This is a genomic window from Shewanella sp. MM_2022_3, from assembly GCF_022557375.1.
Lineage (GTDB): Bacteria > Pseudomonadota > Gammaproteobacteria > Enterobacterales > Shewanellaceae > Shewanella > Shewanella xiamenensis.
Genome location: NZ_JAKZGV010000040.1, coordinates 1 through 40,556, shown reverse-complemented (window position 1 = coordinate 40,556; position 40,556 = coordinate 1). Strand labels below are relative to the sequence as shown.

34 protein-coding genes, 1 pseudogene and 1 CRISPR repeat array are annotated in these 40,556 nt (G+C 47.5%); of the genes and pseudogenes, 17 read left to right on the top strand and 18 right to left on the bottom strand.

The annotated features are described in order from the left end of the window. Positions 1 to 53: 53 nt before the first annotated feature. The 3 genes from gndA to MMG82_RS16605 form a co-directional block, all read right to left on the bottom strand. A complete protein-coding gene (gndA, locus tag MMG82_RS16615; protein ID WP_241407132.1) occupies positions 54 to 1,580 on the bottom strand; it encodes an NADP-dependent phosphogluconate dehydrogenase in 1,527 nt (508 codons plus the stop codon). Positions 1,581 to 1,808: 228 nt separating this feature from the next. Continuing rightward, on the bottom strand, positions 1,809 to 2,123 hold the full coding sequence (gene sugE, locus MMG82_RS16610; RefSeq protein ID WP_037425659.1) for a quaternary ammonium compound efflux SMR transporter SugE: 315 nt from the start codon (positions 2,121 to 2,123) through the stop codon (positions 1,809 to 1,811). 326 nt (positions 2,124 to 2,449) lie between these two features. Beyond that, entirely contained in the window at positions 2,450 to 4,357 is a 1,908-nt protein-coding gene (locus tag MMG82_RS16605; RefSeq protein WP_144346041.1) for a propionyl-CoA synthetase, read from the bottom strand. Positions 4,358 to 4,552: 195 nt separating this feature from the next. On the opposite strand from MMG82_RS16605, the gene MMG82_RS16600 reads away from it, so the two are divergent. The 9 genes from MMG82_RS16600 (at position 4,553) to MMG82_RS16560 (ending at position 15,377) form a co-directional block, all read left to right on the top strand. After that, on the top strand, positions 4,553 to 6,265 hold the full coding sequence (locus tag MMG82_RS16600) for a L,D-transpeptidase family protein (protein ID WP_241407131.1): 1,713 nt from the start codon (positions 4,553 to 4,555) through the stop codon (positions 6,263 to 6,265). 258 nt (positions 6,266 to 6,523) lie between these two features. Beyond that, on the top strand, positions 6,524 to 6,928 hold the full coding sequence (locus MMG82_RS16595; protein ID WP_011623082.1) for a MerR family DNA-binding transcriptional regulator: 405 nt from the start codon (positions 6,524 to 6,526) through the stop codon (positions 6,926 to 6,928). A 153-nt stretch (positions 6,929 to 7,081) separates the two neighbouring features. Further along, positions 7,082 to 8,251 (top strand): isovaleryl-CoA dehydrogenase, encoded by a 1,170-nt coding sequence (locus tag MMG82_RS16590; RefSeq protein ID WP_055648226.1) that lies wholly within the window; start codon positions 7,082 to 7,084, stop codon positions 8,249 to 8,251. 101 nt (positions 8,252 to 8,352) lie between these two features. Then, complete coding sequence (locus MMG82_RS16585; protein WP_241407130.1) at positions 8,353 to 9,960, top strand: carboxyl transferase domain-containing protein; 1,608 nt, start codon at positions 8,353 to 8,355, stop codon at positions 9,958 to 9,960. Positions 9,961 to 10,019: 59 nt separating this feature from the next. Beyond that, positions 10,020 to 10,865: an enoyl-CoA hydratase-related protein gene (locus MMG82_RS16580; RefSeq protein WP_241407129.1), complete on the top strand. Its 846-nt coding sequence runs from the start codon at positions 10,020 to 10,022 to the stop codon at positions 10,863 to 10,865. Then, a complete protein-coding gene (locus tag MMG82_RS16575) occupies positions 10,865 to 12,904 on the top strand; it encodes an acetyl/propionyl/methylcrotonyl-CoA carboxylase subunit alpha (protein WP_241407128.1) in 2,040 nt (679 codons plus the stop codon). Before MMG82_RS16580 ends, MMG82_RS16575 begins: the two co-directional genes overlap by 1 nt. Further along, positions 12,905 to 13,837 carry a hydroxymethylglutaryl-CoA lyase gene (locus tag MMG82_RS16570; protein WP_241407127.1) on the top strand — a complete coding sequence of 311 codons (933 nt, stop codon included), beginning with the start codon at positions 12,905 to 12,907 and terminating at the stop codon, positions 13,835 to 13,837. A gap of 68 nt (positions 13,838 to 13,905) precedes the next feature. After that, the gene (locus MMG82_RS16565) at positions 13,906 to 14,610 is read left to right on the top strand and encodes a CoA transferase subunit A (protein ID WP_037417539.1); all 705 of its coding nucleotides are present in this window, start codon (positions 13,906 to 13,908) and stop codon (positions 14,608 to 14,610) included. A 110-nt stretch (positions 14,611 to 14,720) separates the two neighbouring features. After that, positions 14,721 to 15,377 carry a 3-oxoacid CoA-transferase subunit B gene (locus MMG82_RS16560; protein WP_011623089.1) on the top strand — a complete coding sequence of 219 codons (657 nt, stop codon included), beginning with the start codon at positions 14,721 to 14,723 and terminating at the stop codon, positions 15,375 to 15,377. Positions 15,378 to 15,724: 347 nt separating this feature from the next. Then, a CRISPR array of direct repeats spans positions 15,725 to 17,252; the repeat unit is 28 nt; unit sequence TTTCTAAGCCGCGTATTCGGCGGTGAAC. A gap of 159 nt (positions 17,253 to 17,411) precedes the next feature. Here the strand turns inward: MMG82_RS16560 and MMG82_RS16555 are convergent. From MMG82_RS16555 to cas6f, 8 genes are read right to left on the bottom strand one after another with little or no spacing between them, the layout of a single operon-like run. Then, complete coding sequence (locus MMG82_RS16555; RefSeq protein ID WP_241407126.1) at positions 17,412 to 18,134, bottom strand: DUF6602 domain-containing protein; 723 nt, start codon at positions 18,132 to 18,134, stop codon at positions 17,412 to 17,414. Between the two features lies 1 nt (position 18,135). Next, positions 18,136 to 19,272: a type III-B CRISPR module RAMP protein Cmr6 gene (gene cmr6 / locus MMG82_RS16550; protein ID WP_241407125.1), complete on the bottom strand. Its 1,137-nt coding sequence runs from the start codon at positions 19,270 to 19,272 to the stop codon at positions 18,136 to 18,138. After that, entirely contained in the window at positions 19,269 to 19,694 is a 426-nt protein-coding gene (gene cmr5 / locus MMG82_RS16545; protein ID WP_241407124.1) for a type III-B CRISPR module-associated protein Cmr5, read from the bottom strand. The genes cmr6 and cmr5 overlap by 4 nt, the downstream gene beginning before the upstream one ends. Positions 19,695 to 19,697: 3 nt before the next feature. After that, positions 19,698 to 20,576: a type III-B CRISPR module RAMP protein Cmr4 gene (gene cmr4, locus MMG82_RS16540; protein ID WP_241407123.1), complete on the bottom strand. Its 879-nt coding sequence runs from the start codon at positions 20,574 to 20,576 to the stop codon at positions 19,698 to 19,700. A 23-nt stretch (positions 20,577 to 20,599) separates the two neighbouring features. Further along, positions 20,600 to 21,760 carry a type III-B CRISPR module-associated protein Cmr3 gene (locus MMG82_RS16535; RefSeq protein WP_241407122.1) on the bottom strand — a complete coding sequence of 387 codons (1,161 nt, stop codon included), beginning with the start codon at positions 21,758 to 21,760 and terminating at the stop codon, positions 20,600 to 20,602. Between the two features lie 2 nt (positions 21,761 to 21,762). After that, entirely contained in the window at positions 21,763 to 23,604 is a 1,842-nt protein-coding gene (gene cas10 / locus MMG82_RS16530; RefSeq protein ID WP_241407121.1) for a type III-B CRISPR-associated protein Cas10/Cmr2, read from the bottom strand. Beyond that, the gene (gene cmr1, locus MMG82_RS16525) at positions 23,604 to 24,803 is read right to left on the bottom strand and encodes a type III-B CRISPR module RAMP protein Cmr1 (RefSeq protein ID WP_241407120.1); all 1,200 of its coding nucleotides are present in this window, start codon (positions 24,801 to 24,803) and stop codon (positions 23,604 to 23,606) included. The genes cas10 and cmr1 overlap by 1 nt, the downstream gene beginning before the upstream one ends. A 25-nt stretch (positions 24,804 to 24,828) precedes the next feature. Then, a complete protein-coding gene (cas6f, locus tag MMG82_RS16520) occupies positions 24,829 to 25,386 on the bottom strand; it encodes a type I-F CRISPR-associated endoribonuclease Cas6/Csy4 (protein ID WP_241407119.1) in 558 nt (185 codons plus the stop codon). 468 nt (positions 25,387 to 25,854) lie between these two features. Here cas6f and MMG82_RS16515 point away from each other — a divergent pair, with 468 nt between their 5' ends. The 5 genes and pseudogenes from MMG82_RS16515 to MMG82_RS16495 all read left to right on the top strand — a co-directional run. After that, positions 25,855 to 26,457, top strand: a complete 603-nt coding sequence (locus MMG82_RS16515; protein ID WP_241407118.1) for a DJ-1/PfpI family protein — start codon at positions 25,855 to 25,857, stop codon at positions 26,455 to 26,457. 35 nt (positions 26,458 to 26,492) lie between these two features. After that, positions 26,493 to 26,804, top strand: coding sequence for a hypothetical protein (locus MMG82_RS16510; protein WP_037417593.1), 312 nt, complete (start codon positions 26,493 to 26,495; stop codon positions 26,802 to 26,804). 224 nt (positions 26,805 to 27,028) lie between these two features. Then, positions 27,029 to 27,784, top strand: a complete 756-nt coding sequence (locus MMG82_RS16505) for a sulfite exporter TauE/SafE family protein (protein WP_241407117.1) — start codon at positions 27,029 to 27,031, stop codon at positions 27,782 to 27,784. Between the two features lie 101 nt (positions 27,785 to 27,885). Next, complete coding sequence (locus MMG82_RS16500; RefSeq protein WP_144346054.1) at positions 27,886 to 28,113, top strand: hypothetical protein; 228 nt, start codon at positions 27,886 to 27,888, stop codon at positions 28,111 to 28,113. Positions 28,114 to 28,339: 226 nt separating this feature from the next. Continuing rightward, positions 28,340 to 28,591, top strand: a pseudogene (locus tag MMG82_RS16495) (GNAT family N-acetyltransferase); the annotation flags it as partial. Positions 28,592 to 28,659: 68 nt separating this feature from the next. Here the strand turns inward: MMG82_RS16495 and MMG82_RS16490 are convergent. From MMG82_RS16490 to dapA, 4 genes are all read right to left on the bottom strand, one after another. Continuing rightward, positions 28,660 to 31,755: an efflux RND transporter permease subunit gene (locus MMG82_RS16490; protein ID WP_047536097.1), complete on the bottom strand. Its 3,096-nt coding sequence runs from the start codon at positions 31,753 to 31,755 to the stop codon at positions 28,660 to 28,662. Further along, on the bottom strand, positions 31,752 to 32,834 hold the full coding sequence (locus MMG82_RS16485; RefSeq protein WP_069454753.1) for an efflux RND transporter periplasmic adaptor subunit: 1,083 nt from the start codon (positions 32,832 to 32,834) through the stop codon (positions 31,752 to 31,754). Before MMG82_RS16485 ends, MMG82_RS16490 begins: the two co-directional genes overlap by 4 nt. 353 nt (positions 32,835 to 33,187) lie before the next feature. Beyond that, positions 33,188 to 34,285 carry an outer membrane protein assembly factor BamC gene (gene bamC / locus MMG82_RS16480; RefSeq protein ID WP_037417567.1) on the bottom strand — a complete coding sequence of 366 codons (1,098 nt, stop codon included), beginning with the start codon at positions 34,283 to 34,285 and terminating at the stop codon, positions 33,188 to 33,190. 3 nt (positions 34,286 to 34,288) lie between these two features. Beyond that, entirely contained in the window at positions 34,289 to 35,173 is an 885-nt protein-coding gene (gene dapA / locus MMG82_RS16475; protein ID WP_241407116.1) for a 4-hydroxy-tetrahydrodipicolinate synthase, read from the bottom strand. A 172-nt stretch (positions 35,174 to 35,345) separates the two neighbouring features. Between dapA and MMG82_RS16470 the strand changes: the two genes are divergently transcribed. Together MMG82_RS16470 and bcp are read left to right on the top strand one after the other, a co-directional pair. Next, the gene (locus tag MMG82_RS16470; RefSeq protein ID WP_037417572.1) at positions 35,346 to 35,897 is read left to right on the top strand and encodes an ACT domain-containing protein; all 552 of its coding nucleotides are present in this window, start codon (positions 35,346 to 35,348) and stop codon (positions 35,895 to 35,897) included. A 3-nt stretch (positions 35,898 to 35,900) separates the two neighbouring features. Then, positions 35,901 to 36,371 (top strand): thioredoxin-dependent thiol peroxidase, encoded by a 471-nt coding sequence (gene bcp / locus MMG82_RS16465; RefSeq protein WP_047536092.1) that lies wholly within the window; start codon positions 35,901 to 35,903, stop codon positions 36,369 to 36,371. A gap of 229 nt (positions 36,372 to 36,600) precedes the next feature. Here the strand turns inward: bcp and MMG82_RS16460 are convergent, their stop codons facing one another. Both MMG82_RS16460 and speA read right to left on the bottom strand, forming a co-directional pair. Further along, the gene (locus MMG82_RS16460) at positions 36,601 to 37,557 is read right to left on the bottom strand and encodes an S-adenosylmethionine decarboxylase proenzyme (RefSeq protein ID WP_241407133.1); all 957 of its coding nucleotides are present in this window, start codon (positions 37,555 to 37,557) and stop codon (positions 36,601 to 36,603) included. 302 nt (positions 37,558 to 37,859) lie between these two features. After that, positions 37,860 to 39,773, bottom strand: coding sequence for a biosynthetic arginine decarboxylase (gene speA, locus MMG82_RS16455; protein WP_037417405.1), 1,914 nt, complete (start codon positions 39,771 to 39,773; stop codon positions 37,860 to 37,862). Between the two features lie 129 nt (positions 39,774 to 39,902). On the opposite strand from speA, the gene MMG82_RS16450 reads away from it, so the two are divergent. Continuing rightward, a complete protein-coding gene (locus tag MMG82_RS16450) occupies positions 39,903 to 40,067 on the top strand; it encodes a hypothetical protein (RefSeq protein WP_156143174.1) in 165 nt (54 codons plus the stop codon). Positions 40,068 to 40,235: 168 nt separating this feature from the next. On the opposite strand, the gene MMG82_RS16445 is transcribed toward MMG82_RS16450, so the two are convergent. Further along, complete coding sequence (locus tag MMG82_RS16445; protein WP_011071981.1) at positions 40,236 to 40,388, bottom strand: hypothetical protein; 153 nt, start codon at positions 40,386 to 40,388, stop codon at positions 40,236 to 40,238. Positions 40,389 to 40,556 lie beyond the last annotated feature (168 nt).

Here is a 40,556-nt window from a genome sequence, read left to right as displayed (position 1 = left end):
GATACGACCAATAAAAAAGCCCCTATTTCTAGGGGCTATTCAAATTATTTTATCTAGAGTTTAATTAAAACTCTGTTTGTGGCACTCCAATCTAAATGGTATTTCTCACCGGCTGGCTTATCTAAACGCTCAAAAGTATGGGCACCAAAAAAGTCCCGTTGTCCTTGGAGCAAATTAGCTGGCAAGGTCTCACTGCGATAACTGTCGTAATAGGCCAGTGCCGAGCTAATGCAAGGCACTGGGATCCCTTGCATAACCGCCGCCGCCACAGCACTGCGCCACGCTGTTTGTTTTTCTGATAAGGTAGTTGCAAAGGTGTCTGCCATTAACAAACAACTTAAGTCAGCATCCGCTTGATAAGCTTGGGTTATCGATTGCAAGAAGGTGGCACGAATAATACAACCCGCACGCCAGATTTTCGCGATCTCAGCAAAATCGAGTTGCCATTTTTGCTCCTGCGCCGTCATTGCCATCAGTTGGAAACCTTGAGCGTAGCAACAGACCTTAGCGCAATAGAGCGCACTCTCTAAAGCATCGATTAAGGTGACTTTTTGGTTTTCATCCATCGCAGGAGATAAGGGGCCAGCAAGCTTTTTGCTGAGCTCAAAACGGAGGGGTTTTTGGGTGCTCACCGCCCGAGCATAAACCGCTTCGGCAATAGTGGGAGCCGGACAACCTATTTGTAAACTGCTGACCGCAGTCCAAAGTCCAGTGCCCTTCTGCCCTGCTTTATCGAGGATCATCTCAACTAACGGTTTACCCGTTAGCGGATCCGCCTGTTTGAGCACCTCGGCGCTGATCCCCATCAGATAACTGTTTAAACTGCCCTTATTCCAGCGTTCAAACACCTCACCTACCTGTGCTGCGCTCATGCCTAAGCCATCGTGCATTAATTGATAGGCTTCGCAAATCAGCTGCATATCGGCGTATTCAATGCCGTTATGCACCATTTTCACATAATGCCCAGCACCCGCAGGCCCAATATAGGTCGTGCAAGGTTCGCCTTCGGTCACCGGATTTCCCGGCTCAAAACGCTCAATCGGCAGCCCAGTTTTAGGGTCAACCTTAGCGGCAATAGCCTTCCAAATCGGCGCAACATGTTGCCATGCACCAAGATCGCCACTTGGCATTAATGAAGGCCCAAAACGCGCACCAACCTCACCGCCCGAAACGGCTGAGCTGAAGAAGATAAATTTGCCTTGATAACGCTTTTCGCGTTCAACGGTGTCAGTCCAAAGACTGTTGCCCGTATCGATTACGATGTCGTCCGCTTCGATACCTGCAGAAATCAGGGCATGGCATACCCCATCCACAGGCGCACCCGCAGGGACAGATAGCACGAGAATACGGGGATGAGTGAGGCTGGCTAACATTTCTGAAAGATTAGCACAGCCTGTAATACGCAGATCCTGTCCTACACGTTCTTGTTTTTCTTGTTGTAAAACCCCGTTGACTTTAACAGGATCGAGATCGAAGGCACTGACGCGATATTGATTGTCGGCAATGTTTAGCGCAAGGTTTTTACCCATTACGCCAAGGCCTATCACGCCAATATCATTAAGATTGCTGTGGTTTTGCATTATATAATTCCCACGGGTCACAGAGGTTAGAAATAACCAATTTGGAGCATTAATTATATCGGCCTTTGTAACTTAATTACCAGAGAGAAGAGACGATGCATACGATTGGCAAACTCGATTGCAAATCAAGATGCGTTGTTTTTTCAGGAGAATATTCCCAAATCTCACCAAACATCTTTACCAATCGTATACATCTTGGGCAAGCTCTTCCTTGGGGATGTAAATTGATTAATGAGCGAGTTTTAAGCCGAGTACGCCAAGCAAAATGAGGATTAAGCTGGCGATTTTCAGCAAGCTCACTCCCTCGCCTAAGAGAATAATGCCCGCAATTGCCGTGCCCATGGCACCTATGCCAACCCACACCCCATAAGCCGTGCCTATCGGCAATTGCTTAACGGCGAGGCCCAGTAGCAACACACTGAACGCCATGGAGAGCAAAGTAAACACACTCGGCCACAAGCGAGTAAAACCATCGGTGTATTTGAGTCCGATGGCCCAACCAATTTCAAAAAGTCCAGCAAGTATTAACAGTAACCAGCTCATAGAGAACTCCCATACGGGGTCGTCCCCAAATTGATATCGGCGTATTTAGGGTCGTCCCTAAGCCGTTGTGAAATGTTAATGGGTCAAAAGCAATAAGGATAATGAATGTCCGCAGTACCGCTTAAGATCCGGCGCCTTAATAGTGCACTGTCGATGCAAAGCTCTATTAAGAATGCAGGCTAGACTACCAAAATGTGACGAATAAGGGCAAGTGCTCTAAGCATTCGTCTAAATCTAAATAAGAAAGCGATAATCTAAAAAGACTATCGCTTGCTCTTTTGTTTGACGATCTTAACTTTTTAAGTCGTTAACTTGAGCCGCTCACTCTAGCCCACTAAAGCATCGGCATAGCCCATGCGGGTTAAGGTCGTGCGGACTAAATCGAGGGTCTGCGGATCTTCAATGGTCGCTGGCGCCGTATATTGCTGATTATCGGCAATTTTACGCATAGTGCCGCGCAGGATTTTACCCGAGCGAGTTTTCGGCAGCTTTTGAATCGCGCTCACCAACCTAAAGGACGCAACGGGACCAATTTCTTGGCGAACGAGGGCAATTAACTGCTTATGCAGCTCCTCATCCGTAATAGTCACGCCCTTTTTAAGTACCACTAAGCCTAATGGCACTTGGCCCTTTAATTTGTCATCAACACCAATCACTGCGGCTTCGGCCACATCGGGATGCTGGCACAGCACCTCTTCAAACCGCCCAGTAGAGAGACGATGACCCGCAACGTTAATAATGTCATCAATACGACTCATGATATAGAGATAGCCATCTTCATCCATGTAGCCCGCATCACCCGTAAGGTAATAGCCTGGGTACATGGATAAGTAACTATCCTGATAACGTTTATTATTTTGCCAGAGCGTTGTGAGCGTGCCCGGTGGCAAGGGTAATTTTATCACCACATTGCCAGAGACATTCGCCGCCACTTTAACCCCTAGCTCATCGACGACATCAACTTCGTATCCAGGCACGGGTCGCCCCGGTGAGCCGGCTTTAACGGCAATCGGCGCCACCCCCATTAGATTTGCGGCTACTGGCCAACCTGTTTCAGTTTGCCACCAATGATCAATAACCGGCTTATGCAACTTGTCTTCAGCCCAATGCAGGGTGTCGGGATCGCAGCGCTCCCCAGCTAAAAAGACATTCTTCAAGCAGCTTAAATCAACACCTTGAATGAATTCGCCGTCGGGATCTTCACGCTTAATAGCGCGAATCGCCGTGGGCGCGGTGAAAAAGCTTTTGACTTGATACTTGGCAATCGTACGCCAAAAGGCGCCGGGGTCGGGTGTACCAACGGGTTTGCCTTCATATAACAGCGTGGTCGCCCCCACGAGTAACGGACCATAAACAATATAGGAATGACCAACAACCCAACCCACATCCGATGCCGCCCAAAACACATCGCCTTGATGAATATCATAAATATTGGCCATCGACCAAGCTAATGCGACCGCATGACCGCCATTGTCACGCACCACCCCTTTAGGTTGGCCTGTAGTGCCAGAGGTATAGAGCACATATAAAGGATCGGTGGCATTTACCGTGACGCAGTCAACGCTTTCGCATCCTTTAAGCGCGGTCTGCCAATCGGCGTCTCGACCAGTTTGCATCTGCGCTTCATATTGAGGGCGGTTTAAAATCAAGCAATGCTCAACCTTGTGCACCGCTTCATTTAATGCTTTATCTAGTAAGGGCTTATAGGGCACCACCCCTGAAGGTTCAATCCCGCAGGAGGCAGACATTACCAGCTTAGGTTTGGCATCATTGATACGGGTGGCAAGTTCATTGGCCGCAAAGCCACCAAATACCACCGAATGAATGGCGCCAATGCGCGCGCAGGCAAGCATGGCATAGGCCGTTTCGGGTACCATCGGCATGTAAATAACCACCCGATCACCCTTGGTCACCCCCATAGTACGCAAATACCCTGCAAGCCTTGCTACTTGAGCCTGCAGTTCGTGATAGGTAATACTGTATTCGGTTTCGGTTACTGGGCTAACGTAATGAATCGCAATCTGCTCACCACGTCCCGCTAACACATGTCGGTCTATCGCGTTATAACACGTGTTTAACTCACCATCGCTAAACCAATGGTAAAATGGTGCCTCGCTTTCATCTAATATTTGTTTGCTTGGCGTAACCCAATCTAAGGCCTTGGCGGCTTGTTGCCAAAATGCCTGTTTATTCGCAATAGATGTCTGATGTAATTGTTGTCCAACATCTGTCATAAGGCCTCCCATCATGACACTCATCCGTGTCAACACAGATGAAACTCTCCCCTTCCTTCCGAGGTTGATTATGACCTGCCACGCATTATTCCCCCATTAGACTAAGGGATATACTGGGGTTAAAAAATAAATCCGAAGAGATAGACCATCTAACACTTGCCGTGTAGAAGACTTCCACATAAACTTATGTCTTTAATGGATTTTTCACGGAAAGAAATACTCATTATGCGCCGCTTCAGCCAAGTCAAACTCGGTCTACTCCTATTCATCAATCTCGTCAGTACGGCTTGTTTTGCTTCGACACAACAACTTGAAGCATTACTCGAACCCCTGTCTATCGGTGAGCGGGCTAACGTAGATAACACTCAGATCATCAGCGCTAAGTTACTCTCACGGGTCTATCAAGTGCGCCAATATCAAGTGCTCTGGGAGGATAAAGACTATGCGGGCACGCTACTCGATGTAATTAAAAGTGCCGATGAAGAGGGTCTTGCGAAGGAAGATTACCACTATCCCAAGTTGGTCGAACTTTACCAACAACTGAGTGCATCGAATTGGCAAGATGAGTATCGCAGTAGTGTATTTGAAGTGCTGCTAACCGATGGGATTATTACCTATGCTATTCATTTACTTAATGGAAAAGTCAATCCCAGTATGCTCGGCAAAACCTGGAACTATGATGAAGCCCATCTGGATTTTGATACCACATTAAAACAGCTTGAAGAACACATTAAAGCGCACACTGTGGCCGAGGCGATTACAGGCTTAGCGCCTAAGATTGCGCCATATCACCAGCTTAAACAGTATCTTGCCCAGTACAAAGACTTGGCAGCTCGCTATCCCTTTACCACGATTCCTTATACGGAAGTCATTAAACCCGGCAGCACTTCCCCCTCGGTACAAAGCATTGCCACACGGCTAAAAGAGTTAGGTTACTTAGCAGCAAGCTCGCCAGCGGAGAATAGCGCCGCCGTGAACGAGCCCTTAACTTATGACAGCACGCTTGAAGCTGCGGTACGTCAATTTCAGACTGACCACAGCCTTAAGGCCGATGGGGTGATAGGCGCAGGCACAATGGCGGCGTTAAATGTTCCCTATACACAAAGGGTCGAGCAGATCCGCATTAACCTCGAGCGTGCCCGCTGGCTATCAGCCAACTTGCCGGCAAACTATCTGCTGGTTAATTTGGCTGGCTACGAATTATTACTATTTAAAGACAATAACTTAAACTGGCGTACTGACATTATCATCGGCAAAATCGACGCAAAGACACCATTGTTTAAATCCAAATTAAAATATGTGGTTGTGAATCCCACTTGGACCGTGCCCCGCAGTATCTCCACGGAGATCATCAACCACTTACGTCAAGATCCCGATTATCTGCAAAAAAAGCACTTTAAAGTCGTTGAAGCCTCGGGCACGCCCGTCGATGCTCGCGGCATCGATTGGCACAGTATGACCCGCAAAAACTTCCCCTACTGGTTTGTGCAGGGGCCAGGGGAAGATAACTCCCTTGGTTTAGTTAAATTTATCTTCCCAAACCAATATTCAATTTATCTGCATGATACGCCATCGAAAAATCTATTCGAGCAAACCAATAGAGCCTTCAGTCACGGTTGTATTCGAGTAAAAGATCCCCTCGTGCTCGCCGATAAACTGCTGAGCGCCAATGCGAATTGGTCCAGTGAAACGCTCAATCGCAAACTTGCAGAGGGAAAAACAGAAAACCTGTTTTTAGATCAGCCCTTAGATATTTTGATTATGTATTGGACCGTGACCATCAAAAACGGAAAAATCAAATTTTACAATGATATATACACACGTGACCCGGTACTTATCGAAGCATTAAATCGCCCAACCTATGAGGGTGTGTTAGCCGATGATGGCTTGCTCAATACGTTGGAATAACGGCTTACACGTCAGCCTTAACGCCACCACTTAATAAGTTATCTTCCCCCGTGGAGCCTTAAGGCAATATGGGGGACTCACCTAAAAAACACTTGTTTGATTTCAAGCTAACGTAATATTTATCAACATGTTAAACAACACAGCTTGAGCCAAGTGGCAACAAGAATTGACAAAAAAAATCGACTAACCACACCACAATCTTTACCTTTACGTAAACTTCATATATCTTGCTTAAAAATGATTAACTAAGGTGCCTGAATGAGCGCAACTAACACGCCACAAACGACTTATTCGATCAGTGATCTCTCCAAAGAGTTTGATATCACGACCCGAAGCATTCGTTTTTACGAAGACCAAGGTTTACTAAAACCTAAACGTCGCGGTCAAACCCGCATTTACAGCCTAAAAGACAGGGTACGACTCAAACTTATCCTGCGCGGCAAGCGCCTTGGATTCTCTCTGGCAGAAACCCGTCGCCTATTCGAACTTTACGATGCCGACAAGAGCAGCACTACTCAGCTCAATACTATGCTTGCCCTAGTGGAAGAAAAGAAATCTGCCCTACAGCAGCAAATGGACGACATTAAAGTGGTCCTGATGGAGCTAAATTCAGCCGAGCAGCAATGCCGCCTCGCCCTAGAAGAAAGCAAGGCTAAGGCCTAATGCCTTCGAGGCTTGCGAGCATAACATTAACGAGCACCTCAGTTGGTACGACCGCGTGACAGGGATACATCACGCAAAGCAAAACAGATTTAAAGACTCAAGCACCTAATAATCATAAAAATATAAATTAGAACATCAGAAAGGACACAAGCAATGAACTCACTCTACACCAGTCTTAATTTTGGCCTAGGCGAAGATGTCGATATGCTGCGCGATGCGGTGCAGGATTTTGCCGCGAATGAAATCGCACCGATTGCTGCGAAAGTGGATCACGACAATGCCTTTCCCAATGAAATTTGGCCCGTGCTGGGTGGGATGGGGCTTTTAGGTGTCACTGTGCCTGAGGAATACGGCGGCGCAAACATGGGCTACCTCGCCCACGTGGTCGCCATGGAAGAAATTTCCCGCGCTTCAGCCTCTATCGGGTTAAGTTATGGCGCCCACTCTAACCTGTGTGTGAACCAAATTAACCGTAACGGTAATGCTGCACAAAAAGCTAAATACTTACCAAAGCTGGTGAGCGGTGAGCATATCGGCGCACTGGCAATGAGTGAGCCTAATGCCGGCTCCGATGTGGTTTCAATGAAGCTACACGCCCGTAAAGAAGGCGATCGTTATATCCTCAACGGCAACAAAATGTGGATCACCAACGGTCCCGATGCCAATACCTATGTAATTTATGCAAAAACCGACTTAACGAAGGGCGCCCACGGCATCACCGCCTTTATCGTTGAGCGCGGTTTTAAAGGTTTCAGCCAAGCGCAAAAACTCGACAAACTGGGCATGCGCGGTTCAAACACCTGTGAACTGGTGTTTGAAGATGTCGAAGTACCAGAGGAAAACATTCTCGGCGGCCTCAACAATGGCGTTAAAGTGCTGATGAGCGGTTTAGATTACGAACGCGTCGTGCTCTCAGGCGGCCCGCTGGGGATTATGAATGCCTGTATGGACATCGTCGTGCCTTATATCCACGAACGTGAGCAATTTGGTAAATCCATCGGTGAATTCCAATTAGTACAAGGCAAATTAGCCGATATGTACACTGGCATGAACGCCGCTAAAGCCTATGTCTATAGCGTGGCGAAATCCTGCGATCGCGGTGAAACCACCCGCAAAGACGCCGCAGGCGCCATTCTTTACAGCGCGGAGCTGGCCACCAAAATGGCACTGGATGCCATTCAATTGCTCGGCGGTAACGGTTACGTCAACGAGTATGCCACTGGCCGCTTACTGCGCGATGCCAAACTCTATGAGATCGGTGCCGGCACCTCAGAAATTCGCCGTATGCTGATTGGCCGTGAGCTCTTTAACGAATCGAAATAAGCAGCCTAGGGCGAACGGCGCATGATGAGCTTTAGCCTTTCATGCCCCTTCGCCCACCGAGCCAACTGATACTGAGTTACCGCTTTATAAGGACAATCAACGTGACGCAATTAAGCAGTCGTATCAACGCCCGTAGCGATGAATTTAAAGCCAAATCCGACGATATGGCCGCCCTCGTGGCCGATCTCAAAACCAAGCTCGCCAAAATTGAACTCGGCGGCGGCCCCGTTGCCCTTGAGCGCCATTTGGCCCGCGGTAAACTTCTTCCTCGTCAACGGGTTGAGAAACTCCTCGACGCAGGTTCGCCCTTTTTAGAATTGTCGCAATTTGCTGCATTTGAAGTCTATGACGAAGAAGTGCCCGCCGCAGGGATTATCGCCGGTATCGGCCGAGTGAGCGGCGTAGAGTGCATGATTATCGCCAACGATGCCACGGTCAAAGGCGGCACTTACTACCCTATCACGGTCAAAAAACACTTAAGGGCACAAGAGATTGCCAGTCGCTGTCATCTGCCCTGTATCTATTTAGTCGATTCGGGCGGCGCTAACTTGCCCCGTCAGGATGAAGTTTTTCCAGACCGCGACCATTTCGGCCGGATTTTCTACAATCAAGCGCAAATGTCCGCCAAGGGCATTCCACAAATTGCGGTGGTGATGGGTCTGTGTACCGCGGGCGGCGCCTATGTGCCGGCTATGGCAGATGAATCGATTATCGTTAAAGAACAAGGCACTATCTTCCTAGCTGGACCGCCGTTAGTGAAAGCCGCGACTGGTGAAGAAGTCAGCGCCGAAGAACTTGGCGGCGCCGACGTACACACTAAAATTTCAGGTGTGGCGGATCACTTAGCCCAAAACGATGAGCATGCATTAGAGCTTGCCCGCCGCGCAGTGCTGCGTCTGAATCATCAAAAACAAATCAACAGTCTGCTAAGCCCTGTTAAGCCACCGAAGTTTGATATCAACGAACTCTACGGCATCGTCGGCACCGATCTGAAAAAGCCCTTCGATGTGAAAGAAGTGATCGCCCGCATCGTCGACGACTCCGACTTCGATGAGTTTAAAGCTAAATATGGTGCGACTTTGGTCTGTGGTTTTGCCCGCATTCACGGCTATCCCGTGGGAATTGTGGCCAACAACGGCATTTTATTCTCAGAATCGGCGCAAAAAGGCGCGCACTTTATCGAACTGTGCTGCCAGCGCAAGATCCCGCTGCTGTTCCTGCAAAATATCACCGGCTTTATGGTGGGTAAAAAGTACGAACACGAAGGTATCGCTAAGCATGGCGCCAAGATGGTGACCGCAGTATCCTGTGCCAATGTACCAAAATTTACCGTGATTATCGGTGGCAGCTACGGCGCGGGTAACTATGGTATGTGTGGCCGCGCCTTCGAGCCGACCATGATGTGGATGTGGCCCAATGCGCGCATCTCTGTGATGGGTGGCGAACAAGCCGCTGGCGTATTAGCGACAGTACGCCGCGACGGTTTAGCCCGTAAAGGTGAAGAATGGTCTGCTGAGGACGAAAAAGCCTTTAAAGCACCGATTATTGCCCAGTACGATAAAGAGGGTCATCCCTACCATGCCAGCGCCCGTCTGTGGGATGACGGCATTATCGACCCGGCGCAAACCCGTGATGTGGTGGGCCTTGCCCTGTCAGCCGCATTAAATGCCCCTATCGAAGACACCCGCTTCGGCGTCTTCCGTATGTAACGCATCTTGCGATGCCTTACGTATCACTCATAGAGGGGATAAATATGACGGGAATAATAATGACTGACACACAACACCAGAACACTAGCACTCAATCCTTAGCTCATTTGCAGCACGTCAGCTATGCGCTGAATAACGGCGTGGGCGAGTTAATCCTTAACCGAGCAGAAGTGCACAATGCCTTCGATGAGGTGATGCTCAGCGAAATGATCGCCGTCCTCGGTTATTTTGCCGAGCACCAAGACTGCAAACTGCTGGTATTGAAAGCCAATGGCAAAAACTTCAGTGCAGGCGCCGACTTAAACTGGATGCGCAAACAAGCCAAGATGGATTTTGATCAAAACCTGAATGACGCCAAGGCGCTGGCTAAGCTGATGCAGGATTTAGATACCTTTCCAAAACCCACTATCGCCTTAGTCCAAGGGGCGGCCTTTGGCGGCGCGCTTGGGTTAATCTGCGCCAGTGATATTGCCATCGCCACCGAGCGTGCAAGCTTCTGCTTAAGCGAAGTCAAACTAGGGCTTATCCCCGCGGTGATTAGCCCCTACGTTGCCCGCGCCATGGGTAATCGTGCCTCACGCCGCTATATGCTGACTGCGGAGCGTTTTGATGCGCAAACGGCACTTAAACTCAATGTTATCCATGAGATAAACGACGATTTGGCGTCCGCAGCGCAGCCCATTATCACCGCGCTGCTCGCCAACAGTCCGCAGGGCATGGCATGGGTAAAGACTCTACTCGCCCGCCTCGAAGACGGCGTGATAGACCAAGATACGATTGATTACACCAGCGAGCGCATCGCCCGCATTCGGGTATCTGATGAAGGCCAAGAAGGTTTAAACGCCTTCTTCGAAAAACGTCAGCCGAACTGGCACACGCCAACAGATACTCAAGGAGTTCTTTGATGTTGACTAACAGCATGTTCACTAAGCTTTTAATTGCTAACCGTGGTGAAATTGCCTGCCGCATTATCAAAACCGCGCAGGCCATGGGCGTTCGCACCGTAGCCTTATATTCCGATGCCGATAAAAACGCCCGCCATGTTGCCATGGCCGACGAATCGTTTTACTTAGGTGGCAGCGCCCCGGCGGATTCTTACCTGAAGGGCGACTTGATTATCGAAATCGCCAAAAAGGCCCAGGCACAAGCCATCCACCCTGGTTATGGTTTTTTATCGGAAAACGCCGACTTTGCCCGCAAGTGTGAGGCAGCAGGAATCGTGTTTGTTGGCCCTGGCAGCGATGCCATCGATGCCATGGGCAGCAAGAGTGCGGCCAAAGCCATTATGACGGCGGCGCAAGTGCCTTTAGTGCCGGGTTACCATGGCGACGATCAAACCGATGCCACCCTCAAGGCCGAAGCCTTAAAAATCGGCTTCCCGATGCTGATTAAAGCCGCCTACGGTGGCGGTGGTAAAGGTATGCGTATCGTTGAGCATGAAGGCGAAATCATGGACGCCATCAACTCGGCGCGCCGTGAAGCGGCCTCCTCCTTCGGTAACGATAAGTTATTGATGGAGCGTTATTTACGCCAGCCTCGCCATGTCGAAGTCCAAGTGTTTGCCGATACCTTTGGCAATGCAATTTACTTATCGGATCGCGACTGTTCGATTCAGCGCCGCCATCAAAAAGTGGTCGAAGAAGCGCCAGCACCCGGTTTAAGCGATGAACTGCGCGCCCAAATGGGAGAAGCCGCTGTAGCTGCCGCTAAGGCCATCGATTATGTTGGCGCGGGAACCGTTGAATTCCTGTTAGATACCGACAATAGCTTCTACTTTATGGAGATGAATACTCGTCTGCAGGTAGAGCATCCGGTGACCGAAATGGTGACGGGCCAAGACTTAGTCAAATGGCAGTTAATGGTCGCCAGTGGTCAGCCGTTACCGCTCAAACAGGACGAAGTGCGTATCCATGGACACGCCTTTGAGGTACGTATTTACGCCGAAGATCCGCAAAATGAGTTTTTACCCGCCAGCGGTAAGCTCAACTTCCTGCGCGAGCCCGAGCAAAGCAAATACGTGCGTATCGATTCCGGCATCCGTGAAAACGATGTGATCAGTAATTTCTACGATCCTATGATAGCCAAGCTCATCGTGTGGGATGAGTCGCGTCCGCGCGCGCTACAGCGCCTAGTGCATGCCCTCGAGTCCTACCAAATCAGCGGGCTTAAGCACAATATTGAATTTTTAGCCAATATTGCCGAGCATCCCGCCTTCGCTAAGGCGGATTTTAGCACCGACTTTATCAACCGTTACGGCGATGCGCTGATTGGCAGTGCTTCGAGCGAAACCGATACAGCTATCGCTTTTGCAGCGCTGTATCAAGTACTTGCCCGTAAAGAAGCCGCCAAGGCACAGGCAATTAATAGCGCCGATCCTTACTCGCCTTGGGGCCAAGTCAGTGGCTTTAGACTCAACAGCGTTAGCCAGCATACTATTGCCCTGCTCGACGATGCCCACGAGTTACAACAATTGGTGCTACTAGACTTTGGCGATCACTACCAAATATCCCAACCCGCAGCAGAGGGCCAAGTGAGCAAGTCCCTGAGTGGTGAGCTTAAGCAGGATTTACTGTTAGCCGAAATCAACGGCCATAAGAGTAAAGTGCCTGTCAGCGCCCAGGGCGATGATTTTACGTTGTTTTTACCCTCTGGCAGTTATCACTTCAGGGCGGTTAAAACCCAAGTGGTTGAGGCAGAGTCCAGTAATGAAGATAAACTCAAGGCCCCGATGAATGGCACAGTTGTGACCCACTTAGTGGAAGTCGGTGCTGAGGTTAAGGCGGGACAAGGACTACTGGTGATGGAAGCAATGAAGATGGAATACACCATCGAAGCGCCCTTCGACGGTATTGTTACCGAGTTCTACTTCAAGGCGGGCGAGTTAGTGAGCGATGGCGCTGTGCTGCTCCATGTTGAGCCCAAAACCCAGAGCGAGGAAGCCTAAATGTCTGCGCTGGATCTTACGACCTTAAGCGCCAGCTCGGATAGGGTTAGCCTGTTCGAGATGGGGCCACGTGATGGCTTGCAGAATGAAGCCGCCATCCCGACACAGGCCAAAGTCGCCTTGATTGAATCCCTCGCCGATGCGGGCGTGAAGCGAATTGAAGCAGGCAGTTTTGTGTCACCCAAATGGGTGCCACAAATGGCCGATAGCGGCGAAGTATTGCGCCAAATTCGCCGTCAAGCGGGCGTGGTTTACAGCGCCCTCACCCCCAATGTCAAAGGCTTAGAGCTGGCGCTGGATGCAAAAGCTTCCGAAGTCGCTATCTTTGGTGCGGCGTCACAAAGCTTTAGTCAGCGCAATATCAACTGTTCGATTGAAGAGTCGATTGAACGCTTTATCCCGTTGATGGACATGGCAAAAGCCGCCAATATCCCAGTGCGTGGCTATGTGTCCTGCGTTTTAGGTTGCCCCTATGAAGGGGAAATCGCCGCGAGCGAAGTGGCAAGAGTGTCTGAAATCCTTTACAAAATGGGCTGTTACGAAATTTCGCTCGGCGACACTATCGGTGTAGGCACGCCGTTAAAAGCCCGTAAAATGCTGCAAGCCGTGATGGAGCGAGTCCCGGTAGAAAAGCTCGCCCTGCACTTCCACGACACCTATGGCCAAGCATTAGCCAATATTACCGCCTGCCTCGACTTAGGTGTACGCAGCTTTGATGCCTCAGTGGCGGGCCTAGGTGGTTGCCCGTATGCAAAAGGCGCATCGGGCAATCTGGCAAGTGAAGACTTGGTCTATATGCTCCACGGCCTCGGTTTGAAGACGGGTATCGATTTAGAAAAACTGGCATTAGCGGGTTTTGGGATCAGCAAACAATTAAATCGTCTTAATGGCTCTAAAGTCGCCAATGCAATCTTGCAGGGCGCTAAAGCCTAGACTCAAGCGTCGAGGCGCTAAACATACCTAGCGCCTTGGGGACTGAATAACAGTAAAAGGACATCAAAATGGCAGGACTCAATAAAGTCGTCAGCAGCTATGAAGAAGCGTTAGCAGGTTTATCCGATGATATGACCATTATGGTTGGCGGTTTTGGCCTGTGCGGTATTCCAGAAGGCTTAATCAATCAAATGGTTAAGATGGGCGTTAAGGGCTTAACCGCCATTTCAAACAACGCTGGTGTGGATGATTTCGGTCTGGGCTTATTGTTAAAACACCGTCAGATTTCGACCATGATCGCCTCCTACGTGGGTGAGAACGCCACTTTCGAACAGCAAATGCTCTCGGGCGAACTGAATGTGATTTTAACGCCGCAGGGCACGCTGGCGGAAAAAATCCGCGCCGGCGGTGCAGGCATTCCGGCATTTTTCACCGCCACAGGCTACGGCACTCCCGTGGCGGAAGGTAAAGAAACCCGTGAAATCAAAGGCCGTCACTATGTGTTAGAAGAGTCTCTGACCGCCGATTTTGCCCTCGTTCGCGCTTGGAAGGCCGATACTATGGGTAACTTAGTGTTCCGCAAAACCGCCGCTAACTTTAACCCTATGATGGCGACTGCGGGCAAAATTACGGTAGTGGAAGCCGAGTTTATTGTGGAGCCGGGCGAGCTCGATCCAGATCATATCCATACTCCCGGCATTTATGTTGATCGCGTCATCCAAGGCAAGTTCGAGAAACGTATCGAGCAGCGCACGGTAAAAGCTTCGAAATAAAAAACGCTGAACGATTAACAACGCAAGCTAAAGCGACAGAGTCTAAGCCCTAAATAAAGACCTAAAAATTGAGGCCAATAGCGACTCTAGGTAAAGGAAGGATAAAGATCATGGCATTATCAAGAGAACAACTGGCACAGCGCGTTGCCAAAGAATTACAAGACGGCTACTACGTCAACCTCGGTATTGGTATTCCCACGCTCGTGGCCAACTACATTCCCGCAGGCATGGAAGTGATGCTGCAATCGGAAAACGGCCTGCTCGGCATGGGGGAATTTCCGACGGAAGAAACCATAGATCCGGATTTAATCAACGCCGGTAAACAAACCGTCACCGCGGTAAAAGGTGCCTCGTTTTTCTCCTCTGCCGAAAGCTTTGCCATGATCCGTGGCGGCCATGTAGACTTAACCGTACTCGGCGCCTTTGAAGTCGATGTAAATGGTTCCATTGCCTCATGGATGATCCCAGGCAAGCTTATCAAGGGCATGGGCGGCGCAATGGATTTAGTCGCAGGGGCGGAAAATATTATCGTGACTATGATGCACGCCGATAAGTACGGCAACTCTAAGCTGTTACCCGTGTGCGAATTACCCCTCACAGGTTACGGCTGCATCAAACGTGTTGTCACCGATTTAGCCTTTATCGAAATTAAAGACGGCGCCTTCCATCTGTTAGAGCGCGCCCCCGGTGTCAGCGTTGAAGAAATTGTTAGCAAAACCGCTGGCAAATTAATCGTGCCAGACCATGTACCAGAGATGGTGTTTTAAGCACACCCTAACGTGTGATAGTAATTTCTGTACTCAAAGAGCTTGATACTAAAGATTGTTTGAAACTGTAGCTAAAGTTTGATGTGATAAAAGCCCAGAATATAATTCTGGGCTTTTTGTTACTGTGTCTAAACCAAGTGTGAGGCTCAGTGCAACAGCACTTATGCTCTGGCGACACGCCGTAAACCCATCCTTGGGGGCTCAACGAAAAAGTCCCTTTTTTCGATGGTCGCCAACGCATCAGCGCTGTTTGCCTATTAAGTCCGACGTATTCCACTGCATTCGCTTCTATCCCAGCATCTTTTTGTCATCCCCGCGAAAGCGGGGAGCCATAAGTAAAATTGACACTTACTTGCCGCGTATTCGGCGGTGAACCAAGAATTCACCGACTACTGCGAAAAGATGAATTTCTAAGCCGCGTATTCGGCGGTGAACATTTTTACCAAGTTACGCTAAACAAACTTGTTTTTCTAAGCCGCGTATTCGGCGGTGAACGGACGACTTTGACAAGTGGTTTGATGATAATTTTTCTAAGCCGCGTATTCGGCGGTGAACAGACAAAACAAACTAAGCTTCCAATTTGAGAATTTCTAAGCCGCGTATTCGACGGTGAACGAGACAGTGGCTAAATTGGGCGAATCGGTAGATTTCTAAGCCGCGTATTCGGCGGTGAACAGTGAATTAGAAACGGTTGAGTATAACGGAAATTTCTAAGCCGCGTATTCGGCGGTAAAGCATACCTCGGCAATAAATAAGGGGAAAGTATTTTTCTAAGCCGCGTATTCGGCGGTGAACAGTTCGAGGATGAGGACGACGATTTAGGTGATTTTCTAAGCCGCGTATTCGGCGGTGAACTAACTGGGATACATGCCAAGGATTATTAACTTTTTCTAAGCCGCGTATTCGGCGGTGAACAAAAGAATAAAGGGCTGATTGATAAGTTTAAATTTCTAAGCCGCGTATTCGGCGGTGAACTCCTAACCCTAAAATAACCGTTAGATGGGTCTTTTCTAAGCCGCGTATTCGGCGGTGAACATGGCTCTGATGGCAAGCTTGCGGCCCTGCTTTTTCTAAGCCGCGTATTCGGCGGTGAACATGTGATTAATTGGGGTGTGCAACCTACTGAATTTCTAAGCCGCGTATTCGGCGGTGAACTGCATTAGCTGTGAACATTATGGAGGATTAGATTTCTAAGCCGCGTACTCGGCGGTGAACTGAACCAGATGAAGTCTAAGGATGGCTATATATTTCTAAGCCGCGTATTCGGCGGTGAACGGTTGAAAATGATGAGTTTGAAATTGGGGCAATTTCTAAGCCGCGTATTCGGCGGTGAACTTGCCTGCTTCGGTGATTCGATTACTGAGTTCTTTCTAAGCCGCGTATTCGGCGGTGAACCTCACAAGGACGCTAAAGCCTATTGGCTTGAATTTCTAAGCCGCGTATTCGGCGGTGAACTTTATATGCACCGAAATAAAGAGACTCATATATTTCTAAGCCGCGTATTCGGCGGTGAACTTCGTTCTAAAGCTGATGCTATTGCGATGATCTTTCTAAGCCGCGTATTCGGCGGTGAACTATGAAATAAACGATGCCAAGATTACCTTTAATTTCTAAGCCGCGTATTCGGCGGTGAACAAACAACGTGGCACAGCGGAGTTTACATGAATTTTCTAAGCCGCGTATTCGGCGGTGAACGTAAAAATGTTCTAAATACTTGGTCAGGACTATTTCTAAGCCGCGTATTCGGCGGTGAACCCCACCCAGCGAGCCAACCCCTTTATAAGTTTTTTCTAAGCCGCGTATTCGGCGGTGAACTTGGATCAGGCTTATATTCATACCCACATCGATTTCTAAGCCGCGTATTCGGCGGTGAACAATGGAAAAATACCATTAAGCATTTGATTGTTAAAGAGCAATTAAGGTTTCTAGCAAAAATACCTTTATTTTTATGCCTAAACGCTAAGCCGCGGTTTATCTGGGTTTGGCGATGGTGCAAAAAAAGAAGGTATTTTTATGGTGTTACTCACTTCGTCGCTATTCGAGCCATTTACCATAAGCATGAATATCGATCATGGGCACAGTACCGCACTTTTGTAACTGCGATAACAACTCAAACAAAAATGCCGTAGTCGCTTTTTTATGCTGCATGACTTGCATCCGCTGATGATCATTATCGTAATAAAAAAAGCAGTCATCAGCGGCACAGCCAATATTGAGCATCCCTTTATCCGCTTTGTCATACTCGAGATGACCCATTAGCGTATCTGGTATTTTAAGCTCATTTTCAAGTGTTAATAATCCACCAATAATCCCGATAAGTTCTCTGGGTGGATGAACGCCCCCCGCATGGGGAATTTGCAAGCTAGTTCGATGTAAAGCTCTCACGCTTGCTACTTTTTTACGCGCAGCATCAATATGTTGTTTATTTAATGTCTGCTTTACTTCAAAAACTGCGTAAACACTTTCAGCTGGGATGATCAACTGCTCTGCGTAGTGAAAAATAAACGGAGAATACTGGCGGTCGTAAATCACCACATCAATTTGTTCACTAAATTGGTTCTTACTATCAACCACAAAAGCCCTACTTGCACGATAGCGTTCCGGTAAATATTGGTTAAACAAATCCACCCATACATTTTCGGCACCATCACCCTTTACCACTGAATGCTTAAAGGATTTTCTGACTGTGGTTAGTTTGTGTTGTACGTCTGCATGTAAATTTTCAAGCAATTCTGAAAGTTGCCAGTCTTGGGCCATATTATTTACCCTTTAATTGCTGTAGCCGTGTTTTCCGGATCAAATGATTGGGATTTTTCTTATTACTTGGTTCATAGCCGACTTGCTTAAGACATTCCGCTAATAACGTTCTGTCTTGTGTCGTCCAAGTTTCTATCGCTGTATCAACCCAATTTTCAACTTTAAGTTGATATGCTGCACTATCTCTATGCTTAAGATAATCTGTCCTTAATTCCGCAATAATTTGAACTGGAGGCTTAGCTTTCTCGGCCTTGGCCGCCGCTTCCAATTGTTGTTCTCTGCGACGTAGTGCTTCAGCTTTCCTGTGTTCACGTTCTTCTGGCGATAACCGTTTTTCAGCTTCATCCAAAAGCCTTTGCATTAATGCGGGGTCAACCTTCATATACCCATAACCCGCGGCAGTTTTAGCACCTATACCGTTATCTGCTAAGGCTTTTTCCAATAGGGTTTGGCAAAGCTCAATCGCTGTGGGCTCTCCTTCGATCACAAATAAAAAACTGCCTTGTACGGCTAAGAGATGATTCGGGATCGGGCTGTCTTTATCGGATGGTTGCTGCTGTTTGCCGTTGTAATAGGCTTGATGATGTGTGGTAACAACATCGAGCACAAAGGGTTTATGCTCTTTTTTCACAGGATCGGAGACCCACCATGCATCGTGGAAAGTGACTAAGCCTGAAACTCGATAAGACTGCTCACTATCGGCGGTGCCAAACAGTTGTTCAAGTTCATCGCTATGCCCAGCCAAATGTTGATTTGCCCAAGCTCGAGCAATCCCTTTCACACTCGCCCCCGGAATATACGGCATGCCATAATTACGGCTAAGGCTACAGCCAGTTTCTAATGCGCCTTGGCCCGTTAAACCAATCAGCAAACGGTTTTCTAGCGTCAGCGTCGATTGCTTAAACCGGTTAGCATCACTCGTTAGATCAAACCAACGGTTAAAGCCGTTGTTGTACTCAGGAGAAGCGGGCAGTTTTACGATTTTTTCTAAATGCGCTGTCTTCTTATTATCTGATTTATCGTCATGTTTTTTTTCTTGATTAGCTTCAAGCAGGCCTTTTTGCAGTAAAAGACTTGGATTGACGCTATCCGTCTGGCCATAAGCGGATTTTATTTGGTTGCGCACTAAGGCTGTCATAAGTTGGTCTCCGCAGGATGATGGTCATCATTCACCTCGCCTGTGGCATCAATCTTTAATACGCCTTGCACATAACGGCGCAACCAGCCTGCAATTTCCAGTGCTTCACGGGTCATGCGCATGATTTGAGGCAAATCCGATTGGATGATTGCGTCATGTAACGCCTCCGCATTGGCGATATTGGCAAGCTTGGCGTCCACCTGTTTAAACACAAGGACGAGATCCTCAAGCAGTGCTTTGTGATGTTCTTCGCTTTTGGACAGTAAAAAACCTGTTGCCTGTGCTAAGCCATTTTGCAAAATCATGGTGGGTAATTTATGTGCGAGCGTGGCGTATTTTTTATTCTCTTCAATACTCTTGTTTTTACGGGAATTGATCCGCTCAAACGCGGCAGTGGCAACGATTTGACTGCGTGGTTGCATGTGTTATTCCCCTTTGGCCGACTGAGCAATAAACTGCACTAAGCCATTACCTGTGCCCATATTGCCGCCCATTTGCAGCAGAGGTTTGTTATTAATAATGTCGGTAAACCTAAGTCGCTTATCGCCATTTTGATCGTTCAAACGGGATGCATCTACCGAGTACACGCCCCATAAAACGCTTTCCGCAGGTAAGCTTTCTTCAGTCCATAATGCCCCATTATCAACGACGCCTGTCTCTTGATTAATTCGAATACGGGTGCGAATTTCAGTGGCGGTTTCGGCCAGAAAGGAGAAAACCGTATCAGGCAATACGATGATGCGCTTGCTCATGTCGCTAAAGTAGGCGCTATTTTTTGCATAAAGCGTTTGAGCAATGTATTCAGCCCATTGTTGGGTGTGGTCACACTCTTGGGCTTTGAGATCTAAATCTTCTAGCACCATCAAGTTATCTTGATGATTTGGATTTCCTTTAGGATGCAAGGCTTGCTCATCGGCAGGTGTTGGAACCGTTAAGTCTAATTTTCGATCTTTTTTATAGCGCTGCAAAATAAATGGACAAGTTGCATAGGCCAAAATACCGTAAACCGTTCGCACGGGTAGTAGCAACAAATGAGCATCGGTTATCGACAATGCCCCCGCAGAACTGGGCTCACCATCTTGTTTGTCATAACCAAATAGTGACTGACTAAGCGTTGGTTTAACTTCTGTTTGTTCCGTATGACTAATGAAGGCTTTTAACACGCCACGAACCGTTGAGCCGGGGACAATCGGTAAATTGGAAGCTCGCTCGCGGGCAATAGGTTGATCGACAATACCAACCGATTGGCCTGAGCCACAATGCAAAATGGTTTGACTGAATAAGTGATAAACATGAAACGACATAACCTAGTCCTTTAAAAATAGCGTTAAAGAGTAAATTGATAGGCAGCAGGCAGCGCCAAACCAAAGCCGTTAAGGTTGCTTTGTGGGTCATCACAAAAGTGCGCTAACCAGAGTGAACGAATGTCTTCATCCGTTGCTTCGCCTTCAATTTCAAACCAATAAGTAGCCCCCGCAGGGATCATTTTTTGCGCAGCACGTGGCGTGTTATTTACTAAATCCCAACCTGATTGGGGGATCCAACGCTCTAATGCGGCGGCGCGTAACTTGACGGTTAGGCTTTGACAGCATGGTGGAGTGCCAATGAGCTCATCATTCAACCAGCTTGGCAACCAACCAGAGTTAAATAACACTGGCGTTAAAAAGGTCAGCGTGAACCCTTTAGCTTTTGTTATTGATTGCGCCAAATAACTGGGTAAAGAGGGCCATAAAGTACAAGCCTCAACCTCTGCTAAACGCCGCTCGCCGCCCAGATTAAGCAATGGCAAGGTTATGTCGCCGTCAATACCAGCCAAAATGCTTACGCAAGCGTCCGGGAATGGTTCATGATCAGCACGTTGCTGCCACATGCTTAGGCCTGTGGTTTGAAAAAGCTTGCCCGATTCCACATTGCGGCTGTGATTATTAATAGCAATATGTGTGCGAATATCCGGCTCGGCAGGCATCCAACCGTTTTGGCAAATTCGCTCAAAACTGACCGGCTGCCCTTTTCGCCATGCGGCTAAGTCGTTAAACGACCACCAGTTAGGGCCGGAAACTGGCTTGCCATCAGGTGCATTTTCAGCAAACAAGGGCAGCAAGCCATTGGGTAGATCGCAACCTTCACCTTCAGCAAACGCCATAGGTTTAGAACGTACTAAATGGGTGAGTTGAGTCTGTTGGTCATAAAAATACTGCACATCGGCAGGCTTAGGCACCAAGATATGTTCTTCGCTTGGGGCGTCGCCATTGATAGGCCGTTTAACCGCAAGCGGACCTGTGACGGCAAGTTTTAACAGCTCGTTATCTAGTTTCAGCAGCTTGTTGTCCAAAGTTTTTCCTGTGCTGCGAGCATGGATATTTCGCAGCGCCCCTGCAACCGTGGATGGTGGTGGAAAACGGGCAGCTTGTGCATCAGAGATTTCTTCAAATGGCCTGCCTGAGCGAATAATTAGAGGATCTTTAGGTTCAATAAGGTAATACAGCATGATTATTCTTCGCCTCCAATATCTGCGGTGGTTTTAGCACTCAGCCAGCGCGCTAAGATAAGTAGATTGGCGAGTTCGTCCAGTGAACCTGATGCTTGGGCGCGAAGCTGCGATTTAAGCTTATCCAGAGCTGCCTTCTTTGACTCTTTAATTTGTTCAGGTGTCTTTCCTGATTGTTCAACACTTACATTAAATTCTGCTCGCGCTAACATTCGCTCGAGTTCACTTTCTCGAATGCCTGCTAACTCTTTTTGCCCAGTTGTCCACTTCAAATGAACTGCCATTTCTCGGACCTCTTGCATGATGCGAGTTGGCATCCAACCCAGTGCAAAAGCGTGAGTGAAATCGGTCAGCGCATTTAATGTCTCATCATCATCCCAGCGACAACGCCAGGTGATCTCATGACCTGAACGAATGCCTAGATGTATGGCAAGTGCATTACGGGGCTTATGTTCTTTATTACCTTTGGCGTGTTTTTCTGCCGCGATAGCCCGAGCACGCAGTTGGCGCATAGGTTGTACAAAATGACCAATGGCTAAGCCCACGGATAAGGTTGGATAACACGTTTCACTCAGTTTCAACTCTGCTGCAATAACCTTCATCCTTTCTTTAAAATCATCGGCTAACTGTTTAGCACACGTCATTGCTTGAGCTAACGGCACAAAGGCTAATACATCATCACCACCCGCATAAATGGCATGACCGCCGTGATCTTGTAGCGTTTTGCGCACACTGGTCGCAAATTCATGCAGTGCTTTAGAAATCGCTTTTGATTGCTGTTTGCCTTCAGCCTTAGAAAGTAGATCCCCCATACGGTCGCCATCCGCTTTAAGCAAAACGCCGTAAGGTATTGGGGAGGATTTAATGGCGGGGAGCTGTTTTTGTAGCTTGTCTTTAAGATCGTGTTCAATATCGGCTTGTGTCAAACGGCTTAAAAAGAGATATTCGCCATCAAAGGGAAAGTCTGCGTATATGCCATCATTACCTTTAACTTGTGTAACATGTCCTGAGTCTAAAAGCGGTTGATACGCAACTTTTAGTCCAGCTCGCTGTTCATCACTTAAACTGTTAAGCCAACCATGCGCCACAATACGACTAAAGGGCGTAAACTGCTCCAAATTACCCGCTCGGCGTTTTACCACGCCTAAAGCATCTAACTCTTCTTCATTTGTCAGGCCCAAAAACCGCCGTTTCTGTAGCACTTGCTGATCACTTATTTTTAACTCTTTTGCGGCATTACGGGCAGTGAGTTTGTTGGTGACCGTATTATTGGCTCCATCCAAGGTGGATTTGTCTAACGCAGTAGTGCTGTCTTTCATAGGCTCAAAATTGCGTGACAACTTGCGGGCATGCAGTAACTGACCAAGACGTATTGAGGCAGCTTTATATTGGTGATTATCGAGTGAGACCCACGCCGAAAAGATTTCTAGCACATCATTTTGCTGTTGTTGCCAGCGCGCGCGGTCAATCCCTGCATTTTGCAGCTCATCTTTAGTCAATACTTCAGTAAAAATTCCGAATAATCGATCAAATGCAGCGCCCTTGGCATTTTCTAGCTTATTCTGGAGTTCCTCTTTGCTATCAGCAGAAATCACGGCTCGAATAACGTTAGCAATGTTGGCTCTCGGCTCATCAGATGATGATTGAGGCAGTAGTTCTACCTCTGGGTGTTCTGGGTTAGGAAATATCAAACAGCTATTTTGTGTTTGATGTAGCTTAAGTGCTACCGCGCGCGCCACTTCCGACAATAACCATGAACCACACCAGAGATCTTGCGCACGCCTTCCGGCTTCTATCAAACTTTGAACAGGGCCAATACTGATAGCCACTAAATAATCCGTCATTATTGTCCCTTCTCAAAAAAGTCTAAAAATGCCGAGAGTGGGTCATTGGCTCTTAACTGGCCATCTTTACCTACCATCGGTTTGATAATTTCTGCCAGCCTAGCTCGTTCGTTTACACTGGTAGGCCAATGGTTTGGCGTGCCATTCTTAGGGGGTGGGCTTAATTCTAAAAGTTCATTCAGAGCAGTTTGCCAATTGGGTAGTAATAAAGCCGCAGCTTGCCATTGATCGCCATTTTTGTAAGGACGAATAATCAATGGACTTGCCATACGCTGCGCGTCTTTTGGCAAGAGGGTCATGGTGCTAGGTTCGGTTCTACTTCGATCATTAAAATCAAAAATGATTGGCAGGCCAAAAGCGGCTCTCGGAAATACATTTCCAGCTTTATGCTCAGGTTCATGATTAGCTTTATGCTTATTGGACATTCGACGAAGTTGATCTGGCTCAGGCCAGCGACTCCGTCCTGGGCGATTTCCTTGTCCTTCATTCCGACCAAGTTCCCTGCCTTGCCGAAATTGATAAAGTAACTCTGTCGCTTTTTTCCATATGTTCTCAGCGGAGTCTGAAGATTGTTCTGTCAACGCTATTTTCCCGCTAATAGCCTCAACCTCAGTTACATCAATGGTTTTAATCTCGTCAACAACCACAGCACCAAAACCACGCCGAGTTCTTGCGCCTACGCCACCAAACGATGCCCACCAACGTAAGGACTCTTTGACTTGCTTTATCTGATCAGAGGTAATGTCGTCTTTATAGCGAATCTCAAGGACAAAGTTATAACCACTAGGTAAACAATAAGCTTCATCCGCCGCACCAAGCGCATATTTAACACCCGAACCAGCCAGTTTTTTCGAGCTAACCAAATTGCTCATAATGACATTTTTAGATATCACTCGAATTTGAACTTGGCTCGCTATAGCGGCCTTATCGCCAATCCCACCCCAAATAGCTTCTTCATTTTCTCGCATGACCTTAGGGTCTGTCGGCCCACAAGCAATGCGCCACCAAAAACGCAGTTGCCCACGAATAGCACTGGCGCGAATGGGCATGGCAGTATCAACTTTCCCCGCCTCAACTCCACCACCATACATTGGTGTGACCAAGGTACAGTGATAAGTTATCCACTCGTTTTTTGAGGGCTCTTTGTTTAGTTCATCACGCAAACCACCCAGCAACTCACCCTTTATTTGTCTTCGCATATAACGACCTTCTCCCTAAATCAAACTAAAACCAAGGCACTGTTGCAGTATTGCTTAAACCATATTTTGAAAAGGCGCTCTCGGCTTGCTGTGGAGGACTGAGCGATTGCTTGATAAAGAGTCGAAATAATTGATGGGTCGATTGGCTTTTGATTTGCACAAAGGGGAAATCGAGTTGTTTTGATAAATCTTCGGGGATTTGTAGGCAGGCTTCTTCATAACTAATTGAGCGTCGTTTCATGGCTCGACGACGTAAACTTTCTAGGTTGCTTTGCGCATGCACCCTTGAAACTAAGCAATGCTGACTGGTGTTTGGAACAACTAAAATGTCAGAAACCTGCGCATAGTCACTTAGTCCTTTTCGCCATGTTAGTTGCTCTAGCCTTTCTAACGCGGCTCGACTTCCATGTATCCTTAGGTGTTGGCCCAGGCATTTGCTAGACATTGCAGGGAAACTAATGCCGATATCCCCTTGAGAAACGTCAACCAACGCTCGATGCAATTTGCTAAACAACGCATTCATCAGTATGGGGGCCGAAAACTCGGGATCCTCCATGAGTTTAATATCCAAATAATGATCCATAACACTCCCTAGCTTTTCGGCGGTACATCCTTTATCGCAAAAATATTGTTCGAGTAAAATTCACCGTTCCCAGTAAAACAACAGTCTTGCACTAATGTAGTTGATACAATTACATATTTTTGCTCAATGAGCTAGCAGCATATGCATATCTGTGTCACAAATTATCGAGACTTATCAATGACCTTAGTGAGGTTTAGTGTTATTTCCGGTGTATTCAACACAGCTTCGCAAATTATCCAGCCGTTTTACATGCGATAAAACCACTGTTAGCCATCTTAAGCACATTTGCGGTAATCTTGGCGCAGCCTAAATAATAAGGATGCTCAAGTTGTTAGCTAAATATCTTAATAAACACAGCCGCAAACATATGGGTGATTATGTTGCAACGACAGGGAGCGGCGGATTGAAGATGCGGCCGATGACGTGTTAACCCACACATTAACCAGAATACAAACAAGAGGACAAAGGATGTACCAGATTGCGATTGTGATATTTGATGAATTTACCGATATCGATTTCTTTTTAATGCGCGATATTCTCGGCCGCACAACAACAGATTGGACAGTCAAAGTGCTCGGGACCAAACCTAGCCATAAGTCGAGTTTGGGAATGACGGTAGAAACCCATGGTCATATCGCGCAAGTCGCTGATGCTGACGTGGTATTATTCAGCAGCGGCTACAAAGGCGTACCTGCCGCACTTGCGGATCCTGAGTTTATGTCGGCCCTTAAATTAGATCCCTCGCGGCAATTACTTGGCAGTATCTGTGCGGGCTCATTCTTCTTTGCCAAGTTAGGCTTACTCGACAATATTTCGGCGACGACGCATCCCGATGCCAAACCCGCATTAGTGGCCATGGGTGTGGAGGTGGAAGACTGCGCTCTGGTGATCAATGGCAATATTGCCACTGCGGGAGGCTGCCTGTCCTCGCTCTATTTAACGGGTTGGGTTGCGGAGCGTTTATTTGACAGTGCAAAGCGCCGCGAAATTCATCGGCAACTGATCCCCGCAGGCCAAGCCGATGTGTTTGAAGCTTTAATCAAGACCTCCATTGCCTCAGCCATTCGCTAATATGGAGTGCAATCCTCTGGATGAAGGGCGCAATTATGACACTCAAAGCATTACTCAATCAGTTAAAAACTGAGCACAAGATCACCAGCGTAGTCGAACTTGCGGCGCTATTGGCGCAAGATAAGGCGCTACTTCAGCAGATCAAACAAGCGGATGCGCAGTATTGGGTCAACTTTAGCAAGCAGACGTTTGATGGTTGGTACTGCGTCGCTACGCCATCGAATGCCAGCTACCATGTGTACTATCAAGAGCGTGGACAACATTGCTGGGGAGAAGAAGTATTTAGCGATCAATACTTGGCCATCGCTACAGTGATTTTTGAGTCAGGGCTGTTTCACGCTGAATAAATACATCAGTGCTAAGCCTTAATAACTTTTGATGAATCTAGCGGCATAACAATTGATGCCAAGGCTATCTACCAAAACCGATTCAGACCCCATAACAAAGCCATCAATCTGCCGCCACTTACAATATTGATGGCTTTTCATCTGAATAACTTACTGTTAAGGTGATGTTTTTATAAGCAATTGACATTCAGATTGAGTTAGACAATGGCAGCGGAGTATTCACTATGGATTGGTTACTAATCGCCCTCGCAGGCTTACTCGGCGGTATGTTAAATGCGGTGGCGGGCGGTGGCAGCTTTATCACCCTATTTGCCCTTGTGTTTGTGGGCGTACCGCCACTGTTGGCTAACGCGACGGGCACCGCCGCCCTGCTCCCCGGCTACCTTGCCAGTGCCTGGCGTTTTCGAAAAGAGATTGAATATCCTGCAAATCTTAACCTAAAAACCCTGTGCCTGATTGCGATAGCTGGCGGATGCCTAGGCGCGGCGATTTTGCTGAGCACCAGCGAGCAAGTGTTTGCTTATCTTGTCCCTTGGTTGATTTTGCTGGCAACCCTCGCCTTTATCGCTGGACCTTGGTTACTGAAAAAACGTTTAGCCCATGCCAGCATCACCCGTGTGAATACCGTCAAGCCACTGACTGCAATGATGATTCTCTTCATCGTTTGTATTTACGGCGGCTATTTTAATGGGGGATTAGGGATTATTTTACTCGCCACCTTTGGGTTACTCGGCCAAACCCAATTACATGGGATGAACGGGCTTAAAAATTTACTCTCCGCCCTACTCACCACCATTGCCGTGGTGATTTACGCCCTAGGTAATTTGATTGACGGGCAATATCTGTTACTGCTTGCCATTATGGCGATTATTGGCGGCTATCTTGGCGCCGCGCTGGCTTATCGCATTCCCCAATCCCTGCTGCGGGGTTTTATTGTGCTTGTCGGTTTCGCTATGAGTGTGGGATTTTTTATGCGTTAACCCCTTTGCGTTAGCCTAAAATATGCAAACCTCAAGCGTCATGTATTGGCAGACTACCTGCTTAATAGAAATCTAGATACTGGATAAAACAAGGAAGCGTGATGGGCGCCATTTCAATTAGACAAGCACAGATAGCCGACCATAACGCCATGACGGCCTTACTGTTGCAGCTGGGTTATAGTGCCACTGAGGCGCAGTTACAGCAGTATCTTAATAACCCTAACAGAACCGATGAAATCTATCTCGCCGAGTCTGAGGGAGTCGTGGTTGGGTTGATAAGTATAGGGCGTGTTGGCGTTTCAGGGTTATTTTTGCAGCTATTTGGCTGACGTTTATGCAAGGCAAAGTCCGTGCAGTGTAGTTATTCTACATAAACGGACGATAACGCGGCAGAAACGGCAGCCAAATGCTGCCCGAAGGGTTCGTCTGGCAAGCACTTGCTCTTTGTCACTCGTCATTTGAGTAGAATAACTACACATCATTCCTCGTTTCGCGAGCACGTGCTTGCCAGAACGAACAAAATTTAATCTCGAAACGTCAACACGCCCTAATCTTTTTGATTATTTTCCCTCGCAGCAACACATCTGCCGCATTACTGCTTTAGTGGTGGCTGAGGCCAGTCGAGGCTTAGGTGTGGGGACGCAACTAATTGATTTTGCGAAATCGAGGGCAAGTGAACGAGGTTGTCGCCAGCTTGAGGTCACCACCTCTATGCGCCGCGAGCAGACACAGACTTACTACGAGTCCATTGGCTTTGAGAAAACCTCCTTTCGCTATATTCAAGCTCTTGAAGTTAACCCAAAGTAAGTTTGCCCAAATAAAATAGGCGCTTAAGTGTACTTAAGCGCCTATTTTGGCTAAGCGTTCGCGAGGGATTAATCTTGCGCTAATTCCTTTTCTAATTGCTGGGCAATCGCTTCTGGCGAGCCGCTATTACGGGCAAAAAGACCGTAGGCAGTTGGGATCACATAAATGGTAAACAGCGTCGCCAGCATAATACCCGCAAGCACCACTACGCCAATCACAAAGCGGGTTTCAGCACCTGCGCCCGTTGCCAAAACCAGAGGGACGGCGCCTGCGGCAGTGGTAATCCCCGTCATCAGGATAGGCCGTAAACGCTGGCATGAGGCTTGGATAATGGCGCGGTCAAAATCGACGCCCTTATCCCGCAACTGGTTGGCAAATTCGACGATCAGAATACCGTTTTTCGCCGCCAAACCGACCAGCATAATAATCCCAATCTGACTGTAGATATTAAGGCTCTGCCCCGTAAACCACAGCCCTATCAAGGCGCCAACCGTGGCAAGCGGTACCGTCAGCATAATCACCATAGGGTGAATATAGCTTTCAAACTGCGCCGCTAATACCAGGAACACAATCCCAAGCGCCAACAGGAACACAAAGTACATTGAGCTGCCAGACTCTTGATAATCCAGCGATTGTCCCTTGTAGCTGATGACTGCTTCCGCAGGCAAGTAAGCTCGCGCCACTTGATTGAGGTAATCCAGCGCTTCGCCTAGGCTATAACCATCCGCCAAGCTGGCCTCAATGGTAATCGCCCGCATACGGTTGTAGCGGTTAAGGGAGCTAGCATCGGCAAACTCTTCTACCGTAACTAAGTTGGATAATGGGATCAGCTCCTTCGTCCGTTCGGAGCGAACATAGATATTTTGCAGATCGGCCGCGGTATTTTGGTTACTGCGCTCCCCTTCCACAATCACATCATACTCTTCGCCATCACGCATAAAGGTGGTGACAAGGCGCGAACCTAACATAGATTCTAAGGTGCGACCGATATTAGAAATTGACACCCCTAGGCTTGCTGCCCTGTCTCTGTCAATCACCACTCTAAGCTGCGGTTTGGTCTCTTTATAATCGTGGTCAAGGCCAAGCAGTTTAGGATTTTCCGCCACCTTTTCCATCATAATATCCCGCCAAGCAGCGAGTTCCTCATAGCTTGGACCACCAATAACAAATTGCACCGGTTTGCCCACGCCACGGCCAAAGGCTTGACGCATCACAGGGAAGGCCTGCACACCGGCTAAATCCGCGAGGCGCTTGTTAATATCGCCAATCACTTCTTTCATAGGACGACGTTGCCCCCAATCCTCGAGCACAATAATCGCCATACCGTTAGAGAAGTCTGCCGCACGGCCAAAGCCACGGGGCGCACGAATGAGCAAACGCTTGATATCCCCCGAATCCACCAATGGCATTAGGCGGCTTTCCACCTCAGTCATATAGGATTCGATATACTCGTAACTCGCCCCCTGAGGCCCGTTAATCATTAAAAATAATGAGCCTCGATCCTCCTGCGGTGCAAATTCCTGCGGTACTTTTTGGGCAAGAAACACACTACTACCGAGCGCAATCAACACGATAACGGACATCAGCACTGGTTTTGCCATGGCGCTCTCTAGCGAGCTTTGATAGCGACGGGAAATGCCCGTCATAATGCTATCAACCTTACGCACTAGCCATGAGTCCTGCGACGCTGGTTTAAGCAGCTTAGAGCACATCATCGGGCTTAGGGTCAACGCCACGATACTGGAGAAAATCACCGCCGCACTCATGGCCACCGCAAACTCCTTAAAGAGCTTGCCTAAGTCTCCTTCGAGGAACGTGATCGGCATAAATACCGCCACTAACACTAAGGTAGTGGCAATGACCGCAAAGGCGACTTCACGGGCACCCAAAAACGCCGCTTTTAAGGGGGAATCCCCTTCTTCGATACGGCGGTGAATGTTTTCCAACATCACAATCGCATCGTCCACCACCATACCGATGGCGAGGATCATCGCGAGCAGCGTCAACAGGTTGATTGTATATCCCAAGGCATAGAGCACGATAAACGTGCCGAGCAAAGAAACAGGCACCGTAATTGCGGGGATTAACATGGCACGCACGCTGCCAAGGAATAGATAAATCACAATAATCACTAAGATCATTGCGGTAAACAGCGTTTGATACACCTCTTTGATCGAGGCTTCGATAAACACTGAGCTATCGTAGCTACGCTTAATCGACATTCCCGCTGGTAATGTAGGATTGATTTTATCGACTAACGCATTAACGGCGCGGGCCACTTCTAAGGTGTTGGCGGTCGACTGTTTCGACACCCCAAGGCCAATCATGGCCTCCTTGTTGCCGCGGAACATAATGCGCTCTTCTTCCGAGCCAATGTCCACCTTAGCTACGTCACCAAGCTTGACTAAATAACCATCTTCTCCTTGAGCAATCACCAGATTGGCAAAATCCTCAGCGCTGCGATAACTTCGCTCTAAACGCACGGTAAAGTGGCGCTCCTTGGATTCAAGCGAACCTGCTGGTAACTCGACGTTTTCAGCCCTAAGTGCGGCTTCAACATCGGCCACCGTGAGGCTTCTGGATGCAAGGGCTTGTCTATCGAGCCAGATGCGCATGGCGTAAACCTTGCCCCCACCGATACGGATCATCGACACCCCGTCAACCACCGACAGACGGTCGGATAAATAGCGACGGGTATAATCGGTTAGCTCTAATGTGGTCATTTGATCCGACACTAAGTTGAGCCACATAATCACTTCATCGCCACCGTTGGCTTTTTGTACCTCTGGGGGATCGGCTTCTTCGGGTAAGTTATCTAATAGACCCGAAATTCTATCGCGTACATCGTTGGCCGCATCCTCAATATTACGACTAATATCAAACTCTAAGGTCACCTGTGAGCGACCATCGCTGCTCGATGAACTCACATGGCGAATGCCTTCGACGCCGCTGATCCTGTCTTCTATCAGCTGAGTAATGCGACTCTCAACTACCGCAGCACTAGCGCCGCGATAGTTGGTTTCAATCGAGACAATCGGCGGGTCGATATTGGGGTATTCCCGCAGCGGTAATTTATCAAATGCGACTAAACCAAAGGCCACCAGCAATAGGCTAATGACCGAGGCAAATACTGGCCGTTTAACGGAAAGATCGGTCAGGATCATACGCTTGGCTCCGTATTAGCATCGGAAAGATAGCTAAATTTTTCAGCCAGTTGGGTCTTTACCACATCACCAGGATGCACCTTAAGCAGGCCGCGGATCACCACATTTTCACCAATCGCTAAGCCATCGGTAATTTCTACCCAGCCACGGGTACGAACTCCAATAGTGACTTGCTTACGCTCGATGACATTGTCTTTATTCACACTGTAAACAAAGTGTTCTTTCTGAATTGGGATAATCGCCGACTCAGGCAACATTAGCGCCTCGCGGCTGCGTTTGATGAGTTTGACCTTCATCAGCATCCCAGGCAGTAAGCGTAAATCTGGATTTGGGATTTCGGCGCGTACAATCACGGCACGGGTGGTTGGGTTAACACGGCTATCGATGGAAATCACTTTGCCTTTAAAGATTTCATCAGGGAAAGCCACGGCTTTTGCTTCAACAAGCTTGCCGGGCTGCAAGTCTTGAATAAAACGCTCTGGCACTGAGAAATCTAATTTAATCTTAGAGATATCATCGAGCGTGGTGATCTCAGTACCCGGTGTCACTAAACTACCCACGCTCACTTGGCGCAGGCCTAAACGGCCATTAAAGGGGGCGATAATACTGCGATCATTGAGGGAAGATTGTGCCTGCTCTAACTCGGCGCGGGCCGTATCGATTAAGGTTTGCAGGCGGTCACGCTCTAATTCTGCCACTGTTCGACTGGTGACAAGCGAACTAATCCGCGCCAATTCACGCTGATTGTCACTCACTTTCACCTGCGCCACTTTCACTTTGGCTATCTGCTCGGCATTTTGCAGTTGCACCAATAAATCGCCCTTTTTGACAATATCGCCATCATCAAACTTTAATGAGGTCACCACATCAGTGACTTTGGGCGTAATGGTGACGGACTCAAATGCCTTATTTGTGCCAATAGCTTCCACTTCGTCTCGAACTTGTGCCATAGAAGCGGTGGCGATAACCACATTAGGGGTGAGCTTAACTTTTGCTTGCTGCTGCTCTTGAGGTTGCATAGCTTGATATCCAAACCATGCCGCTGCCAAAATAGCGATGATAATTATGATTTTTTTCATCTGGCTTCCAAATGATGACTCGCATTAGTGACGGCTAGTTTACCCACTCGCATCATTGCATCAATACGTTTTACTTTTTCTTACAAATTACGCTGAGCGCGCAAAATTTGTAATAACGCTGCGGACAAGTCGAAAAACACCACAGAGGTGAAGAATGCAATACGATAAATGGCAATTTAAGCGGATTGTTTCAAAATAACTTACAAATTAAGCGGTTTAATCTAAAACCATAATATAACTATTGATATTACCTAGAAATATTCTGATACATCATGCTGTATCGTCCTAGAGCAATAGGCTGAATTGCAGACACAAAAAAGGGCGATAAATCGCCCTTTTTGACTGAGGTGGAATTAACGCAGTTTGCGCTCTTCTTTCATCAGATTCGACAATGATTCATACACCTTGGCGACAACGTCATTCGATAACGGCTGATCTTCAGCGTCACGAAGCAAAATCTTAGTCTCATCAGGGGTATCACCGTCTTGTAAGAGTAAACGGTAGCTACCTTCTTTTAAGGACAATTGATTGTCGTTCCACAATGAACTCCAGAAACCTGAGTTATCGGTAAACTTGATAAAGTACAGGCCTTTAGCACTGTCCATATCTGAAATTTCAAAGCCCATTTCTGGCAATACTATACGCAGACGATCCCACACTTGCTTATAGGAAGCCTTAGCAGACCAATATGCAGCACCCTCTTCTGGCGTGACCAAATCAACATTGATCCCTAAGGTCTGCTTTAAGCGGTTTGCTTGAATGGTTTGCTCACGCTTAACGCTCATATAAGCAATGGCACTGTTAAGCATATCGATGGTGTAACGCTGCTTATCCTCACCACTGAGCATTACATCCTGCTCTTTACCATCGTAAAACTCTTCGTGTTCTACTAAGTGAATAACGATATTAGCGGTACGGCCGTGCGGACGGGTTTCGATATCGAAGCGATAACGCTGACGCAGCAGATATTCTTTATCTGAACCCCATAAACTTGACTCCAACACCTCTCGGCTTTCAATCCAATCGGTTTCAATGTTGCCTTTATCATAGTCGCGACTACGAACAGGGATCGCTTGCTTCGCTAAGAATCCATCTAAGTTAGCGAAAATCTCTTGCTTAAGATCGACACTGTTATCAATCGATTCAACCACAATCTTAATGTTATCGCTGCCCTCTTCCACATGCGTACCTTCTGCCATTGGCAAAACTTGCAGTGGTGGGCGGATATCAAGGTTTTTACCAACAAGCGCAGGATTTGCTTTAGCGCCGATTGCCGGAACCTCGTATTCTTTGTTGTAAGGCGGCGTTTTCAATCCCTCAGGGATCTTTAGCATTGGCGCTTGCTCAGCCTGAACATAGTCTTCAGCACCGTTGGCTTGGCGACGCTCTAATGGCGAACTACAAGCTGCAACAGCAGCAACTAAGAACAGTGGAGTGACTTTCTTTAACATTAATTATTTAACCTCTATCTGGGCACGAGTCATTGCATCTAACAACAGACCATGACATTGCTCAGAAAGTTCAGTCAAAGGTAAACGAATATGGCCACACTGAATCAACCCCATAAGATGGGCTGCCCATTTCACTGGGATAGGATTTGCTTCGCAAAACAGTGTGCTATATAAACCACGTAGTGGCTCGTCGATACTTGCGGCTAATTCGGCGTTGCCCGCCAATGCGGCGTCGCACATAGCTTTAAAGGCTTTTGGCACTATGTTGTTGGCAACCGAAATCACCCCGTTACCCCCAAGGAGCAAAAACTCTCTCGCTGTCGCATCATCACCGCTGTAAAGCATAAAGTCATTGCCGCAAAGTTCACGTAGTCGTTTAACCCGTGATACATCACCCGTGGCTTCTTTTACACCAATAATATTGCTCACGCTCACTAACTCGGCCACGGTTTCAGGCTTCATATCAACCGCGGTGCGCCCAGGAACGTTATAGAGAATTTGGGGAATATCTGTGCTGGCCGCCACGGCTTTATAGTGGGCCACTAAGCCCTTTGGCGTCGGTTTATTGTAGTAAGGTGTTACGCCTAACATGGCGTCAACCCCGACTTTAGATAAGGACTTGGTGAGTTCGATAGCTTCTGCTGTCGCATTCGCACCATTGCCACCAATAACAGGGATACGACCTGCGACAAACTTAACGGTTTGAGCGACCACGGCAACGTGCTCATTCATTGGCAGAGTCGCTGACTCACCGGTGGTACCCACGGCAACGATGGCGTCTGTGCCTTGGTCAATATGGAATTCGACTAACCTTTCAAGACTTGCAAAATCTACTGAGCCATCACTGTTCATTGGCGTGATTAAGGCTACGATGCTTCCGTTTATCATCTGACTTCCCCAAAATTTCAGGATTCGCTATGGTACTGATGCCAACCATTAATGACAAGCACTAACGGGGGTCTCAAATTGATTTAGTTATGGTAGCATTACATCCCGCACAAAAACTCGGCGCTCGGTCTCGAGTTTTCGCTCTATGATATCGAAAAAGTGAGGACAATTCATGACCAATTTCCTGGTCGTAACTGCAATGGGCGTAGACCGTCCTGGACTCGTAAGTAAACTAGCTCGGCTTGCCAGTGACTGTGACTGCGATATCGTCGACAGCCGTATGGCATTATTTGGTAACGAATTTACCTTAATCATGATGTTGTCAGGTTCGTGGGCATCCATAACGAAAATTGAAAGCTTGCTCCCGAGTCTCAGTGTTGAATTAGAACTGATGACAGTGATGAAGCGTACCTCTAAGCACACGCCGCAAAATTACCTTTCGCGCCTTGAAGTGCGCTTTACTGGTAAAGATCAGCGCGGCACGATGAAATCCATCACCCAGTTTCTTGCCGACCGCTCCTTAGACTTGGCGGCAGTACGCTCCTTCTCTGAAGAGCTTGAAAATGGCGAGCAAACGCAAACTATTTCATTAACCATCAATATTCCTGAAAAAGTTGAACTAGAAAAGCTCGAAAAGAGTATCTATCAACTCTCCGAGGAGATGGCACTGGATTGCACCATTAGACGCATGGAAGGCACGACCTCAAGAAACGACAGAGGATAATAGATGAATACCTTAACCGCTGGTGCCAAAGCGCCACTTTTTACCTTACAAAATCAACAGGGTAACGCTGTTTCACTACAAGAATGCTTAACGCGTGGTCCCGTTTTAGTCTATTTTTACCCTAAAGCGTCAACCCCTGGCTGCACAGTACAAGCCTGCGGTTTACGTGATAGCAAAGCTGAACTCGACAGCCACAAAGTAACCGTCCTCGGCATTAGCCCAGATCCTGTGGCTAAATTAGCTAAGTTTGCTGAAAAACAATCACTTAACTTTACCCTACTCAGCGATGAAGACCACAGCGTTGCTGATGCCTTTGGCGTGTGGGGCGAAAAGAAATTTATGGGTAAAGTCTATGATGGAATCCATAGGTTAAGTTTCCTCATCAACACCGATGGCACTATTGCCCATGTGTTCGATAAGTTTAAAACCAGCGACCATCATCAAGTGGTGCTGGCAGAGATTGCAGCGCAGTAATAGCCGCTAAATGGTATAGCAAGGGATTTTCTGACTAATTGCCAACGGCTCGGTTTAGAAATTTCAGTTTTAATTGCCCAAAAAAACCGCAAGCAAACATAAAATGGCCCGAAATCAGGGCCATTTTTGATGAAAAATTTTCAGCTTGTGGCGAATAAATCCTCTAATCACACCGCAACTTTAGCAGTCGCTTATTCAAGTGAATCACCAACTCAATTCAGGGAAACGATTATAGGAATACAGGCAGTAACTCTTCAGTTTGAAGCTGTTGATAGTGATTAAAATCAATCTGACAGCCATGCTCAGTCACGATTGAACCATGCGCTAAACATACATGCTCAGGAAATCCAGCAGTCATAAGCGGCTGGTTAAAACGGATGAGATCCCAACTTGAAGGCATAAATAGCTTAATCATTTGTGCAACAAGGGGATAGGGATAAACAGCCAAATCCAGATTAGTCTCAAAGCTGACGTAGGAGTTATCTCCCGGCCCTATCGATGGCGTGATATGCAAGGTAACATAGTCAGCCCCACGTATCCCATTTAACGAAAATCCCGCAGGCTGAAAACAGTGCATATCAAATTGAAAATCAGGGAAAAGTCGCTGCAATCCTAAGCGTTGATAAATCCCCTGCTCGGTTTGTGTGGGCAACTTGAGGTAATCAGCCAACTCGCCACGGATATGGTACATCATCAGTTCAAGGCAGGTATCATACGTTGACGACATAGGTTGGCCGTCAGTGCAAAACAAATTGTCAGTACAAAACAAATAGTGATGATGTGAATCTAAGTGACCAACTCGAAAGGCTTTTCCGGGGATCAAGGTCCGTAATTTCGCAATATCGTCAGCAAAGTGCGTGCTTTGTAGCTGGGCTTGGTATTCATTCTTACGCTGATAACAGAGCGCGGCAATGTGCTCCACCCCTACGGCATGAATAAAATGGTAGACGGCTTCAACTAGGGTGCTATTGCCGCAGGTAAGAAGCAGAATTTTATCATCCCAGACGAACAGACTGGATTCACTCAGCAGATAAGCATCGCAGGCAGGATTACGGATTGTTGACAGGATTTCCGCATTGGCACAGGCGACCAAGGTTGACCAAAAGCCGTACTCTCGTTGGCGCAGTGATGCCATATTGGAAGTGAGTCTGATCTCAAGCTTTTTTTCCGCGCCTTCAAAAAACATCAAGCCGTTCGCCTCATCTTATCCCTGTGTTTGGGCATCTAATCTATTGGTATATCAGTCATTCATGGCTCGCTTGCAACGTTGACTTAAATGTATGCACGCATTTTAAGACTGATAACCCATCAATTTTGCGCGGCTATTTTTACACGACTAGCGCCGCAATAAAACCACCGCGCTTGCTTTTACAAGGTGACAGCCTTGCAACGCACTCACCTTTACAACTCGCTAGCAAAAATAATAGGCTATAAAAAACAAAAGTCAGCCTAAGTGTCCCTAGGCTGACTTTTTTAACACACTCAATATTAAGAAAAATCTTCTAAATAAGTGTAACCTTTTAGGCCCACTTGTAATTCTTCTAAAATTTGTGCGCGTTCATCCTCAACAATATGCTGGTTGACTAACTCTTCGTAAGTCCGCATAAAGTCAACGGCATCTAAGTTAACATAGCGTAATACGTCAGCGACTGTGTCACCGGCAAGTACCGATTCAATATTGGTCATACCGTTTTCTTCAATGCTGACAACGGCCGAGTTAGTGTCGCCAAATAAGTTGTGCATATCCCCTAAAATCTCTTGATATGCCCCCACCATAAAGAAGCCGATCAAATACGGGCTTTCAGCACTCCACGCTGGTACTGGTAGCGTAGTTTCAATCCCTTGGCCGTCTACATATTGATCCACAATACCGTCAGAGTCACAGGTGATGTCCAGCATCACAGCGCGGCGCTCCGGCGCTTTGTCTAAACCAGACAATGGCAGCACAGGGAAAACCTGATCGATACCCCAAGCATCCGGTAAGGATTGGAATAATGAGAAGTTAACGAAGAACTTATCGGCTAACTTTTCATTTAACTCATCAATAATCGGTCTGTGGTAACGGTTTTTGGTGCTTAACAAACCTTGAACTTCGTGACATACACGTAGGTTAGCCTGCTCAGCCCACGCACGTTCTGCCAAGCTTAATTGGCCTAAGGCAAACAATGATTGCGCTTCTTGCAGGTCACTTTGGCTATCATGATAAATCTCAATCAAGGCACGTTGATCGGCACGACCACTCAGCTCAGTCCAAGATTGCCACATGTTGTGCAGCAGCTGCGGCGATTCTTCCGCTGGCGGCTGGATATCTTCAACCTGATAAGCTTCTGTGCCAATCACATCGGTGATCAGTACCGCATGGTGCGCCGTTAAGTGACGGCCAGATTCTGAAATAATACGTGGCATTGGTTGCTCGTACTCATTACAGATATCGGTAAGCACATTGACGATGTTGTTCGCGTATTCGCTTAAACCATAGTTCATTGAGTTATTACTTTGGCTACGAGTGCCGTCGTAATCCACCGCTAAACCACCGCCGACGTCGAAGCAGTTGATGCTGGCACCTAACTCACGTAATTCACAGTAGAAACGCGCCGCTTCGCTCACACCTTGACGAATATCGCGGATATTGGCGATTTGCGAACCTAAGTGAAAGTGCAATAATTGCAGCGAATCCAACATATCGCTTTGTTTTAACTGGTCAACTACAGTCAAAATCTGCGCCGCAGATAAACCAAACTTAGACTTTTCGCCACCGCTGGCTTGCCACTTGCCTTTTCCTTGGAATGCAAGGCGAGCACGTAACCCTAAGCGAGGTTTCACCCCTAAACGCTCAGACTCGGCCAGTACCATCTTCAGCTCAGACAGTTTTTCTAAAACGATATAGACCTTATGGCCTAACTTTTCACCAATTAAGGCTAAACGAATGTATTCGTTATCTTTGTAACCGTTACATACGATCACTGAACTGGCTTTTTGCGCCATGGCGAGTACGGCCATTAATTCAGGCTTACTGCCGGCTTCTAGGCCTAATTGTGGAACTTCTTTTGATGCTTGGCTCGCAAGGATCTCTTCTACCACAGTTTTTTGTTGGTTTACTTTAATGGGGTAAACCAGCAAATAGTCCGCCTGATACTCATATTTTTGTATCGCTTGGTCGAATGCTTGGCACAAACTGTTCACTCTGTGGTGCAGAATTTGCGGGAAACGAACTAATACAGGTAAAGCGACCCCTGCTTTAACCATGTCTTTTGCTAGCTCATTTAAGCCAATCTTGTGATCAGGATTCTTAGGATCCGGCGACACTGTCACCTCACCTTGGTCGCTGATCCCATAAAACCCTTGGCTCCAGTGGGTAACGTTGTACCCAGCACGAGCAGCATCAATAGACCAATCATTCATTTTTATTTAGCCCGTCTATAAAAAAATGGGTTAAACGGTCAGTGCAACATTGCAAGACCGCCCGTTCGACAAACCCAGGTAAACCATATAGTTACCTGACATACAGTTAGGATGAATTCACCCTAATTTGTGCAGCAAAATCAACCCAGCTTAGGCGACATTGATGCGATTTCCCTTAACGCAACCGGGATTAACCCGATACTCTTTTACCTTGGCGATAACAAGATGGTGTTTATATCCCCCTTTATCGCCATAGGTCTTTCACCCAATGGCATTAACCATAACGCGCTTTGAGGTTAAAAAACACTCAAAACCTTAAGCTTAAGCGTTGCGTCTCCGCTCAATATGCCTCTCTCTAAAAACGAGGTGCCGATTAAGTGGATAAACAATAGGTAACACTAAGGATAAACATTAGGTATTAAGCGGCAAGGCATCACCAAGCACACCTAACACTAGGTGAGATTATTGTAACAGGGGACTGTTGGCTTCTTCGCGGCCAGAGTTGATACGGATTAACGTGAGATGTTTAAGGCTAGTATCGTCATAGGGAACAACGATTGAGCGCTGGCATTGAGATGCTTTTAGGCAAAGAGCAAAAAATGGATGCTTGTGCATTAGCTAAACAATTCCTCTTAACCCCATGTAACCATTATAAATTGTACGTTACACGGTGAATGACCTGTGAACCATAAAATCATTACAACTCACGTAATATTTGTCATGTCTGTAACGAGCGAAGTCGTTAAACGGCGCAATTAAACCGCGCAATGTCACAGAATGCAA

Coding starts and splice junctions, on each gene's coding strand:
- MMG82_RS16470 (WP_037417572.1), top strand. CDS start 35,346: ATGACCAATTTCCTGGTCGTAACTGCAATGGGCGTAGACCGTCCTGGA.
- MMG82_RS16605 (WP_144346041.1), bottom strand. CDS start 4,357: ATGACAGATGTTGGACAACAATTACATCAGACATCTATTGCGAATAAA.
- MMG82_RS16490 (WP_047536097.1), bottom strand. CDS start 31,755: ATGATCCTGACCGATCTTTCCGTTAAACGGCCAGTATTTGCCTCGGTC.
- gndA (WP_241407132.1), bottom strand. CDS start 1,580: ATGCAAAACCACAGCAATCTTAATGATATTGGCGTGATAGGCCTTGGC.
- MMG82_RS16505 (WP_241407117.1), top strand. CDS start 27,029: ATGGATTGGTTACTAATCGCCCTCGCAGGCTTACTCGGCGGTATGTTA.
- MMG82_RS16445 (WP_011071981.1), bottom strand. CDS start 40,388: ATGCACAAGCATCCATTTTTTGCTCTTTGCCTAAAAGCATCTCAATGC.
- cas6f (WP_241407119.1), bottom strand. CDS start 25,386: ATGGATCATTATTTGGATATTAAACTCATGGAGGATCCCGAGTTTTCG.
- MMG82_RS16560 (WP_011623089.1), top strand. CDS start 14,721: ATGGCATTATCAAGAGAACAACTGGCACAGCGCGTTGCCAAAGAATTA.
- MMG82_RS16485 (WP_069454753.1), bottom strand. CDS start 32,834: ATGAAAAAAATCATAATTATCATCGCTATTTTGGCAGCGGCATGGTTT.
- MMG82_RS16555 (WP_241407126.1), bottom strand. CDS start 18,134: ATGGCCCAAGACTGGCAACTTTCAGAATTGCTTGAAAATTTACATGCA.
- MMG82_RS16590 (WP_055648226.1), top strand. CDS start 7,082: ATGAACTCACTCTACACCAGTCTTAATTTTGGCCTAGGCGAAGATGTC.
- dapA (WP_241407116.1), bottom strand. CDS start 35,173: ATGATAAACGGAAGCATCGTAGCCTTAATCACGCCAATGAACAGTGAT.
- MMG82_RS16595 (WP_011623082.1), top strand. CDS start 6,524: ATGAGCGCAACTAACACGCCACAAACGACTTATTCGATCAGTGATCTC.
- MMG82_RS16515 (WP_241407118.1), top strand. CDS start 25,855: ATGTACCAGATTGCGATTGTGATATTTGATGAATTTACCGATATCGAT.
- cmr5 (WP_241407124.1), bottom strand. CDS start 19,694: ATGCAACCACGCAGTCAAATCGTTGCCACTGCCGCGTTTGAGCGGATC.
- sugE (WP_037425659.1), bottom strand. CDS start 2,123: ATGAGCTGGTTACTGTTAATACTTGCTGGACTTTTTGAAATTGGTTGG.
- MMG82_RS16580 (WP_241407129.1), top strand. CDS start 10,020: ATGACTGACACACAACACCAGAACACTAGCACTCAATCCTTAGCTCAT.
- MMG82_RS16570 (WP_241407127.1), top strand. CDS start 12,905: ATGTCTGCGCTGGATCTTACGACCTTAAGCGCCAGCTCGGATAGGGTT.
- MMG82_RS16510 (WP_037417593.1), top strand. CDS start 26,493: ATGACACTCAAAGCATTACTCAATCAGTTAAAAACTGAGCACAAGATC.
- bcp (WP_047536092.1), top strand. CDS start 35,901: ATGAATACCTTAACCGCTGGTGCCAAAGCGCCACTTTTTACCTTACAA.
- cmr6 (WP_241407125.1), bottom strand. CDS start 19,272: ATGACAGCCTTAGTGCGCAACCAAATAAAATCCGCTTATGGCCAGACG.
- MMG82_RS16535 (WP_241407122.1), bottom strand. CDS start 21,760: ATGCTGTATTACCTTATTGAACCTAAAGATCCTCTAATTATTCGCTCA.
- speA (WP_037417405.1), bottom strand. CDS start 39,773: ATGAATGATTGGTCTATTGATGCTGCTCGTGCTGGGTACAACGTTACC.
- cmr4 (WP_241407123.1), bottom strand. CDS start 20,576: ATGTCGTTTCATGTTTATCACTTATTCAGTCAAACCATTTTGCATTGT.
- cmr1 (WP_241407120.1), bottom strand. CDS start 24,803: ATGCGAAGACAAATAAAGGGTGAGTTGCTGGGTGGTTTGCGTGATGAA.
- MMG82_RS16500 (WP_144346054.1), top strand. CDS start 27,886: ATGGGCGCCATTTCAATTAGACAAGCACAGATAGCCGACCATAACGCC.
- cas10 (WP_241407121.1), bottom strand. CDS start 23,604: ATGACGGATTATTTAGTGGCTATCAGTATTGGCCCTGTTCAAAGTTTG.
- bamC (WP_037417567.1), bottom strand. CDS start 34,285: ATGTTAAAGAAAGTCACTCCACTGTTCTTAGTTGCTGCTGTTGCAGCT.
- MMG82_RS16460 (WP_241407133.1), bottom strand. CDS start 37,557: ATGTTTTTTGAAGGCGCGGAAAAAAAGCTTGAGATCAGACTCACTTCC.
- MMG82_RS16600 (WP_241407131.1), top strand. CDS start 4,553: ATGGATTTTTCACGGAAAGAAATACTCATTATGCGCCGCTTCAGCCAA.
- MMG82_RS16575 (WP_241407128.1), top strand. CDS start 10,865: ATGTTGACTAACAGCATGTTCACTAAGCTTTTAATTGCTAACCGTGGT.
- MMG82_RS16565 (WP_037417539.1), top strand. CDS start 13,906: ATGGCAGGACTCAATAAAGTCGTCAGCAGCTATGAAGAAGCGTTAGCA.